General features: G+C 59.7%; 42 protein-coding genes, 1 pseudogene and 1 other annotated feature (1 of these 44 only partly in view). Of the genes and pseudogenes, 27 read left to right on the top strand and 16 right to left on the bottom strand.

The window, feature by feature from the left end:
* Nucleotides 1–80 precede the first annotated feature (80 nt).
* Nucleotides 81–1,211 (bottom strand): annotated as a pseudogene (locus tag K7H22_RS16440) (IS3 family transposase).
* Between the two features lie 333 nt (nt 1,212–1,544).
* Between K7H22_RS16440 and K7H22_RS16435 the strand changes: the two are divergent.
* From K7H22_RS16435 to K7H22_RS16405, 7 genes are all read left to right on the top strand, one after another.
* Nucleotides 1,545–2,942 carry a M20 family metallopeptidase gene (locus K7H22_RS16435; RefSeq protein WP_230801967.1) on the top strand — a complete coding sequence of 466 codons (1,398 nt, stop codon included), beginning with the start codon at nt 1,545–1,547 and terminating at the stop codon, nt 2,940–2,942.
* A gap of 24 nt (nt 2,943–2,966) precedes the next feature.
* Nucleotides 2,967–4,217 carry a DUF2254 domain-containing protein gene (locus K7H22_RS16430; protein WP_230801966.1) on the top strand — a complete coding sequence of 417 codons (1,251 nt, stop codon included), beginning with the start codon at nt 2,967–2,969 and terminating at the stop codon, nt 4,215–4,217.
* A gap of 128 nt (nt 4,218–4,345) precedes the next feature.
* Nucleotides 4,346–4,403: a sequence feature (sul1 is cis-regulatory element that is thought to sense ions involved in sulfur or methionine metabolism; They are found in Alphaproteobacteria), on the top strand.
* 72 nt (nt 4,404–4,475) lie between these two features.
* Nucleotides 4,476–5,966, top strand: a complete 1,491-nt coding sequence (locus K7H22_RS16425; RefSeq protein ID WP_230801965.1) for a SulP family inorganic anion transporter — start codon at nt 4,476–4,478, stop codon at nt 5,964–5,966.
* 13 nt (nt 5,967–5,979) lie between these two features.
* Nucleotides 5,980–6,834, top strand: a complete 855-nt coding sequence (locus tag K7H22_RS16420) for a universal stress protein (RefSeq protein WP_230801964.1) — start codon at nt 5,980–5,982, stop codon at nt 6,832–6,834.
* Between the two features lie 143 nt (nt 6,835–6,977).
* Complete coding sequence (locus K7H22_RS16415; RefSeq protein ID WP_230801963.1) at nt 6,978–8,150, top strand: YbfB/YjiJ family MFS transporter; 1,173 nt, start codon at nt 6,978–6,980, stop codon at nt 8,148–8,150.
* 85 nt (nt 8,151–8,235) lie between these two features.
* Nucleotides 8,236–8,799: a sigma-70 family RNA polymerase sigma factor gene (locus tag K7H22_RS16410; protein WP_230801962.1), complete on the top strand. Its 564-nt coding sequence runs from the start codon at nt 8,236–8,238 to the stop codon at nt 8,797–8,799.
* Complete coding sequence (locus K7H22_RS16405; protein ID WP_230801961.1) at nt 8,796–9,434, top strand: NrsF family protein; 639 nt, start codon at nt 8,796–8,798, stop codon at nt 9,432–9,434. Before K7H22_RS16410 ends, K7H22_RS16405 begins: the two co-directional genes overlap by 4 nt.
* Nucleotides 9,435–9,498: 64 nt before the next feature.
* Here the strand turns inward: K7H22_RS16405 and K7H22_RS16400 are convergent, their stop codons facing one another.
* From K7H22_RS16400 to K7H22_RS16385, 4 genes are all read right to left on the bottom strand, one after another.
* Nucleotides 9,499–12,078: an ATP-binding protein gene (locus K7H22_RS16400; protein WP_230801960.1), complete on the bottom strand. Its 2,580-nt coding sequence runs from the start codon at nt 12,076–12,078 to the stop codon at nt 9,499–9,501.
* Nucleotides 12,079–12,293: 215 nt separating this feature from the next.
* Nucleotides 12,294–14,162, bottom strand: coding sequence for a sensor histidine kinase (locus tag K7H22_RS16395; protein ID WP_230801959.1), 1,869 nt, complete (start codon nt 14,160–14,162; stop codon nt 12,294–12,296).
* Nucleotides 14,159–14,743, bottom strand: a complete 585-nt coding sequence (locus tag K7H22_RS16390) for an RNA polymerase sigma factor (protein WP_230801958.1) — start codon at nt 14,741–14,743, stop codon at nt 14,159–14,161. The genes K7H22_RS16395 and K7H22_RS16390 overlap by 4 nt, the downstream gene beginning before the upstream one ends.
* Nucleotides 14,740–14,901 (bottom strand): NepR family anti-sigma factor, encoded by a 162-nt coding sequence (locus K7H22_RS16385; RefSeq protein ID WP_330165860.1) that lies wholly within the window; start codon nt 14,899–14,901, stop codon nt 14,740–14,742. The genes K7H22_RS16390 and K7H22_RS16385 overlap by 4 nt, the downstream gene beginning before the upstream one ends.
* Before the next feature lie 102 nt (nt 14,902–15,003).
* On the opposite strand from K7H22_RS16385, the gene K7H22_RS16380 reads away from it, so the two are divergent.
* The 5 genes from K7H22_RS16380 (at nt 15,004) to K7H22_RS16360 (ending at nt 18,188) form a co-directional block, all read left to right on the top strand.
* A complete protein-coding gene (locus tag K7H22_RS16380) occupies nt 15,004–15,813 on the top strand; it encodes a response regulator (protein ID WP_230801956.1) in 810 nt (269 codons plus the stop codon).
* A gap of 204 nt (nt 15,814–16,017) precedes the next feature.
* Nucleotides 16,018–16,191: a DUF1328 domain-containing protein gene (locus tag K7H22_RS16375; RefSeq protein ID WP_230801955.1), complete on the top strand. Its 174-nt coding sequence runs from the start codon at nt 16,018–16,020 to the stop codon at nt 16,189–16,191.
* A gap of 69 nt (nt 16,192–16,260) precedes the next feature.
* Nucleotides 16,261–16,578: a DUF883 family protein gene (locus K7H22_RS16370; RefSeq protein ID WP_230801954.1), complete on the top strand. Its 318-nt coding sequence runs from the start codon at nt 16,261–16,263 to the stop codon at nt 16,576–16,578.
* Complete coding sequence (locus tag K7H22_RS16365; protein ID WP_230801953.1) at nt 16,578–16,967, top strand: hypothetical protein; 390 nt, start codon at nt 16,578–16,580, stop codon at nt 16,965–16,967. Before K7H22_RS16370 ends, K7H22_RS16365 begins: the two co-directional genes overlap by 1 nt.
* A gap of 87 nt (nt 16,968–17,054) precedes the next feature.
* Nucleotides 17,055–18,188: an AI-2E family transporter gene (locus K7H22_RS16360; RefSeq protein WP_230801952.1), complete on the top strand. Its 1,134-nt coding sequence runs from the start codon at nt 17,055–17,057 to the stop codon at nt 18,186–18,188.
* A 36-nt stretch (nt 18,189–18,224) separates the two neighbouring features.
* Here K7H22_RS16360 and K7H22_RS16355 read toward each other — a convergent pair whose 3' ends face one another.
* Nucleotides 18,225–18,698: an RrF2 family transcriptional regulator gene (locus tag K7H22_RS16355; RefSeq protein WP_230801951.1), complete on the bottom strand. Its 474-nt coding sequence runs from the start codon at nt 18,696–18,698 to the stop codon at nt 18,225–18,227.
* Nucleotides 18,699–18,894: 196 nt separating this feature from the next.
* Here K7H22_RS16355 and K7H22_RS16350 point away from each other — a divergent pair, with 196 nt between their 5' ends.
* Nucleotides 18,895–19,320: a PaaI family thioesterase gene (locus K7H22_RS16350; protein ID WP_230801950.1), complete on the top strand. Its 426-nt coding sequence runs from the start codon at nt 18,895–18,897 to the stop codon at nt 19,318–19,320.
* On the opposite strand, the gene K7H22_RS16345 is transcribed toward K7H22_RS16350, so the two are convergent.
* Genes K7H22_RS16345 through K7H22_RS16330 form a run of 4 tightly spaced genes read right to left on the bottom strand, consistent with a single transcriptional unit; the run spans nt 19,321 to nt 23,097 of the window.
* Complete coding sequence (locus tag K7H22_RS16345; RefSeq protein ID WP_230801949.1) at nt 19,321–20,097, bottom strand: heme ABC transporter ATP-binding protein; 777 nt, start codon at nt 20,095–20,097, stop codon at nt 19,321–19,323. It lies immediately after the preceding gene.
* Nucleotides 20,097–21,170 (bottom strand): FecCD family ABC transporter permease, encoded by a 1,074-nt coding sequence (locus K7H22_RS16340; protein ID WP_230801948.1) that lies wholly within the window; start codon nt 21,168–21,170, stop codon nt 20,097–20,099. The genes K7H22_RS16345 and K7H22_RS16340 overlap by 1 nt, the downstream gene beginning before the upstream one ends.
* A 2-nt stretch (nt 21,171–21,172) precedes the next feature.
* Nucleotides 21,173–22,054: a heme/hemin ABC transporter substrate-binding protein gene (locus K7H22_RS16335; protein ID WP_230801947.1), complete on the bottom strand. Its 882-nt coding sequence runs from the start codon at nt 22,052–22,054 to the stop codon at nt 21,173–21,175.
* Entirely contained in the window at nt 22,051–23,097 is a 1,047-nt protein-coding gene (locus K7H22_RS16330) for a hemin-degrading factor (RefSeq protein ID WP_230801946.1), read from the bottom strand. Before K7H22_RS16330 ends, K7H22_RS16335 begins: the two co-directional genes overlap by 4 nt.
* Nucleotides 23,098–23,321: 224 nt before the next feature.
* Here K7H22_RS16330 and K7H22_RS16325 point away from each other — a divergent pair, with 224 nt between their 5' ends.
* The 10 genes from K7H22_RS16325 to K7H22_RS16280 all read left to right on the top strand — a co-directional run bounded on the left by K7H22_RS16325 (nt 23,322) and on the right by K7H22_RS16280 (nt 35,774).
* A complete protein-coding gene (locus tag K7H22_RS16325) occupies nt 23,322–25,454 on the top strand; it encodes a TonB-dependent receptor domain-containing protein (protein WP_230801945.1) in 2,133 nt (710 codons plus the stop codon).
* Nucleotides 25,455–25,464: 10 nt separating this feature from the next.
* Complete coding sequence (locus K7H22_RS16320) at nt 25,465–25,884, top strand: hypothetical protein (protein ID WP_230801944.1); 420 nt, start codon at nt 25,465–25,467, stop codon at nt 25,882–25,884.
* Nucleotides 25,881–26,567, top strand: coding sequence for a MotA/TolQ/ExbB proton channel family protein (locus K7H22_RS16315; protein ID WP_230801943.1), 687 nt, complete (start codon nt 25,881–25,883; stop codon nt 26,565–26,567). Before K7H22_RS16320 ends, K7H22_RS16315 begins: the two co-directional genes overlap by 4 nt.
* Nucleotides 26,560–26,952, top strand: coding sequence for a biopolymer transporter ExbD (locus K7H22_RS16310; protein ID WP_230801942.1), 393 nt, complete (start codon nt 26,560–26,562; stop codon nt 26,950–26,952). Before K7H22_RS16315 ends, K7H22_RS16310 begins: the two co-directional genes overlap by 8 nt.
* Entirely contained in the window at nt 26,952–27,341 is a 390-nt protein-coding gene (locus tag K7H22_RS16305) for an ExbD/TolR family protein (RefSeq protein ID WP_230801941.1), read from the top strand. The genes K7H22_RS16310 and K7H22_RS16305 overlap by 1 nt, the downstream gene beginning before the upstream one ends.
* Nucleotides 27,338–28,243 carry an energy transducer TonB family protein gene (locus tag K7H22_RS16300; RefSeq protein WP_230801940.1) on the top strand — a complete coding sequence of 302 codons (906 nt, stop codon included), beginning with the start codon at nt 27,338–27,340 and terminating at the stop codon, nt 28,241–28,243. The genes K7H22_RS16305 and K7H22_RS16300 overlap by 4 nt, the downstream gene beginning before the upstream one ends.
* A 75-nt stretch (nt 28,244–28,318) precedes the next feature.
* Entirely contained in the window at nt 28,319–29,014 is a 696-nt protein-coding gene (locus K7H22_RS16295) for a GNAT family N-acetyltransferase (RefSeq protein ID WP_230801939.1), read from the top strand.
* A 119-nt stretch (nt 29,015–29,133) separates the two neighbouring features.
* The gene (locus tag K7H22_RS16290; protein ID WP_230801938.1) at nt 29,134–32,478 is read left to right on the top strand and encodes a DUF2126 domain-containing protein; all 3,345 of its coding nucleotides are present in this window, start codon (nt 29,134–29,136) and stop codon (nt 32,476–32,478) included.
* 32 nt (nt 32,479–32,510) lie between these two features.
* A complete protein-coding gene (locus K7H22_RS16285) occupies nt 32,511–34,871 on the top strand; it encodes a circularly permuted type 2 ATP-grasp protein (RefSeq protein ID WP_230801937.1) in 2,361 nt (786 codons plus the stop codon).
* 12 nt (nt 34,872–34,883) lie between these two features.
* Nucleotides 34,884–35,774, top strand: coding sequence for a transglutaminase family protein (locus K7H22_RS16280; protein ID WP_230801936.1), 891 nt, complete (start codon nt 34,884–34,886; stop codon nt 35,772–35,774).
* A 9-nt stretch (nt 35,775–35,783) separates the two neighbouring features.
* Here K7H22_RS16280 and K7H22_RS16275 read toward each other — a convergent pair whose 3' ends face one another.
* From K7H22_RS16275 to K7H22_RS16250, 6 genes are all read right to left on the bottom strand, one after another.
* A complete protein-coding gene (locus K7H22_RS16275; protein WP_230801935.1) occupies nt 35,784–36,449 on the bottom strand; it encodes a Crp/Fnr family transcriptional regulator in 666 nt (221 codons plus the stop codon).
* Between the two features lie 95 nt (nt 36,450–36,544).
* Complete coding sequence (locus K7H22_RS16270) at nt 36,545–37,345, bottom strand: creatininase family protein (RefSeq protein WP_230801934.1); 801 nt, start codon at nt 37,343–37,345, stop codon at nt 36,545–36,547.
* The gene (locus tag K7H22_RS16265) at nt 37,342–38,274 is read right to left on the bottom strand and encodes an isopenicillin N synthase family dioxygenase (protein ID WP_230801933.1); all 933 of its coding nucleotides are present in this window, start codon (nt 38,272–38,274) and stop codon (nt 37,342–37,344) included. The genes K7H22_RS16270 and K7H22_RS16265 overlap by 4 nt, the downstream gene beginning before the upstream one ends.
* On the bottom strand, nt 38,271–38,900 hold the full coding sequence (locus K7H22_RS16260; protein WP_230801932.1) for an NAD(P)H-dependent oxidoreductase: 630 nt from the start codon (nt 38,898–38,900) through the stop codon (nt 38,271–38,273). The genes K7H22_RS16265 and K7H22_RS16260 overlap by 4 nt, the downstream gene beginning before the upstream one ends.
* Nucleotides 38,901–39,482 carry an NAD(P)H-dependent oxidoreductase gene (locus K7H22_RS16255; protein ID WP_230801931.1) on the bottom strand — a complete coding sequence of 194 codons (582 nt, stop codon included), beginning with the start codon at nt 39,480–39,482 and terminating at the stop codon, nt 38,901–38,903.
* Nucleotides 39,479–40,885 (bottom strand): FAD-binding oxidoreductase, encoded by a 1,407-nt coding sequence (locus K7H22_RS16250; protein ID WP_230801930.1) that lies wholly within the window; start codon nt 40,883–40,885, stop codon nt 39,479–39,481. The genes K7H22_RS16255 and K7H22_RS16250 overlap by 4 nt, the downstream gene beginning before the upstream one ends.
* A 271-nt stretch (nt 40,886–41,156) precedes the next feature.
* Here K7H22_RS16250 and K7H22_RS16245 point away from each other — a divergent pair, with 271 nt between their 5' ends.
* The 4 genes in view from K7H22_RS16245 to K7H22_RS16230 are tightly spaced (at most 60 nt apart) and all read left to right on the top strand, a layout consistent with a single transcriptional unit that may run on beyond the window.
* Entirely contained in the window at nt 41,157–42,167 is a 1,011-nt protein-coding gene (locus K7H22_RS16245; protein ID WP_230801929.1) for an ABC transporter substrate-binding protein, read from the top strand.
* 60 nt (nt 42,168–42,227) lie between these two features.
* Entirely contained in the window at nt 42,228–43,016 is a 789-nt protein-coding gene (locus tag K7H22_RS16240; protein ID WP_230801928.1) for an ABC transporter ATP-binding protein, read from the top strand.
* A 2-nt stretch (nt 43,017–43,018) separates the two neighbouring features.
* Nucleotides 43,019–43,897: an ABC transporter permease gene (locus K7H22_RS16235; RefSeq protein ID WP_230801973.1), complete on the top strand. Its 879-nt coding sequence runs from the start codon at nt 43,019–43,021 to the stop codon at nt 43,895–43,897.
* Between the two features lie 12 nt (nt 43,898–43,909).
* Nucleotides 43,910–44,032 carry the 5' portion of a cytosine deaminase gene (locus K7H22_RS16230; protein WP_230801927.1) on the top strand. Its footprint extends 1,143 nt past the window's final position, so 123 of the gene's 1,266 nt are visible here — the first part of the coding sequence; its start codon is at nt 43,910–43,912; its stop codon lies off the right edge, out of view.

Genomic DNA, 44,032 nt, shown 5'->3' with positions numbered 1-44,032 from the left:
CAGAGTCTCGCTCACGCTGGATAAAAGTTGGGGGCAACGTCCTGGACCTGTCACGCTTTCGTGCCGCCCCAAGTGCTCGTTTAGGCCACTGTCCGTTCGAAGGCGACCGGGCTTTTCCAACCCAGAGCTGAGTGGCGTCGGCGCGGATTGTAGAAGCCGTTGATGTATTCAAATATCGCCATTTCAGCTTGCCTGCGCGTTTCCGATGACTGCCGCCATATCAGTTCGGCTGTGATCGTTTTGAACAAGGTCTCGACGGCGGCATCATCATAGCAATTGCCCTTCCCAGACACCGACACCTTGAACCCGTGCTGGCGCAGGATCTTCTGGTAGTCGTGCGAACAATACTGCGACCCACGATCCGTGTGATGGATGCAGTTCTTGGGCGGCTGCCGGAACGCGATGGCCATCTTCAAAGCCCTGATCGCAAGGTCGCGTTTCATCCGGTTCGAGACCGCCCAGCCAATTACAGGCCGTGAATGCACGTCCAAGATCACAGCCAAGTACAGCCACCCCTCGCGCGTCCAGATATAACTGATATCGCCTGCCCACTTTTGGTTGGGCGCATCAGCGTTAACGTCACGATCCAGCAGGTTTGGCGCGACATTGAACTTATGATTGCTGTCCGTTGTCGCCTTGTATTTGCGAGTTCTTACGACTGATATGCCGTTCTGACGCATCAGCCCTGCCTACGCGGCGGTGCCCTACATTCAGACCAATCTCCTTCAGTTCTTCGGTCATGCGTGGCCTGCCATAGCTGACCAAACTGAGACGGGATTGTTCTTTGATATGGGCCAGCGTGACCAGATCAGACCGCTGCCTGCGGCTGGCTGGACGGCTGCGATGCGCCCGCAAACCACGCGGGCTGACTGCCATAACCCGGCACATCAGATTGATGGAAAATGTTGTTCGGTGTTCTTCAATGAACTTAAACCTCACAGCTTTTGGCTCGCAAGGAACACCGTGGCCTTTTTTAACACTTCCCGCTCCTCCTTGAGAATGCGGTTCTCACGACGCAACCGGTCATTCTCTTGGGCAAGGCTCAGATCCTCTTTTGACACCACATCCGTGTCTCGATGTGCAGTGACCCATTTGTTCAGCGTCGACATGCCGACGCCCAGATCGTCAGCCACCTGTTTGCGCGTCAGTCCACTGGTCAGCGCGATACGCACCGCATCAGCGCGGAATTCGTCTGTCCGTTTCAGTCCCATAGTCAGTCTCCTTTGTTGCAGTAAATGCAATCAAAGGAGCGGCATCAAACCGCGACAGGTCCAAAACAAAGGCCGCGCCAATAAAGGCAAAGGCGGCCTAAATATTTAAAACGAAACATAAAAGTGTCTTGAAACTTCAAGTCTAGCACCGACGTCGTCGTCGGGACTGGCAAGAAGTGTAGCGCCATTTTCCCGACTTTACCGACCAGTGGGATATGGACAGTCAGTCACAGTCACATAAGGTGCCAGCTGTCCGGCGAGTTTACCGGATAGCAGAGGCCGCAAACGCTCTCATGTGATTTGCGAAAGATCGGACACCGAAGGATGACAGCCATGACTCGTGACACAGCGATAGACAGGATTTCCGGCTATTTTGATGCAGGAGACTTCCGGTCCGAGCTTTCGGATCTGGTGGCCTATCAGACAGAAAGCCAGAACCCGAACCAAGGCGTTGCCTTGATGCGCTATCTGACCGAGGCGATGGAGCCGCGTTTGACGGCATCGGGATTTGTGTCGACGATCTTTGCCAATCCCGATCCGCGCGGGGGGCCTTTGTTGATAGCCGAGCGGCATGAGGCTGATGGTCTGCCCACGATTCTGAGTTACGGACATGGCGATGTAATCCGCGCGCAGGCGGATCAATGGCGCGAGGGGTTGCATCCTTTCGAGCTGGTCGAGGAGGACGACCGCTTATATGGACGCGGCACAGCTGATAACAAATCGCAGCATTTGATCAATATTGCAGCCCTCGAGGCGGTTCTTGCGGCCCGTGGGTCGCTGGGGTTCAACTGCAGAATCGTGATCGAGATGAGCGAGGAGACCGGTTCGACCGGACTTGCAGCATTTTTCGAGGCAAATCGCGAGAAACTGGCGGCGGATGTGCTGATCGCCTCGGACGGACCGCGGTTGCAGCCGGATGTGCCTACGATGTTCATGGGGTCTCGCGGTGGCGTAACCTTCGATCTCACGGTGTCCTTGCGTGAGGGCGCGCATCATTCGGGCAATTGGGGCGGTCTTCTGGCTGATCCGGCAATGATACTCGCGCAAGCACTTGCCGTGATGACCGACAAGCGGGGCCAGATCCAGATCCCCGAATGGCGCCCTGACAGCCTGACACCTGCGGTGCGCGCGGCGCTTGACGGTTTACCGATCGACAGCGAGGACGGGCCTGCGATCAATAGCGACTGGGGCGAGGAGAGCCTGACTCCGGTCGAGCGGGCCTATGGTTGGAACAGCTTTGCCGTGCTGGCGATGACCAGCGGTGTGCCGGATGCGCCGGTCAATGCGATATCGGCCAATGCGCGCGCGACCTGCCAGTTGCGCTATGTGGTGGGCACCGATCCCGACGACATTTTGCCCGCACTGCGGCGGCATCTAGACGCGCACGGGTTCGCGCAAGTCGAGATTACCCCGCATGAGAGCGGCGTTTTCAAAGCAACGCGGCTGGATCCTGATCATCCTTGGGTAACGTTCGTCGCCGAAAGCCTGACGCGCAGCGCAGGATGCGCTCCACATGTCCTGCCCAATCTGGCGGGATCACTGCCCAATGACTGCTTTACGGATATTCTGGGTCTGCCTACGGTTTGGGTGCCGCATTCCTATCGCGGCTGTTCGCAGCATGCACCGAACGAGCATGTTCTCAAACCGCTGTGCCGCGATGCCCTGCGTCTGATGGCGGGATTGTTCTGGGATCTGGGCGAGGGTGACACGCCGCGTGGCACCCAAGGCTAGGCCGTTGATCAAGGGAATGACATTATGATCTCTCGCTATGCCTGGTATCTGCGAATTCTGTTCAGACAGGTCTGGCTGCGGGTTGCCAGCTTTGCTTTGCTTGCCTTGGTGTCGGTCTGGGTGGCGCGTATTGCATCTGCCTATCTTCCCGAGGATATGGCTTTGCGGACAGGGTCGGATGCTGTCGGGCAATTGCTGAATGTGCTGACATCCTCGATGTTGGCTGTAACGACGTTCTCCTTGTCGATCGCGGTTGCGGCTTTCGCGGCGGCCTCAAGCAACGCGACGCCGCGTGCGGCTGTCCTGCTGCAACAGGATCATACAACGCAGAACGTGCTGGCGACATTTCTGGGGGCGTTTGTCTTTGGACTGGTCGGGCTGATCACCCTGAATGCCAAACTCTACGATGAATCCAGCCGGTTCGTGATCTTTGCCGTGACCGTTGCTGTGATCGGTCTGGTTGTTCTGGCGTTGATCCGGTGGATCGACCACCTGATGACCTTTGGCCGCATCGGGAACACGCTGGACCGTGTCGAGGCGGCGACATCCGAAGCCATGAAGACGCGGTTGCGTGATCCCTATTTGGGCGGTGTCTGCTTGACCGTGATACCTGACAGTGCAACCCGCGTCATTGCAGCCCGCGCCACCGGCTATGTCCAGCATATCGACATGCAGGCGTTGCAGGACTGCGCCCAGACGATTGATGCCCCGGTCTATCTGGCCTGTCTGCCAGGCAAGTTTGTCACGGTGGGCGAACCCTTGCTGCGGACCACTGCGAGCAACATCGGCAAGGCGCATGAGGATTCGCTTTGCGCCGCTGTGACGTTGGGCAAGCGCCGGACCTTTGACGGTGATCCGCGTTTCGGGTTGATTGTGCTGGCTGAAATCGCCTCGCGTGCCTTGTCGCCTGCGGTCAACGATCCAGGGACGGCGATTGATATTCTGGGCCGTCTGGTCCGTCTTCTGGCGCTCTGGCGCGAAGACCCCGAACCTACCAGGAAGTTTTCGAAAATCCATGTGCCGCCCATCACGGCAGAAGACATGATCGAGGATGCCTTCCGCCCCATTGCGCGCGACGGAGCGGGGTTGGTCGAGGTGCAGATCAGGTTGCAAAAGGCGCTGTTGTCCATTTCACGGGTCTGCCCCGACGATCTGGCCAAGGCGGCAAAAGGCATGGCGCGTGATGCGGTGATCCGTGCAGAAGCATCGGATCTGGTGCCTGCGGATATGGCCGTGATCCGCGCCGCGGCCGCGCCTTTCCAGACTGCTCGCTGAATACCTGATCACGGAAATTACCGCCTGTAATTGGGGCACCACGGCATCAGCGACGCCATAGCCAAAGCTGACAGGGTGTTCCGGTCTTGGCAAACGGGGTCGCAGCCTGTATGCGGCACCGCAGCGAACATGGACTTGGGTGCAATTCCCGAGTGGCTCTTCCGGCCGCCTATCCGCCGGGTCAACCGAACATAACCATGCGATATGGTTGTTGATTGCACCTGACCAAACGGTGCGACGACGATGAACGGATTGTAGATGATTTCTCTTGATGCTTATAAAAACCAATGGTTCGGCAATGTCCGCGGCGATCTGATCGCAGGGCTTGTTGTCGCGCTGGCGCTGATCCCCGAGGCGATTGCCTTTTCCATCATTGCGGGGGTTGACCCCAAGATCGGCCTCTATGCCAGTTTCTCTATCGCTGTGCTGATTGCCTTTACTGGCGGACGCCCCGGCATGATCTCGGCCGCGACCGCAGCTACGGCTGTTCTGATGGTCACGCTGGTGCGGGATTACGGACTGGAATATCTGCTGGCGGCTACGGTGCTGGCCGGACTAATCCAGATCGCCGCAGGGCTTCTGAAGCTGGGTTTCGTCATGCGCTATGTGTCGAAATCAGTGATGACGGGTTTTGTGAATGCGTTAGCGATCCTGATTTTCATGGCACAACTGCCGGAGTTGGACCCGCGCAGCGTCACATGGCTGACCTATGTGCTTGTGGCGGCGGGACTGGCGATCATCTACCTGTTTCCGTTGATTACCAAGGCGATCCCTTCGCCCTTGGTGACCATCATTGTGCTGACCGCTGTTGCGCTTTTCTTCGGGTTGGATGTCCGCACGGTCGGCGACATGGGAGAGTTGCCCGACACGCTGCCGGTCTTTTTGATCCCCGATATCCCGCTGACCTTCGAGACACTGATGATCATCCTGCCCTATTCGGTGGCGGTGGCCATTGTGGGCCTGCTGGAAAGCCTGATGACGCAGAATATCGTTGATGATCTGACCGATACGAAATCCAACCGTAATCAGGAATGTATCGGTCAGGGGATCTCGAACACGGCCACAGGCTTTATCGGTGGCATGGCGGGTTGCGCCATGATCGGCCAGTCGATCATCAACGTGAAATCCGGCGGGCGTGGGCGGCTTTCATGTTTTTCGGCGGGTGTTTTTCTGCTGTTCATGGTGGTGGTGATGGGCGATCTGGTCAGCCAGATCCCAATGCCCGCATTGGTGGCCATTATGATCATGGTATCCATCGGCACCTTCTCGTGGTCGTCGGTCAAAGCGCTCAGAACGCATCCACGCTCCTCGTCCATCGTGATGATCGCGACGGTGGTGACGGTGGTTTATACCCATAACCTTGCCATCGGTGTTCTGGTCGGCGTGCTGCTGTCCGGCATCTTCTTTGCGGGCAAGATCGCGCAGCTTTTCAAGGTGACAACCGGCATCAGCCCCGATGGCAGCCACCGGACCTATGTGGTCGAAGGACAGATGTTCTATGGCTCGGTCGAGGATTTCATGAACGCTTTCGACTTCAAGGAAGCCTTGGAAAAGGTCACCATCGACGTCAGCCGCGCCCATATCTGGGATATTTCCTCGGTACAAGCGTTGGACATGGTGATCCTCAAGTTCCGCCGTGATGGCGCGGAGGTCGAGATCATCGGAATGAACGAGGCGACAGAAACCATCGTCGACAAGCTTGCTATCCACGACAAGCCGGGCGCGATGGACAAACTGATGTCGCATTGAGGGAGGGGAACAAATGTCTGACAAAATCATCGCTTTCGTCGACGGGTCCGTCTATTCGGCTTCGGTTTGTGAACATGCCGCTTGGGTCTCGGGTCGAACCGGATCGCCTGTTGAATTGATCCATGTGCTGGGCCGCCGCGAGGCTCCCGAGAAATACGACCGGTCCGGTTCTATCCAGTTGGGCGCCCGCAGCAAACTGCTGGAGGAACTGTCCGAGCTTGACGCGCAACGCTCGAAACTGATCAGCCATCGAGGCCGCGCCATTCTTGAGGATGCGCGCAAGATCGTGGACGAAGCAGGTGTATCCGAGATCACCACCCGCTTGCGTCAGGGCGATATCGTCGAGGCTGTGTCCGAGGTCGAGAAAGACGCACGTGTCATCATCGTGGGTAAGCGCGGCGAGGCGGCCGATTTCGCCAAGGGACATCTTGGATCGAATCTGGAGCGGATTGTCAGGGCTGCGACCAAGCCGGTTCTGGTGGCGTCGCGTGCCTTCAAGCCGATCACCAAACTGCTGGTCGCCTATGATGGTGGTCGCTCGGCCATGAAAGCAGTCGATCATATCGCACGCACCCCGCTGTTTCAGGGGCTGTCCGTCCATGTCGTGACGGTCGGTGCCGCGACGACAGAGGTCAAAAATGGTCTTGAGGATGCAAAAGCACTTTTGAAGGCCGCAGGGATCGAGGCCGATACATCCATCCTGCCGGGCCAGCCTGAAACTGCGCTTGGCAAACTGGTCGAGGAGGCGTCTTTCGATATGTTGGTCATGGGCGCTTACGGTCATTCCCGTATCCGCACGCTTGTGATCGGCTCCACCACGACCGAAATGGTCCGCTCCTGCAAGGTGCCTGTGGTTCTGATGCGTTAGCTCTTGCAGTAAAATGGAAAGGCAGGGCTTGAACCTGCCGGTTTTTCATTGTCTGCCTGTTGCCGACGGTTTCTTCGCTTGGGACGGGACCGAACCGATCAGGTCTTCATGCCGGAACGCGCCACAAAAGCGGACTTTAAGGAATGACAGCGGGGCCATCCCGCCCTTGGCTTGTGCTGACTGGGCTGGCCTTGGGGGTGACAGTCACCAATGGTTTTGCCCGCTTTGCCTATGGCTTGATCCTGCCCGCGATGAAATCTGAAATGGGGTGGAGCTACGCGCAAGCGGGCTGGCTCAATACTGCCAATGCCATGGGGTATATTGCAGGGGCAATTCTGACCATGTTGCTGATCCGGCACCTATCCCCCTCGCGCCTGTTCGCGATCGGTCTGGTAGCCACGGCTTTAGCTTTGTTGGCGACGGGTCTTCATGCGGCACTGTGGTGGCAGACCCTTTGGCGCATCATTGCGGGCGTGGTCGGGGCGATGTCGTTCTCGACCGCAGGCGCATTGACGGCAGGGCTGTTTCAGGGGGATCCACGCCGGAATGCGCTGGCGATTGCGATCCTGTTCGGCTCGGGCGGCGGGTTGGGGATCGTGCTCGCAGGGGCGGCATTGCCGCTGATGCTGGACGCATGGGGAAACGCCTCTTGGCCGATGGGCTGGATCGTGATCGGTGCCATCAGCCTGTCTTTCGTGCCTCTGGGCCTTTGGGCCGCATTCCAGCTGCGCGCGCCCGTCCAGTCCGATATCAGTCCGGTTCCCCTTCCGGTCCGCCGTATTCTGCCTGAACTTGCGGGCTATGCCGGCTTCGGGCTGGGATATATTGTCTATCTGACATTTCTGTCGGCATGGATGACCGAACAGGCGGCATCAGCAGGGTTTATCGCCTTTGTCTGGGTTGTTCTGGGGATCAGTATTTGCCTGTCCCCGCTGGTCTGGCGCCCGGTTCTGTCGCGCTATGCCTCGGGCGTGCCGCTGGCGCTGATCCTGACCGGCATCGCCATCGGATCGGCCTTGCCGGTGATCCTGCCAAGCGGTCCCGTCCTGCTAGTGTCTGCCGTCGTGTTCGGATTGTCCGTTTTCATGGCTCCCGGCGCTGTCACCAGCTTTACCCGTCAGAACCTGCCACCTGACAGCTGGGGCAGGGCGATCAGCCTTTTTACCGTGGTGTTTGCGGTGGCCCAGACGGCAGGCCCCTATGGCGCGGGTCTGGTCGGCGATCTGACCGGCAATATCGGCATCAGCCTTCTGGTGGCGTCCGGTTTGTTGCTACTGGGGGCTGCGATCGCCATGCTGCAACGCCCCTTACGCTGACAAAACCGAGAAGCTTGGACGCCTCACCAAGAATTCATGCGACAAGGATGCGTGATCTGTTCCAGAATACAGGCTTGAAGTCCGGATGATGGATGAAGACGTGCGCGATCTGGAAGGCGAACTGGCACCGTTGCTTTGTGCGGCCCTGAAAGGGGACCAGCGGGCCTATGCGCTGTTTCTCAAGGAAACGACCTGCATCCTGCGAAGCATGGTTGCGCTACGTATCGGCAGCCTTCCCCAAGATAGTCAGGAAGACATCCTGCAAGAGATGTTGATGGCGCTTCATGCCAAACGGAATACATGGGATATGAATACTCCCGTTCTTGCGTGGATACGGGCAATCGCGCGTTACAAACTGATAGATATCCAGCGACGACGCAGGTTGCTTGCATATGTTCCTCTGGATGCCGACCTGAAGGCCGAGCCCGGGGCTGGCGATGTGCCGGCTGTTCTTGCCGCGCGCGACAGCGAGTCCCTGTTGGCAAGGCTTGATCCGCGTTCGGCCCGTATCGTGCGGGCTGTCAGTCTGGAAGGGGATAGTATGGCCGAGGTAGGGCACCGCCTGTCCATGAGCGAGGGGGCGATCCGTGTTGCCCTGCACCGCGCGATCAAGCGCCTCGCCGCAATCGCCCGAAAGGATGATATATGAAGACCGAAGACCTGATCGCCGATCTTTCCAGGGATGCTGCGGCAACACCGTTGCGCCCCCTTCGGATCGGTGCCGCGCTGTCCGGCGTGATCATCCTCTGCGCGGCCGCGTTTCTGGCAGTCGCAGGCATTCGCGACGGGTTGGGCGCCGCTTTGTCTGATCCGGTTATTGGCAGCAAGACCTTTCTGCCCTTCGTGCTTTGCGTGGCTGCTGTCGCCTCTGCCCTGCGGTTGATGCGGCCCGAGCGTAACGGACAATTCCGTATTTTTGTGCCTGCACTGGTAGGGCTGGCGGCGGGCGTGGTTCTTGTCGCGGGCGGGTTTGTAGCCCAGCCCCGCGAGTTGTGGTTTGCCGAACTCAACCCCGTCTCGGTGACGCAATGTCTGGGTTTTATCCTGCTGATTTCTGTTCCGGCGCTGGCGCTGTCTTTCAGACTTCTGGCGCAGGGGGCCACCACTGCCCCCATGCGTTCCGGCGCGGTGCTTGGTTGTGCTGTCTCGGCAGGGGTGACTACAGGGTATTCGCTCTATTGTGTGCAGGACAATCCTGTCTTTTTTGTCATTTGGTACGGGATGGCCATTCTGATCATGACTGCAATAGGCGCGTTGGCAGGGTCACGGTTTCTGCGCTGGTGAATACCCAGCGCGGAAACCGGCAGCACCAGAAGAAATGGCAACCTTGTCAGACCCTACGCATCCCTTAGCGGGGGTCGGAAGGCGTCTGCGCCTCAAGATGTTTTTCGATCTGCGCGAGCAGAACTTGCCGCTTGAGGGGCTTTGCTATCACGTCAACAAAACCCGCGCCCAGATATTCGCTAATCTGATGCGGCATCAAATTGGCGGTAAAAGCGATTGCAGGGGGCATGCGGTAGCCGTGATCGGCCGCAGCCTCGCTCATCTGGCGCAGCGCGTCCGGGCCGTCTACAACCGGCATCGAGATATCCAACAAAAGCATGTCAAAGGTGCTTTTCATGAATGCCTCGATAGCCTGCTTGCCGTTGCGGGCCACGACAAGCTCCGCGCCTGTGTCCTCAAGCATGGCGTTCAATACGTCCAGATTGACTTCGTTGTCATCCGCCACCAGAATCTGCCGGCCTGACAGATCGATCAGGTCGCTTGGCCCAGCCTTTGCTTTTTGCACGGGTAATTGCGTGTCCGACTGCTCGGGTGCGAGGGGCAGCGGAAGCGTGATCCCGATCTTTGTGCCCTTGCCGGGTTCCGATTCCAGATCAAGTTTGCCCCCCATTTTGTCGATCAGGCGACGCACGATCGACATACCAAGTCCGGTCCCGCCAAAGCGACGAGTGACGGATCCGTCGGCTTGCGTAAACTCGTCAAATATCCGCGCCTGCTCCTGCGCGGTCATGCCGATCCCTGTGTCAGTCACTTCGATCCTAAGATCATCGCCGGGCAGGCTGCTGATCAGAACCGTGATTTTTCCCCTGTCCGTGAACTTGATCGCATTGCCCACGACGTTGTGCAGTATCTGGGTCATCCGATGCGGGTCGCCCATCCGTGGGTGGCGTGCGCGGCTATCGGTAAAGATATCCAGACGCAGTCCTTTTTCCTGAGCCTTCAACTTGTGCAGTGCCTCGATCCGCTGTGCCACGACATCCAGACGGAAAGAAACGACTTCCAGATCAAGCTTGTCGGCTTCGATCTTGGATAGGTCGAGTATGTCGTTGAGGATCGCCAAAAGCGCTTCGCCACTGTCGCGGATCACAGAAATCATCTGTTTCTGGCTGGGTGTTGTCAGCGTCGTTTCCAGCATCTCGGCCATGCCCAAAATACCGTTCATGGGCGTGCGGATTTCGTGGCTCATCGTCGCAAGAAACATGGACTTGACGCGGTTCGCCTCTTGCGCGGCGATCACGGCGGCATGGATGCTCGTGACTTCCGTGCCCGCACCGCGATAGCCCGCAAACTTGCCTTTGTTGTCAAAAATCGGCGTGCCGCTGGTCATAACCCACAAATCGCGACCGTCACTCGCGCGAAAACCGTAACTGAACTCGCTGAACGGTTCGCGTGCGTTCGTTTTTTCTGAAAGCCAGTCCCAATCTGCCTGGTTCGACATGGTGGCCCATTCAGCAGGAAACTCCGATCGTGTTTTGCCGATCAGCGAGTCCGGAGGGAACCCTGTTACGGCGCTGAATCCGGGCGAAAGATAGGTGAAACGCAAATCTGCGTCCTGCTCCCAAACCCATGAACGGCTTATCCCTGCTACTTCGGTGAAGCGGGCGTTGATCTCTTCCTGCGCGTCAAGTGACGCACGCAGTCTTGCTTCCGATTTCAATTGCTGGGCGCGGGCGCGTTCAAGTTCGGCCATCCGGTTGCTCAGTGCGGAATTCGAACCCTCAAGTTCGCCGATATGGCGTTGCCGCTCTTCGATCAGGCGACCCATCAGGAAGCTGGGCATCATCAACAAAAGCCCCGAGATCAACATGACAGCACGCAGTATCTGGGCGGTCGGGGGTGTCGTGTTCCAACCGCCAGCCGGAATCGCCGACAACTGCCAACTGCCGGAAGGCAAAAGCACGCTGAGGGTTACGGGATCTTGCGACAGGATGTCGGGATTTCCGAAAAACACATCGCGGTTGCCACTCACACCGTCACGGCCAGACAGTGCAAACTGCATTGATCCGTTCTGGTTCAGCAAACCCGCCTCTCGGTAAAGCGCCTGTTCGTCGATGACTGCCGAGACAAGGCCCCAGAATTCTATGGCTCCGTTCGGTTTTGGGACGTAAACCGGAAAACGGCCGATAAAGCCCTTTCCGCCCTGCACCAGATCGACAGGCCCCGCTAGCACAAGCGATCCGCTTGTGCGTGCGCGTTCGGCAGCTTCGCGTTGCGCCTCGTTGGTGCGATAATCCAGACCGATCGCAGCCTCATTGCCCTCGACCGGATATACCATCCTGATCACCATATCGGGCGCAGCGGCCAGATTGCGGATCGCCTTTGTCTCGCTCATCAGACCTTCGGCAATGCTTGCGAACCGGTCCTGCTGCATGTCTGGCTCTGTGATCATTGTTGCAATCAAGCCGCGGATCAGCTGGATATTTGCGTTGACCTGCCCTTCAAGCTGGGTGCGGACAATTGTCAGGTCCTGCAGCAAATCCACCCTTAACTGCTGGGTATAAAACATCTTGTTGCGATGTTCGGCCGCCAGCCAGAGCCCGGTGACGACCACGACCGACAGGATGACTGCCAGCTTGGTGGGACGCATCAAGCCGCGCCAGATATCGAGGGTTTGCTGTCGGGCAGTGCCGAGCCTTTGGATCATGTTTTTTCCCAGAGCCGCAAAGGACGCGTAAAATTCGGATCACTTACTCACACCCCCACCCTTTCACATGTTAAAAGCGAATGGCGCGAAAAGCGACAACTTACAGACAATTTATTTTGTATAACTAACAATGGCATAAGGATGCCACATCTATTGTCAAACCGATCAGGGACCGGCAACCGCCGCGCGGCCGTCAAGATGCAGGTTTTCGGTGATTAAAGGCAGTTGTCGATCAGGGAGTCGTCGGTTTCTTCCGGCGCATTGCGCGCCTCCGCCTCGGTCAATGGTGTCAGCTTGAAACCCATTGCAAGTGCAAACCTGCCGTCTTTCTCTTCACGGGATACCTGCCCGCCAATCTGCTGTGCGAAAGCGTCCAAAAGCTGGACACCAAGGCCGGTGCCGCTTTCGATCTCGGTATCATTGTCGGGGCGTGTGCCGGTGCTGTTAACCACACAGAGCAGGGCAGCGTCTTCCTCCATCCGCTTCAGACTGACCGACAGATGCGGCGGCCCGTCCCCGTCATTGCCGGCATATTTGATTGCATTTGTCAGGGCTTCCGTCAGAAACAGCGAAAGCGGAACGGCCTGATCGGGGGTCAGACGCACGGGATCGAAGTCCTGCTCGATCTCGATCGGGCGTCCGGGACCGGTCGCCATATGGGTCAGTTGTCGCAGGATATCTGAAAGCAACTCGTCCGCGCTGATATCGGTCAGGCCGCTGGTCTGGTAGAGGCCGCGGTGGATCGTGGCCAGACTCATGACGCGGTCGCGTACCCCTGTCATCAATCCCTTTGCTTCGGGACTGCGCGCTTGCCGGATTTGCATGTTGAGGATCGAGGCTATCAATTGGAGGTTGTTCTTGACGCGGTGATGGACCTCGCGCAGTAGCACCTCTTTTTGATGGACGGCATTTTCCAGCTCGGCCTCGTCATGCAGGATGGTATCGGTCATCCTGACGAATGAATCGGATAACTGGCGCAATTCGATCGGCGCGCCCGAGACGTCGATCTCGCGCACAACCCTGTCGCCACCTGCAAAGGCCCCGATAGCGCCGCGCAGCTTGTAAATGTGCCGTGTCACCATACGCCCTGCGGCAAGCCACGCCACGATAAGGCTGGCGCCCCACATCAGCGCGGGGAACAGCGCGGCAGGCACAGTATCAAGCGCCTGTATCCGGTGCCCTTCACCGGGCCATGTGCCCAAGGCATAGAGGTTTTCTTCAATCAGAGGGATCACGGAATAGACCCGTTCTATTCCAAGCTCCGACACAGCGGTAAAGGCAAGCGGACGACTTCCGACAAGGGCTTTCAATGCTCTGTGGCGCGGCAGGATACCCTGCGCGCTTTCCAGCCCCGCCGATGAGGTCAGCACTTCGCCTTTCTCGTTGAAAGTCAGGATCGCCGCACCCTGTTCTTGGGGAAGGGACAGAAGCATCCGGTCTTCTGGCAGGCCGCTGATTTCCCGCAAGGCCATATGTGGCAGAATGACCGACACGGCACCAATGATTTCGGCGGGTGCGTCATCACGCGGTTTGGCACCGGTAATAGGATGGTTGATCAGAATGGCTGATCCCGAAGCGAGAATACCGTTATTGTCCAGCATCACCTCTGGGCCATCGGATTCCATCAGATCCTGCAAAAGAATCGTGCCTGCCATATTGTCCCGCATGGTTGCGGACGCACAGATGATCTCACCACCTGACCCGACGACGGCGATCTGGGCCTGCTCTGCCAGTTGCGAAGACAGCAAGGGCAGTTCGATCCGGCAGCTATTGGCGGCATCTTCACCGCTTTGCCCGTCCTCCTGATTGTCAGCTCCCAATATGCCGGTCTCGCTTGATAGCCTGTTGGCAAGCGCGGCGGCCATGCCCTGACCGCGCTGGATCAGGCGCAACTCGGATTGCACGCTCATCAAGGTCTCGCCCATCAGCGCCGCTTCCGAGCGCGCCTTGGCTTCTTTCAGCAGGCTTACGGCCTGCAGGACCGCGATCAGGCCAACCGGCAGCAATGCCACAGACAACAGCAAGGCCAAGCGCAGACCCAACCGTTCGGGTGACCAACTCCTCCGGGAGGGATGTCGGCTCATGCGGCTTGCGTTCCCGATCGTGACATTACGGCTGCGGTCGAACCGTCAACGCCGTCCAGCATGTGCTCGCCGTCCTTCATGCCCAACAAGGCGCACAGCCGTGACCGCGCCCTGCTGGCGCGACTTTTCACTGTGCCGGGCGGCACGCCGATCATTTCGGCGGCTTCTTGCACCGAAAAGCCGGAGGCCCCGACAAGAAGAAGCACCTCGCGATGCTCGTCCGACAGTTTTGCGAAGGCTGCACGGAAATCCGTCATCGCCAGTTTGCTGTCATGTTCGGGCTTTTCATAGAGAGACGCGGCATGGATGCCTTCTGGGTCGGGCAATTCCCTTTTGCGTTTGCGCCTATGTGAATAGAACGTGTTCCGCAGGATCGTGAACAGCCATGCCCGCATGTTGGTGCCGGTCTGGAAGCTGTCGATATGCGTCCATGCCTTGACGATAGTGTCCTGCACCATGTCATCGGCAAGTGCGACATTGCCTGTCAGACTTATGGCAAAGGCACGCAGTGCAGGCAGATGATGTGTCAGCGCCTCGCGCGGATCATCAGGTGGAGGCAGGTTGTCAGGAGCGGTTGTCATTTTCCAGTCTCCTTGGCGCGCAGACGCTCAAGCAACTCTTTGAACCGGTCAGGCACATCTTCTTCCAGCGCGTCCTGATAGACCCGTTTGAGATTCTCGTCGATCTGACGCTTTAGTCCTAGGCCTTTGCGTTCCGGTCTCTGATCGTCTTGCGTCATTCCTGACCTCATGCCTGTACACCACATTTTTTGCTACGTAGACGGAACCAAACGCATGACCAGACGTTTGGTTCCCGATAAAACTTCATCGAAGGGAAAAAAATGTCATCCGGTACTCAGTCCGACCTTGCTGATCTTGTTGGCGACAGCCTGCCATATCTGCGTCGTTACGCCCGTGCTCTGACAGGCAGTCAGGATGCTGGCGATCGTTTCGCGGCCGCCACGATCGAGGCGATCCTTGCTGACCCCTCGATCATGGGCGAGATTTCCCCGCCCAAACTGGCCCTGTTTCACGCCTTCCATGTGGTCTGGTCCAGTGCCGGAGCCCCGCTTGTAGAAGCAGAGGACAATCTGACCGCCCGCGCACAGCATCACATGGCCCATTTGACTGCGAATACCCGCGAAGCGCTTTTGCTACAGTCGATCGAAAGCTTTACCACCAACGAAGTGGCGAAGATCATGCAGGTCGAACAAAATGAGGCGGCAGAACTGATCGAGATTGCGCGCAATGAAATGCAGGCGTCGATACTGGGCCGCGTCATGATCATCGAGGATGAGCCGATCATCGCCGTTGATCTGCGCGAGATCGTCGCCGATATGGGGCACACAGTCACCGGAATTGCTCGCACACGGACCGAAGCGCTTGCATTGGCAAAGAACAACCCGCCCGATCTGGTTCTGGCTGATATCCAGTTGGCCGATAAATCTTCGGGCATTGATGCGGTCCACGATATCCTCGAGGCGCTGGGCGAGCGACCAGTGATCTTTATTACTGCGTTCCCCGAACGCTTGCTGACCGGCGCAAAGCATGAACCGGCGTTTCTGATCACCAAGCCCTATGACGAGGATCAAGTGCGTTCCGCGGTGAGTCAGGCGATGTTCTTCGCCTCGACTGAAACCCTTTCAGCCTGAGACACGTATCCCCCGGCTTAAGGCCGGGGGATTCAAGGTTTGGAGGTTTCAGGCTAACATTTTGTTATAAGATCCTTTTCAGCGTATATTTCGGTCTGGTTCGAGAATTATCCGAACTAGCAGGGAACCGTTCCGTCCCAAGCGGCGTTTTTAATTGCGAAGGCACAAACGGATTGTGCATAAAAATTTGGAAAGGAGACCAACATGCTCGGATGGGCCCTGACATTTCTTGTGGTCGCATTGATCGCGGCAGTTTTCGGTTTTGGTGGCATCGCTTCTGCGTCCGCCGGGATCGCCCAGATACTCTTCTTCATTTTCATCGCGCTTTTCGTGATCGCCATGATCGCACGTGCGGTGCGTGGCCGTCCCCCGATGTAATGATCTGACCTTGAATCCCCTTTTTCCAGGCATCCGTTTCAAACGTGCCTGATATGTATGGAGGCCTGAATGGCACAAGCAGCAAACAAACCGACCACCGATGACATCAGCGAACAGCTTGCAACCCTGCGTGAGGATGTGGCTGCCCTGACAACCACCCTCAGAGATCTGACGCGCGCCGAAGCGCAAGACGCGGCGAAGGGCGCGAAGCGTATGGCTGGCAAGGCCCGCGAGGGGGTTGAGCATGAATATGAGAGGCTGCAAAAGCAAGCTGGCGATGCGGTTGATCATGCGGATGCCCTGATCCGTGAGAAACCTGCAATGGCCATGGGCATTGCAGCCGGTGTTGGCCTGCTGGTCGGCTTGATGCTGTCGCGGAGATCATAATGCAGCATGCTGCGGCACATCTCGAAGCTGCTGTTGCGGCGCGCGCCCGAGAGGGGGTGCGCCGTATAGGCTTGCTATTGGTCAGTGCGGCGTTTCTGGCAACTGCAGCAGGGTTTCTGACCGTTGCAATGTGGATCTTGCTGGAGACAACCTATTCCGCGCAAATCGCCGCCGTCATCCTTGGCGGTCTTTATCTTGGTGCGGGCGGTCTGGCCCTTTACGCAGCACTGTCCCCCAGCCGCTCTGAACGCGAGGCCCGACTGGCCAGAGCGCAGGCGCAGGCCCACGCCCATCCTGCAGGCCAAAAAGCGCCCTTTCCGCCATTGGCCGAAGCCTTCGTCTTCGGTCTGGATACGGCCCTGCGGTTGCGTCGCTCGCGTGATCGCTGACAGGCGTCCCGCGCCTGAATTGCCCCATCCCGCCCTTGAACCGGGGCGGGATTACCTGTGAAGAAATGACATCCGGAGCCTGAACTGGTGATTCCCCCCACAGCCCCTGTGCCGGCTCCTCGTCGTCTTCCCCAAGAGACGAGTTTCCCGCGTGCCGCAACGCTGTCGCTTGTGGCGATTGCCAGCCTGATGGTTCTGGCAGCACTTCAGGAACTTCGCAGTTTTGCCATCCCAACTGTTCTAGCGCTACTGGCGGCGGTCGCGCTGGAACCCGTGGCCCGACGCGCCGACAAAATCCGGATACCGCGCAGCCTGTCGGCAGCCGTGATCGTTCTGGCTGCCATCGGCGGGATCGCCGCGCTGGTCTATTATGTTTTGCCAAGTGCTGACGAATGGAACCGGCGCGCACCTGATATCCTGCGAAAGCTGGATGAGCTCTTGCGTAATCTGATCAGTGACTTGACCGACGCGATTCAGGGGCCGCAGTTTAACAGTGACGGAGAAGAGATCGACCCGATGGAGCAATTGACCGGCTCTGGTCAATCCGTGCTGGCTGGTCTGGCCGTGTCAGTCCCTGTTTTCCTGAGTGGCACGGTCTATGGGGCGGTTCTGACCTTCTTTCTTCTGCGCGAACGGGCGTTGCTGGCGCGCTGGGTGATGGCCTTGGGAACAAATCCGCGCCGTCAGCGCGCTCTCGGCCGCGCGATCCGCGATATCCAAAGCAACGTATCCTCCTATCTTTTCGCAATCCTGCTGATCAACACCGCTTTGGGACTGGTCGCTACGGCATTGTATTGGGCCTTCGGGATTCCCAATCCTTTCCTCTGGGGATTGTTGACGGGCGTTCTGAATTTCATGCCTTACATCGGCCCCGCGATCATGGCGATGATCCTGCTTGGTGTCGGCCTTGTGACCTTTCCCGAGCCGCAAAGCGCGTTTCTTCCTGTCCTATGTCTTCTGGTTCTAAATACGGTCGAGGGGCAGTTTGTGACGCCCATGCTGGTTGGCCGTCAGATGCGCCAATCCGCGCTCACGATTTTTCTGGCGATCACTTTCGGAGCATGGCTCTGGGGCGCTGCGGGTGCAATACTGGCGACACCCGTGCTTCTGGTTGCTTCGGCATTTACACGCAGGCGGCCTTTGGTGGTATCTGATGGAAGGTCCGACAGAGCCCGCATTGCCGCTTATGCGACAGCGCCCCGTGCGCAGCGCACGCGCTGATCGGGGTTTACCGACTGCTCCGGCACCCCCTTGGGATCAGGGCTTCATACTGTTCGGAAAATTGGCGAGCGCGGGATAGGAAGCTGCGCGTGGACCCATGAAGAAACGGGGCTTTACGACCAGATCAGCCAGAGTGCAGGCATCGAAGACCGACAGATAGTTTTGCGTCGCACGGATCACGATTGCAGGAAGGCGACAGCCTGCGGTCAAGCGGCAGGCATTGCCGGTCTGAAAACACTCGACCATGTCGAAATCGGGTTCCGTGGCGCGGATCACGTCACCGAGATTGATCTGCGCCGGTGGAAGGGCCAGCCGGAAACCGCCCGATCTTCCGCGTTGTCCGATCAGAAATCCGCTTTGCGTCAGGCAAAGCACAACCTTCTTGAGATGGGCGCGCGAGACACCGAATACGAGGGCGCTTTCCTCGATCGTGGTCAGGCAATTTTGGTCAAGACTGGCGGCATGTAGCAGCACGCGAAAAGAATAATCCGTAAATTTTGTTAGACGCATCGCAAACTCCGGTAGGCTGATCGTCCATCTTCCCCGGCTTGTGCGGGGCTTTGGATGATGGGGCCACCGGCCTGTGCAAATGACGTGCCAACCTGGTGCGGTGATGCGGTGGCAATCTGCGGGCTGTCAGCTTGGGGGCGGATTGACACTGAACACGAAGCGCGGATGATGCACCGCCGCAATCAGGAGAACATTCGTGACCACAGACAAAGCCCGAATCGACGCCATCGCGCAGGCTCAGCCGCCATTCGCCCAAAGCCTTGGCTTGCGCATCCTGTCGGCTGACCCCGACCACGTCGAGGCCGAGTTGCCTGTGACCGCGGCGCTGTCCAATCGTAACGGCACCCTGCATGGCGGGGCCTTCATGGCGCTGGCCGACAACCTTGGCGGCACAGCAACCTTTCTCAACCTGCGCGAGGGCGAGGGGACCAGCACCATCGAAAGCAAGACGAACTTTTTCAGGCCAGTTGCGGTTGGAGATACGGCCCGTGCTGTGACTCTGCCACTGCATAAAGGCCGCTCGACCATGGTCTGGCAAACAACGATCAGCAATGGTGAAGGCAAACTTGCGGCGATTGTGACGCAGACGCAGATGATCCTGCGGCCCCAGCCGAAAGCCTGATCAGATCGCCGTGGCCTGCGGCACCAGCCACGGCCCCTGTTCGGGCACAGCATTGACCCGCACGGGACAGCCATAGGTCTGTGCCAGATTGGTATCGGTCAGCACCTCGGCAGGACGGCCTTGCGACAGGATACTCCCGTCCAGCATCAAGGCGATCCGATCCGCGAACATCGCCGACAGGTTCAGGTCATGCATGACAGCAACCACCCCGCCGCCTGAATCGGCATAGCTGCGCGTGATCCGCATGACCGTCAACTGGTGTCCGATATCCAACGCCGCCACTGGTTCGTCCAGAAACAGCCAGCGCGGTCCGTTATCGGTCACAGGCTCCCAAACCTGCACCAGAACGCGGGCCATATGGACGCGCGCCTGTTCGCCTCCTGATAGGGTCTGGATGTCGCGCGGCCCGTATCCTGCCAGCCCGACCTCAGCCAAGGCGCGCGCTGTCAGATCTGTTGCGTGCATCTGTACGCTGGCGGTCAGGCCAAGGCGCACGACTTCGGCCACCGTAAAGGGAAAGGCCAGGTGCGTCGATTGCGCCAGAACCGCGCGGATCGCGGCCATCTTGCGGGGATGTGTGGCATTCAGCTCATGCCCGTTCAGGCTGGCTGCGCCACCATAGGGCAGATCACCGGTCAGCGCGCGCAACAGCGTGGTCTTGCCCGATCCGTTCGGCCCGACAATCGCAGTCAATGTGCCGGCATGGGCCGACATCGTGATCCCCTGCAGGATCGTCCTGCCTGAAAGACGGGCTGTCAGGTTCTGCACCGTCAGCATCACAATCCCCCCAAGCCACGGCGTTTCAGCAATATCCACAAAAAGACCGGCGCGCCCATGGTGGCGGTGACGATCCCGATCGGCAGTTCTGCGGGGCTGACGATCACGCGGGCGACCATATCGGCCCCCACAAGCAGGCTGGCCCCCAATAGTGCTGCATTCGGAAGGAGGTAGCGATGATCCGGCCCCGTGGCCAAACGCAGAAGATGCGGCACGACGATCCCGACAAAGCCGATACCACCGGCCACGGCGACGGCGGCCCCTGCGGCGGCGGCCACGCCAAGGATCGCCAGCCGTTTGACGGTTTCAACATGGATACCTAGATGTGCGGCCTGCGCCTCGCCCAGTGCCAGCGCATTCAGCCCCCGCGCCAGAAGCGGCGACAGCAGCAGGACCGGCAAGATCAGGGGCAGGCTGGCCGCCAGCTTGGACCAGCTTGCGCCGGCCAATGACCCCATGTTCCAGAAGGTCAGATCCCGCAATTGCCTGTCATCGGCCATATAGACCAGCATCCCCGTCAATGCACCGGCCAGCGCACCAAGTGCGATACCGGCCAGAAGCATGGTCGCGACCGAGGTTTGCCCGCCACGGGTGGCCACTCGGTAAAGCAGCAGGGTCGAGGCCCAGCCGCCCAGAAAGGCGGCAACCGGCACCAGATGCGCGCCGATCAGCACCGCCAGTCCGGTAGGAAGCAGCCCGGCCAGCACAATGGCCAGAACTGCGCCCAAGCCCGCACCGGCGCCAACCCCGACAATGCCCGGATCGGCCAATGGATTGCGGAACAGCCCCTGCATCAAGGCCCCCGACAAAGCGAGCGCCGCGCCGATCATCAGTCCCATGGCCAGACGCGGCAGGCGGATATCCATCAGGATCACGCGGTCCCGCACCGACAACCCTTCGCCGCTGACCAGATCGCGGGCAGCGTCGAACACGGACAGACCCGCTGCGCCGGTTCCCAAAGACAGGATCGACACAACAACCAGCAACCCCAACAGGGTCCGCGTGGTCTGTGCGGCCCCTACGCTGCGGTCGTCTTCCTGCGGCGATGTTTTGTGCCAGGGCAGCGCCACCATGCTTAGCCCCCTGTGCCGTACAGCGCCGCATGCAGTGCTGTGGCGGCGGCGGGGGTGCGGGGACCAAAGCCCAGCAATAGCACCCCGTTCATCCGCAGGACGTTTCCGTTTTGCCCCGCAGGGGTAAGGCCAAGGGCCGGATGGGCCTGAACATCCTCGGTCGAGATAGCAAGATCGCCCTCGCGGTCCATCATCAGGATCAGATCGGGGGCCGCAGCGATCACAGCCTCATCTGTCATCTGTTTATAGCCGTCGAAACCCGTGGCCGCATTCACGCCGCCTGCCAGTTCGATAATGCCTTCCGCCGAAGACCCTTCGCCCCCCGCCATGACGCGCCCGCTTTGCAGCGACAGCACGAACAGAACCCGTTGGCGATCAGTCACCGCGGTAGCGCGTGCTGTCGCCGCGGCCAGTCCTGCGGCGACGTCCTGCCGCAAGGCGGCTCCGGCATCGGGTAGACGCAGAGCCATGGCAACAGCGTCGATCTTATTCAGCACGCCTTGCGGTGTCGGATCGTCGGGCATGGTGACAAACTCCACCCCTGCGGCTTCCAGAACCGCAATGGTTTCGGCCGGTCCGGCACCGCGTTCTGACAGGATCAGTTCGGGCGCGACAGACAGCACGCCCTCGGGTGACAATGCCCGCACATAGCCGACGTCGGGCAGGTCCATGACCGAGGGTGGATAGGTCGAGGTGGAATCGCGCGCGACCAGTTGATTTTCCGCGCCAAGGGCGACGACGATCTCGGTTACCGATCCGCCCAGTGTCAGAAGGCGCACCTGATCGCCGGATTGCGCGCGCGGGGTCAGCGGCAGGGCCAGAAGCCCCACAGCTAGAAGACCGGCACCCAGCCCCAGATGCAGCGATGTCACCGTCAGTTTCATGCTGTCACCTCCTCGCGGGTGGGCAGGCTGGCGCACAGCGCCTCCCATGCGGCAGGGTTCAGATCCTTGCGATATCCGAAGACTTGCAGGATCAGCCCGCCGGATTCGTCAAACGCCTCGACGCTGATTGCAGGTCCGCGCTGCGTGGGCTTGGTCACGCACCAGACTTCGGCAATGTGATCGGCACGCAGATGCAGGTTGAAACGCGGGTCCATCACGTTGATCCACGGTCCCATTGGCACTATCTTGTCTATGGAGCCACCGTGGATCTGGATACATCCGGCATTGCCCACAAAAATCATCACGGGAATGGCTTGTTCCGCTGCTCCGCGCAACGCCAGTGTCACAGAATCTGGCGACAGGGCCCGCACATAGGGCTCCCCTGCCAGGCGGTAAGCGCCTAGCCGGTTCATATTGAGCTTGCGCACCAGTTTCAAAAACTGGTGCGTGTCGGTCATCTTGTCCCACTCGGATTGCAAAACACCTGCACGATTTGAATCGCTGCGGGCGGCCTCGGGGGTGGTCCGTGTGCCAAGCTCCAGCCTGTCGGATTGCTGCGGCAAGCGCAGCGCCTCCACCAGCCTGTCAAAGGCCGCGATATCCGAAGTTGGTTTCAGGTGCACCTTATGCACCGCATCGCCTGCAACGTCGAAAACCTGAAGGCTACGCTTCACACCATCCTCGCCCGTTTCCTGAACCGCAAAGGCATGCACCCAGTGTGAGGGGAAAATCCGCAGATCGATCTCGGCACCCAGAACCATCTGGGCATGCGGTCCGGCGTGGTAGTCCTCGTATGTGCCGATACGTTCATGCACGCAAGAATTGTTGCGCGTCAGTGCCATGACTTCGCCAAGCATCTGGATCTGCGGCATCAGCCGGTCCGGGACGGCGTCAATCGCCGTGGCCCAATGTCCGACATGAGCCGCGACCAGATCGGCCTCGGTGATACCCTGCATCTGGGCAAAGTCGCGGGCGCGGGGTTTGGGGTTCTCAGCGCGCAGGGCGCGAATCTGGTCCGGTGTGAGGGCATTGCGGTCGGCCATCATGGCGATCCTTTCAAAGTGCAAAAGGCGCGATTCTGGCGGGCCAAAGGGCGTAGCTGGAGCGCAGGCAGGACGTCAAACATATCTTCCAGATATACTTGACAGTTACAGTAAGGATACCTAGAAGCCTTTTCCTGACAGTTCAAGTCAGATAATTCTGCCGCCAGCCACAAGCTCTATCGCAGGCCAGCCTCCCCGCAGACCATAAATATCAAGGGACGCTCATGCCTGCATCATTCACACTTGCCCCCAAAGGGCACCTTCTGCTTTCCGTCACACTTGCGGTGCTGACCACGACACCCGCCCTCGCGCAGGAAGACGTGTCGGGGGGATTTACCCCGCTGGGACGTCTGATCCTCGGTGCCGGTGCCGAAAAGGTCGCGATTGACACGCCGCAAGCTGTTTCCTCGGTCGAACAAGAGGATATCGACCGCGACCAGCCAGCCAATGTGGCCGAGCTTTTCAAATCCGTGCCGGGCGTGCAGGGCGCGGGCGCATCGGCCCGTCCGGTCGGTCAGGCCTTCAACATCCGCGGGATCGGCAATAGCGAACAGACAGCATCCGAGTCGCGGATCATCGTTAATGTCGATGGTGCGCCCAAGTTTTTCGAGCAATACCGTATGGGATCTTTCTTTGGCGATCTTGAGCTTTACAAGCGCGTTGAAGTGCTACGCGGCCCAGCATCATCGACGCTTTACGGCACCGGCGCCATTGGTGGGGTGATCAACTTCACCACCAAGGATGCCAGCGATTTTCTGGAACCCGGACAGGATCGGGCGCTGCGCTTCAAGAGCGGTTATGACAGTAACGGCGATGGTCTGCGGTTGGGCGTGATCTTTGCCAGCCGCCCCTCCGAGAATTTAGAACTGCTTGGCGCGATCAACCGTTCAAAAGGCGATGACATGCAGGACGGATCAGGCGCGACACTGCCTGGAACCGCCTATGAACGCTGGTCCGGTCTGGTCAAAGGGACCTACCGTTTCGGTGACGATGCTGACCAGTCGATGACGCTGTCGCTGTCGCGCACAGATACGCAGTTGGATGAAACCGTCGTGGCCCAGACAGGAGGTGCCGCACTGGCCGGATTCGGCACAAGCGACATTCGCGCAATTGATGACACTGCGACACTTACATGGCGTCACCGTGCATCGGCTAATCCGCTGCTGGACCTGACTGTGGGTCTGTCGGTGACGGATACCAATGTCGAGAAGGACAACTTTTCGATGGCGGCCATGTGCGCTGCGGGTCAGTTGGCGGTTCTGTGTGACAGCGAGTACGGGTATCGCACTGTCAGTCTGAAGGTCGAGAACACCGCTGATCTGTCCGCAGGCGCGTGGGAGAATTACCTGACCTTCGGGGTCCAGGTGTCCGAGCAGAAGCGCAGTGCGACATCCTCGGTTGGCGCGCTGGGTTTCCATCCTGAAGGAACCGACCAGAAGCTTGGTATCTATGCACAGGGCGAACTGGTCTGGAATGACCGTCTGACGCTGATCCCCGGTGTGCGTGTTGATTTTGGCGAACTGACCCCCAGCGCCGAGGCCGAGGAAGCCGGCGGGTCCAGACAGTCCAAAACCTCGATCTCGCCCAAATTGGCGGCGATGTACAAGTTGAACGAGAGCTGGTCAGTTTTTGGCTCGATGGCGCGGACGGAACGCATGCCCACGCTGGACGAGCTTTATTCGTCCGAAGGACCCGCGCGGCGTGGCCCCGGATTGGCGGCTGTCGCACGCACACCCAGCCTGAACCTCGAACCCGAGACAGCAGACACATTCGAACTGGGCTTTGCGTTCCAGCGCATGAATGTGCTGAGCGATGGCGATGTGTTCCAGCTCAAGGCGACAGCCTTCCGCAACGACATATCCAACCTCATTGCAACGTCACCACGCCCGATCCTGCCGGACGGGAATACCACGTCGGTGCCGTATTTTGCCAATATCAACGAGGCGCGGATCTGGGGTGCAGAGCTTGAGGCAAGCTATGACGCCGACCTGTGGTTCGCACAGTTGGCCTATTCGCAGGTGCGCAGCGAGGATCGCAGCACAGGGCTGACGCTGCCTGATACGCCTGCGGAAAACGCCGTGCTGACCCTTGGTGCCAAGCTGCCCGATCAGAACCTGACTGTCGGCTGGCGCGCGTCTTTCTTTGACGACATCACAACCTCATCCGCGACAACTTCGGGCGAGGCATATAATACCCATGACATCTTTGCGACATGGACACCTGATCGCGGCGTGCTGGAAGGGCTGGAGGTTAATCTTGCAATCAACAATGTCTTTGATGGGACATATCGCAACAATCTTGCGCTAGATAAGGCTCCGGGCCGAACGATCAGCATTTCGGTCGCTAAAACCTTCTAAGGAGAATCCGATGCGCCAAACCATTCTGAGCCTTTTTGTCATCGTCGGATTTCTTCCTTCCCCCCTCGTGGCCGAGACACCGGTGCTTGGCATCGAGTTGAACGCGGTGGAGAACCGCGCGGGCGGGTGCCGGATGTCATTTGTGGCGACGAATGGTTTGGGCGCGGACCTTTCGGCGCTGGTGCTTGAGGCTGTGATCTTCAACCCCGAAGGACTGGTCGCGCGCCTTGTCTTGCTCGACTTTCAGAATCTGCCTCAAGCGCGCCCTCGCGTGCGACAGTTCGATCTGCCCGATCTGGAATGCGCCAAGGTCGGGCAGGTCCTTATCAACGAGGTTGGCGCCTGCACGGGGCAGGATTTGCCGGAACAGGCCTGCGCGAACGCACTGCAACCAAGCACACGCATTGATGCAATCAAGATACTGGGATGATCGAAATGCTGCATGATTTAGCTGTCCGTCTGAGCGCCCTTGTCGAACTGGGCGGTTGGGTCTTTGCCCTGCTTCTGGCGCTCTCTGTTGTCGCCGGAGCGGTCATTTTGTGGAAGGCCGTGCACTTGCGTTTTCTTGGGTTGTGGCGTGGTGCCAGACTTCACGCAGCCTTGGTCCCGCTGGCATCGGGACAGACTGTCGCGGCCCGCGAGGCATTGACCCGCGCGGGTGATCCGCTGGCACGTCTGGCGCTCAGGGCGATGGCAGCATCGGTTCCGACAGCCGCCCTGCGTGAGCGCCTGCACGCCGAAACCGAAGTGGAACTAGCCCGAGCCGAAAGCGGATTGCGATTTCTTGATGCCGTGGCGCAGGTCGCGCCGCTACTGGGATTGTTCGGCACAGTTTTGGGGATGATCGAGGCTTTTCAGGCCTTGCAAGGTGCGGGTGCGTCGGTCGATCCGTCTTTGCTGGCCGGTGGCATCTGGGTGGCCTTGCTGACCACAGCGGTCGGTCTGGCGATTGCCATGCCTGTATCCTTGATTCTCACGGCGTTCGAGGCGCGCATCGCCGCGCATCGGCGGCTTGCCGAAACGATGGTGGAAACGTTGTGCGGCCCTGCGCTGCCGCATCCCGAACTGCCGGACCCGCTGCACCATAGCGGATTGCGGGCAGCCCATGGCTAGCCCCACCATGTTGAAGCGTTGCCTTCCGGTGCGTCGGCGCGCCCTTTCGATGACTTCGCTGATAGACGTGATCTTTCTGCTGCTTTTGTTCTTCATGCTCTCGACGACCTTCACCCGCACTGCCGAATTGCCGCTGGTGGCCGGAGCACGCGGCGCCGGCACAGCCCAGACCGTGCCGGTGTTTCTGCGCCTTGCGCCGGAAACTCTGACAGTCAACGGTCAGTCTGCTCTACTGGATCAGGTTGCCGCACAGATTCTGGCTCTGGGTCAGGACCAGCCGCAGGTTCTGGTCAGCCTTGCCCCGCATGTCAGCGCGCAGCGTCTTGCCGACCTGCTGGTCCGGTTACGTAGCACATCGGGGATGCGTGTACAGGTGTTGGGCTGATGGCACGCAGGCTTGTCCCGTTCCGCCGCAGGGCAGATTCGACCATCACCTTGATCAATGTGGTCTTTCTGATGCTGATGTTCTTTCTGGTCGCCGGAAGCATCGCGCCGCAACCGCCTGCCGATCTGCAACTGGTGCGCCTGTCCGAGGCAGATCCGTTGATCCCGCCGGACGTGCTGGCCCTCACTGCAAAGGGTGAGGTGATCTGGCAAGGATCCCCCGCCGATCCGGCAAGCTATGTTGCGGCCTTGCCGCCCGATTCGCAGGGGGTGGCGCGGATCATGCCGGATCGTGACACCGATGCCGTCGGTCTAATTCAGCTTGCCCGCGCTTTACGTGCCGCTGGTGCCGCCGAGGTCCGGATCGTGACAGAACGGAGCAGTCAATGACAGGGATGCGAAAGATAGCTGTCGCCGCTTTGGCCCTGACAGTCTCGGGCGGGTTGCATGCAGCGGGACTTGTGCGTTTTGCACCACCTGAAGACGTGGCATTGCAAGGTGGGCAGGCACAATACACGCCGGAACTTGGCGACAGTTTCGCCGATATGGCGCAGGGGGCTGCCATGCCGGTCAGCCCGCCCACGGAATCCTTGGAACGCGCCGAGGCAGAGCCTTTAACCCCAGCGCAGGAAACGCCGCGCAGCAAGCCTGTCACACAGGCCGCCCGATTGGCGCAACTCGAAGTCAAGCCGGTGCCACAGGTCGAGGCATTGCCACCCGTGCTGGCGCCCGAGATCGCGGCGATTGCCTCTGCCGCGCCGGATCAAGCCCAGGCTTTGCCCAGGCAAGAAACCTTGACGCCGGTGCCGCGGGTAACTCAGTCACCATCGGCAAGGCGGCCTCGGGCGCGTCCTGCACCGCGTGCGGCCCACCCGGACGAGCGAGCCAAGCCCAAACCGCAAGCCCCTGCACAGGCTGCCGGAAATGCCGATCATAACGCGACCAGAGGCACCAATGCAGGACAAGAGGGGGCGAAAGCCCCTGCCGCACAAACGCAGCGTCCTACCGCGCAGGGTGACGGCGGTGCTGCCGCGAATGCCAGCTATGGCCGTGCCGTGCTGACCCAGATCAACCGCACGCGCAAAAAGCGCGCACCGTCGCCCGGGCGCACCGTAGTGGGCTTTTCAATCTCGGAAGGCGGGGGGCTTGCAGCGGTCAGGGTGATCCGAAGCTCAGGCTCGCCGGATCTGGATCAGGTCGCACTTGACCATATCCGCCGCGCCGCACCTTTCCCCAGACCGCCAGCAGGCGCGCAACGCCAGTTCTCGTTCGAGTTCGTTGGACGTAACTGAAACACCTATCTGGCTATGGTCCTGCAAAAGGGACAGGTCTAGCCTGCATCTTAAAGTACATGTGAAGGGGATTTCATGGCCGACCACGTCAATGCGTTGGGGCAGCCAGTTGGCGCACCGCTGAACATCACCCTACCAAGGCCACGCCCCCCCAGAACGCCGATGAAGGGGAAGTGGTGCGATGTTGTGCCCCTTGATCCGGAAGCGCATGCAGCGGGTCTGTTCGAAGCCTACAGCGCTGATGTCGAAGGACGCATCTGGACCTATCTGCCGCAAGGCCCCTTTGTTGATAGTGCAGCGTTTCGCGCATGGATGGACGCGACATGCCTGACCGACGATCCGCTGTTTCACACTATTGTGGTCGATGGCCGGCCTTTGGGCGTGGCCAGCCTGATGCGGATTGATCCGGCAAACGGGGTGATCGAGGTCGGGAATATCAACTATGCGCCAGCATTGTCGCGCAGCCGTGAAGCCACGGAAGCGATGTATCTGCTGATGCGCCGCGCGTTCGAAGAGTTGGGATACCGGCGCTATGAATGGAAATGCGATGCATTGAACGCGCCCTCGCGGCAAGCCGCCGCGCGGTTGGGTTTTACCTATGAGGGCACGTTCCGGCAGGCCGTTACCTATAAGGGCCGCAATCGCGATACCGCGTGGTTCTCGATCCTCGACACCGAATGGCCGCGTCTGCGTGAAGGTTTTATCACATGGCTTGATCCCGCGAACTTCGACGACACAGGGCGTCAACGCAGCCCGCTGCGGTTCGACTGATCCGACTTGCCGGATTTTCGGGCGCTGACAGGCAATTCCCTGCAACGATGCAGTTTGTGATGGTATGAAGGGGGGGGACGTGAAAAAACAGGGGGGTAGCCCTGACCGCAAAGGTGCCCATGTCCATTCTTGCCAGCATTCATCACCTGACCCATTACCAGTATGACCGACCCGTCAGTCTGGGGCCGCAGATCATCCGTCTGCGTCCCGCGCCGCATAGTCGGACGCGCGTTGTATCGCATTCTCTCAAGGTCAGTCCGGCCGATCACTTCGTGAACTATCAGCAAGACCCTTATGGCAACTGGCTGGCGCGTTTCGTGTTTCCCGAACCTGTGCGCGAATTGAAGATCGAAGTTGATCTGACCGCCGACATGACAGTCTACAACCCGTTTGATTTCTTTGTCGAGGAGACCGCCGACACATGGCCCTTCACCTACCCCGAGGATGTGGCAGAGGATCTGGTGATCTACCGCGTAACCGAACCGGCGGGGCCATTGTTGCAGTCATGGCTGGCGAAAGTGCCACGCGACCGCGTCAGGACCGTTGATTTCATCGTCGGGCTGAACGCGCAATTGGCGCAGGATATCGGCTATGTGATCCGGCTAGAGCCGGGGGTGCAGACACCTGAGCAGACGCTTTCATCCGCCAAGGGATCTTGCCGCGATACAAGCTGGCTGTTGGTGCAAGCGATGCGCCATCTGGGTTTTGCGGCGCGGTTCGTGTCGGGCTACCTGATCCAGTTGAAACCCGACCTGACTGCCGTTGACGGGCCGATCGGGGCCACGCATGACTTTACCGACCTGCACGCCTGGGCCGAGGTCTATCTGCCCGGCGCCGGCTGGATCGGGCTTGATCCGACATCAGGCCTGTTGACGGGCGAGTCGCATATTCCCTTGGCCGCGACCCCGCATTACCGTAACGCCGCGCCTATTTCGGGACTGGCAAGCGCGGCCAATGTCAGTTTCGATTTCGACATGACGGTGGCGCGCGTGGCCGAACATCCGCGCATCACCAAGCCTTTTTCGGATGAAGCTTGGGCCGAGTTGAACGCGCTTGGCGAAAAAGTTGACGCCGCGCTGAAAGAGGGCGACGTGCGCCTGACGATGGGAGGCGAACCGACATTCGTGTCGACGCTGGATTTCGAGGCCGAGGAATGGAATACTGCGGCGGTCGGCCCTACTAAACGTGTCTTTGCCGATGCGCTTATCCGTCGCTTGCGCGACCGCTTCGCGCCGGGTGGGTTCCTGCATTACGGGCAGGGCAAGTGGTATCCCGGCGAAAGCCTGCCGCGCTGGACTTTCTCGCTCTATTGGCGCAATGACGGCACCCCGATCTGGTCGGACCCGGACTTGATCGCGACCGAGAAAACTGGTGCGACCGTCACTCCGGACCATGCGGCGACGCTGCTGTCCAATATGGCCGAGGCCTTGGGTGTCCCCTCCGACAACGTGACACCTGCCTATGAAGACCCTGCCGAATGGATCATCAAGGAAGGCAATCTGCCTGAAAACGTGACGCCCGAAAACTCTCGTCTGAAAGACCCCGAGGAACGTGACCGCATCGCGCGGGTATTCTCGCGCGGGCTGACCGAGCCATCCGGTTTCGTATTGCCTGTGCAGCGTTGGCAGGCGCGCGCAACGGGGCGCGTCTGGCGGTCCGAGAAATGGACGCTCCGGCGCGGGCATCTTTTCCTTGTACCCGGAGACAGTCCTGTCGGCTATCGCCTTCCCCTGTCCGCCCTGCCGCATGTACCGGAAGCCAGCTATCCGCATGTGATCCCGTCCGATCCTTTCGAGGATCGCGGCCCGCTGCCCGCCGTCGCGCGCGACACCGCGCCGGAGGGTGTGGACAGTCTGGCACAGCATCCCGCGCAGGCGACGCGTTTTACCGCGTCCGAACCAAGCCAGACGCAGATCGAGCAAGTCATCGGCGAATTGGGTGGCGCTGTCCGCACCGCGATCTCGGTCGAGCCACGCGACGGACGGCTTTGCGTCTTCATGCCACCAGTCGAGCAGGTCGAGGACTATCTTGATCTGGTCGCTGCTGCCGAAGCCGCTGCAAAAAAGCTTGGCCTGCCTGTGCATATCGAAGGCTATGGCCCGCCAAGTGACCCGCGCCTGAATGTGATCCGCGTTGCCCCCGATCCCGGTGTGATCGAGGTGAACATCCACCCCGCCCATAGCTGGCAGGACTGCGTCGACACGACCGAGGCTGTATATGAGGAGGCGCGGCAACTGAAACTGGGCGCCGACAAGTTCATGATCGACGGGCGCCATACTGGCACGGGCGGTGGCAACCATGTGGTCGTCGGTGGATCAACCCCTGTCGACAGCCCATTTCTGCGGCGTCCCGATCTGCTGGCCAGCCTGATCCTGCACTGGCAGCGTCATCCGTCGCTGTCCTATCTGTTCTCCGGCCTCTTCATCGGCCCCACGAGTCAGGCCCCGCGTATCGACGAGGCGAGGATGGACGCGCTTTACGAGCTGGAAATCGCGTTGGCGCAAGTGCCGCGGCCCGGACAGGGCGTGCCGCCGGCCCCCTGGCTGGTGGACCGTCTGTTCCGCAACCTTCTGGTTGATGTGACAGGCAACACCCACCGCGCCGAGATCTGTATCGACAAGCTTTACTCCCCTGATGGTCCCACCGGCCGTTTGGGTCTGGTCGAGTTCCGTGGCTTCGAGATGCCCCCCAATCCGCGCATGTCACTGGCCCAGCAACTGCTGATCCGCGCCTTGATTGCGCGGATGTGGGCGAGCCCGATCAAGGGCAATTTGACCCGTTGGGGCACGACATTGTCGGACCGCTTCATGCTGCCGCATTTCGTCTGGGAGGATTTTCTGGAGGTGCTGTCCGATTTGCGCCAGCATGGCTTTGACTTGAACCCCGACTGGTTCAAGGCTCAGGCCGAGTTCCGCTTTCCTTTCTGTGGCGAATTGCAGGTCGAAGGCGTGACGCTGGAATTGCGCCAAGCGCTGGAGCCTTGGCACGTCATGGGCGAAACAGGAGCCATCGGCGGCACCGTGCGCTATACCGACAGTTCGGTCGAGCGTTTGCAGGCCAAGCTGACAACCTCGGACCCTGACCGCTATACCGTGACCTGCAACCGCCGCCGCGTGCCGTTGCAAAAGTCCGGGACCAACGGGGTTGCGGTTGCGGGTGTTCGGTTCAAGGCATGGCAGCCACCGCTGGCGCTGCATCCGAAACTGCCGGTCAATGCACCGCTGACTTTTGATATCTACGACAACTGGACAGGCCGCGCGCTGGGCGGATGCACCTATCACGTGGCGCATCCGGGCGGGCGCAATTACGATACCTTCCCCGTCAATGACAACGAGGCCGAGGCGCGGCGTCTGGCGCGGTTCGAACCTTACGGGCATACAGCAGGTTTCTACCAGCCGCAGGCCGAGACGCCCCACCCCGAGGCCCCGATGACACTTGATCTGCGTCGGGCGGCGGGTATCTGATGGGAGGGAAGGCACATCCTTCACGGCAGGATATGCGGTTGTTTGACAACTACCGCCCGCTGCAGGGTGTGCCGGATGAGCTATGCGATGCAAGCGGGCGCATGCGTCCGGGATGGGCTGGTCTGATCAACCATCTCTCGCGCCTCGGGCCTGACGAGATCACCCACGATTTTGCGCGCGGCGACCAGTATCTGACCGATGCGGGCGTGTTCTTTCGCAGTTACGGCGACACGACGCTGTCGGGGCGTGACTGGCCCTTCAGCCCTGTGCCGATCATTTTGCCGGATGGGGAATGGTCCAGTATCGCGGCAGGTCTGATCCAGCGCGCCGAACTTCTGGAACAGGTGGTGGCGGATCTTTATGGACCCAACACGCTGGTTTCGGGGGGGCATCTTCCTGCAGCACTGATCGCGCAGAACCCTGAATGGTTGCGACCGATGGTTGGGGTCAAACCGCATTCGGGGCATTTCCTGCATTTCGTGGCTTTCGAGATCGGGCGCGGTCCGGACGGGCGCTGGTGGGTTCTGTCGGACCGAACCGACGCACCTTCGGGGGCCGGCTTCGCGCTTGAGAACCGGGTCGCTGCGGCACGTGTGTTCCCCGAGCTTTTTCGCAAGACCAACGTGCACCGGCTGGCAGGTTTTTTTCGCGCCTTTCGCGAGGGGTTGGACCACCTGCGGCGTGATCCTGCGGCGCGCATTGGTATTTTGACGCCCGGACCGTTGACCGATACCTATTACGAACAGGCCTACATCGCGCGGTATCTTGGCCTGAACCTGCTGGCGGGCGAGGATATGACCGTGCAGGACGGGCGGCTGCAGATCCGCACGGTGCAGGGCCTTGTGCCTGTTGAAGTGCTCTGGCGACGGATGGATTCCGGTTGGACCGATCCGCTGGAACTGGCGTCGCAATCCCAGATCGGCACACCCGGCCTGGTGTCGGCGATCAGGCAGGGGCAAGTGACAATGGTCAATGCGCTGGGGGCAGGGGTTTTGGAGACACAGGCGCTGATGGCCTTCTTGCCCAAGATCAGCAAATTCCTGACAGGCGAGCGCTTGGCCCTGCCGAATGTCGCCACTTGGTGGTGCGGGCAGGATGCGGAACTGGCCCATGTGCGAGCCAATGCAAACCGCATGATGATCGGGCCAGCGCTGTCCAACCGCATGCCGTTCGAGACAAGCGCCGCGCATGCCGTTGCGGGACAGATGCGCGGAGCGGACGGGCAATCGCTGGACAATTGGCTGACGGCCAATGCAGCGCAACTTGTCGGGCAGGAACTGGTCACCCTGTCCACGACGCCAGTCTTTGATAATGGCGAACTGGTGCCGCGCCCTATGACGATCAGAGTCTTTCTGGCACGGACGCCTTCAGGTTGGCAGGTTATGCCAGGCGGTTTTGGTCGCATCGGTGCCGGACAGGATGCAACGGCCATTGCCATGCGAAGTGGCGGGTCGGTCGCGGATGTCTGGGTCGTCAGTGACAAGCCGGTCGATCCGGTCTCGATGCTGTCTTCATCGGATGCTCCTTTCCAGCGCGCCCAGTCCGGACCGCTTCCATCGCGGGCGGCCGACAACTTCTTCTGGCTAGGCCGCTATGTAGAAAGAAGCGAGGGTATCCTGAGACTGGTGCGCGCCTATCACAGTCGTCTGGACGAGGCGGCGACAGAACCGTTGCTGGCCCTGATCCGTGATCTTCTGGCAACGATGGGAACCGATGCGGCGCAAGCCTTGCCCAACGGCTTGCAAGCTACCCTGACCTCTGCGGTCAACAGTGCAAGCCAGATCCGCGACCGTTTTTCCGTTGATGGCTGGGCCGCGCTCAAGGATGTCGAGAAATCCATGAACCGCATCGCTCTGACGGCAAGGCCTGGCACGGATGCGGCGCTGGTGATGAGCGTCTTGCTCCGCAAGATAGCCGGCTTTTCGGGGCTGGTGCATGAGAACATGTATCGCGCGGCTGGCTGGCAGTTTCTGACCATCGGCCGCTCGCTGGAACGCGCCGCGATGATGGCAGAGTTGCTGGCGGCAGCCACAGGGTCGGACGCGCCCGAAGGTGCCTTGGATCTTGCGATCGAGATCGGCGACAGCATCATGATCCATCGCCAGCGCTATGCTGTCACAACGACCCGCAGTACTGTGGTCGACATGCTGGCGCTGGATCCGCAAAACCCCCGCTCGATCCGGTTCCACCTGATGAGCATACGCCACCGTGTGGAAGACTTGGCAATCGCGCGCCCCCATGCACAACTCAGCGATTTTGAACGTCAGGTGCTGGAACTGGATACGCGGGTTGCTGTGCATTCTGTGGAAACGCTTGACACTGGTGCACTGACTGCACTGCGCGGCGATATCCTTGCTCTGTCGACGGCCTTGCACGATGCACATCTGCATTAGTCTGGTGCGCTCATGATCTACGATGTCGCCCTCAACATCCGCTACGACTATACCGGCGCTGCCGCCGGTGGGCGTCATCTGCTGCGGATCACACCGCTGGATGTGCCGAAACGGCAGCGCCTGATTGCCGCGCTGATCGACATTCATCCGCAGCCGTCGGAAAGGCGAAACTGGATTGATTTCTTCGGCAACCCGACTGTCGAGTTTGCCTTTCGCGATGCGCATGACCATGTCGGGGTTGCCCTGAAAGCGCGGATCGAACGGCTTGAGGGCGAAACGCAGCAAGGGCTGTTCTCGAACCTTGGCGACATGAAAAGCCTGATCGAGCAGTCCCGTGATCTTGGTCCGTTTTCACCGTTGCACTTCACAGCGCCTTCCGCGCGCGTACCTGCACTTCCGGAAATCGCGGATTACGCTGCACAGGTCAGGCAGGGCCTGCCTGATCGTGTGTCATGTGAACAGGTCGTTGCCGCGATAGGCGATGCCCTGCACCGCGATATTCGCTTCGACGCCAAGGCAACGACCGTCGACACGCCTATGGCCGAGGCTTTCGAGAAGCGTCACGGCGTATGTCAGGACATGTCACATATCATGATCGCGGCCCTGCGCAGTCTTGGCATTCCTGCCGGATATGTCAGCGGATTCCTGCGGACAATCCCGCCCGCCGGAAAACCCCGGCTGGAAGGGGCGGATGCCATGCATGCGTGGATTTGTGCATGGTGTGGCCCGGACGCTGGCTGGATGGATTTCGATCCGACAAACAACTGTTTTGCAGGGCTTGACCATATCGAGGTTGCGCGAGGCCGCGATTATACCGATGTCTCGCCGGTCAAGGGTATCCTGCGCGTCGCAGGTCGCCAGACAAGCCGTCAGGCCGTTGACGTAATACCCGTGACCGGCTGAGCGGCGCGGCTATCGCCCCGCTAGTTTGCGTTCCAGCCCTTCACGATCCAGCAACCGTATCTTGCCTTTTTCGATTGTAATCAGCCCATCCTCGCGCAGGACAGCCAATGTGCGGTTGATCGACTGGCGCGAACAGCTTGCAAGTTTCGCAATATAGCCCTGGCTGTGCGGAACACGGTTGGAACGGTCGGTCAGGCGCAACAGATAGGCGCAGACACGCCGGTCCAGCGTGTAATGTTGGTCGACATGCTTGCGCAAACTATCACGCAGCATCCGTGCCCGCATGATCCGCATCACGTTCCTCTGGATCAGAGGGTGCGCCAGATGGTCGGCAAACCTGTCAAGCGGACAAAAGAGGTAGGTTACATCCCCCACGGCTGTGCACCATGCGACACATGGTTGGCGGGTCGCTGTCTCCATACAGCCAAGGGTTTCGGCCTCTCGGGCGTGGTGCAGAACGGCGACATGGCCATCCGGCGTCGTCATCGTGACCTCAACACACCCATAGGCGATCATCAGCATGCCTTCGGCGTGCTGATCCTGTTCCAAAAGCACTGTTCCGCTTGTAACGCTTCGCAGCTCACAACTGTCAAGGAAAGTGGCAATATCGGCAGATGGCAAATCCTCGAACAGGTCAGCCTTCGCAAGCTGCGGGAATTGCAGGCTTAAACGCATCGTCCACTCCTCGTGCCACAGTTTTGCCATAGTGACTGTAGTCTGAGGGGACTGCAAGAAGCTGCGCGCAACTTCCGGTGGTTATATTCTCGTATTCAGAGAAACTGCGCCGATTGTGCAACCGGAGCATAGCCTTCAAGAGACATGGTTTTCAGGTCTTGCAGTACGGCAACAAGCCCAGCCACCTGATGCCTGATTGTTGCCTCACCTTTTGCTGCAGTTGCGATTGCGGCATTGCCGACGGTTCCGGCGGGGTTGAGGTCTGATGAAATCCAGCCCAGCGACACAGGCCCGATGGGCGAGATGGGGGCCTCTTGCGCGCTGGAGCGGAAATTCTGCGCCGCAGTCATATCCACCAGTTCGGGATGTAGCGCCAGCATGATCGAGGTTTCGACGTCACCACCGTGGATGCCGAAGGCGATCTCCTCTGGCGGATACATGCCCGCAGGCTGCCCGAAAGAGCTCCACTGACTTTTGACTGCCATCATGCCGGCCCGCACGCGCAATTCGCGTGACAGGATAGACACCAGATCAAGATTGCCACCATGACTGTTGACGATAACGATCTTGCGAACGCCGGCGCGGGCCACGGAAAGGCCGATCTCGACCCACGCGGCAAGGGCTGTTTGTGCGCCAAGCGTCAGCGTGCCTGCCGCATGCAGGTGCTCGTTCGACTTGCCCACGCATTGCACGGGAAGAATGCGGATATCCAGATCATCGGGGCATTGGCGGCGCAACTCGTCCAGCATGCCGTTCGCGATCATCATATCGACACCCACCGGCAGATGCGGACCGTGCTGTTCAACCGCCGCCGTGGGAAGGATCGCGATGGTCGTCATCGGGTCGATCAGGGCAAATTCGGGGGCGCGGTATTGGGCCCAGTCCAGTCGTCTCATGCTGTTTTCTCCGGTCTGTAAGTGGCGTCCAGTCGTGACCGCAAGTAATCGGCAGCAAGGATCGGTGCATAACGTGGCGCACCTGTTCCGGGCAGGGCGGCGATCATGCTGTCGGGATTGGGATCTAGAAAGAACGCGATCGACTGCCGTGCGCGTGGTGGTGGCAGAACGCGATGCGGGGTCGATGCGTATAGGTCGTTTGTCCAGCGCATGAGGCAATCCCCGATATTGACGACCAGCGCGCCTTGCACATGTGGCAAATCAAGCCAGAGACCGTCTTTGCCGCGCACTTGCAGACCGGCTGTTCCGTCCGTGGCAAGCAAGGTCAGTGCGCCGTAATCGGTATGTGCACCAGCGCCGATACCATCGCCTGCATCTTGCGCGGCGGGATAATGCAACAGACGCAGCGTTGCCATTGGCGCATCGAAATCCAGATCGAAATATTGCGGATGCAGCCCCAGATCACGGGCGACCGCCCCCATCAGCGCGATACCCAGCCGGTGCGCGGCGTCGAAATAGGCCAGCATCGTTTCGCGGAACCCTTGCAGATCGGGCCAGAGGTTAAGCCCGCGAAACGCCTCGCCTCGCAAGAGGCGCGGATCATCGCCGTTCATCTCAAGACCGATATTGAAAGCCTCCTTGCGGTCAGGCAGCAAGGACGTCTCATCAAGCTGCTCTGACCCTTGCATCGCCCAGCCGCGGTTATGGGGATTCGTCAGGATGGACAGCGGCTTTTTGGCGGTGGCGGGCAAGGCGAAAAAAACCGCGGCGGCGGCAAAGGCCTCATCGCATAGGTTTTGCGGGATATCGTGACCGGTCAGCAGAAAAAATCCAGTATTTCGACATGATTTGCCAAGATCGGCGACAAAGCCATGCCGCGCCGCAGGATCGAGGAAGCGCCGCCAGTCAAGGATCGGGATCGTGCTCATGCCGCGGCCCCCTTGGTCTGCCGAGCCTTCGCGCCGATCAGTTTGGCCAGTGCGCGGTCAACCCGTTCCAGATGGGTTGCGCGGCTTTCTGGTGTGGAACTGTCCATCAGGTAATGCGCGGCAAAAGCGGTGCGGCATCGCCGAGCGCAAAGCAGGCGTACACCGCGCAGCAAGGTCCGCTTCCCGGGCGCACCGACCAGAAAGGTCAGCCAGCGGCTGGCGCCACATGTCGTGAAGACGCCCAACCGCGTGATATGGGTCAGGCCCGGACGGATCGTCTTGTTCGCGCCGTCCGGCATCAGAAAGGCCACATCGGGCAGCATCACACGGTCCAGCCAGCCCTTGAGGACTGCAGGCAAACCATACCACCACGTAGGGTAAATGAAGATCAATGTATCGCACCATTCAAGTGCGTGGGCATCCTGTTTCACCGGCACGCGGTTGGCGGGGCTGTCCAGATAGCCACGCCATTCCGTCCGGCTGAGCGCGCCATCGAAACCGCGGGCGTAAAGGTCCAGAACACGTAATTCTGCTCCGGCTTCGGTCAGTCTTGTGCAGACCAGATCGCAGATCGCCGCGTTGAAGCTTTCAGGATCGGGATGACAGTAGACGACCAGTGCGCGCATTCAAAAGACCTTCATTTCCTGTTCGACGCGCGCCTGAAACGCGGAAAGCTGCGTATCGGTAGCGCGGTTCATGTCATAGAGCGCCAGATAGCGCAGTTTGTCGGGCCGCGTCACATGCCAGACCGCGCGTTTGACCACATGACGCGGCGGATCGCCTGCCAGCAAAGCCCGCATCCGCGTGCCGCCATAGGTGGTTACTGCCGCAAGCTTGCGGATATGCGTCAGATTGGGGCGCACTTTGCCATCTTCCAGCCGGAACGACACTCCCGGCAGAAAGACGCGGTCAAAGAAACCCTTGAGAATCGCGGGATAGCCGAAATTCCACACCGGGAAGACCAGCACCAGTGCCTGCGCCGCGCGCAGTCGCTCCACGTAATCCGCCACGGAGGCAAGGTTCGGGCCTACCTCGTGATAGCCGCGCCGTTCTGATTCCGTCAGCACAGGGTTGAAACCTTCGGCATTCAGATCGCAATCATCTACATCCCATCCCTGTGCAGACAGCGTGTCCACCACGGTTTTGTGCAGACTGGCCGAGAAACTCTCGGCACAGGGATGCGCAAATAGCACCAGTGCGCGGCTCATTCGGCGGCCCGCATCCTTGGGTATTGATAGACGCTTTCGAATTTGAAACCGGGATCGTCCCAAGCGATCATCTTGCCGGGGTTCAAGAGTCCCTTGGGATCGGCCTCACGCTTGAAATTCAACTGGCGGTCATCGACGGTCTGCCGCCCGCCTTCCTCCAGTGTATAGCGGTGCGGGTTGAAGATCATGCAGCCAAGATCTTCATGGATTTTCACGATCTCGTTCAGCCGCTCCTCGGTTGTGAATTTCACAAGGCTCAGGCCGGCGAACATCACCTTGCCGTTCTCGCGCAGCACTTCCAGATGCTGCAGCACCTCGCCCTCCGCGCCCAACGCCTTGCGGATCGCGGCGACCTTCGCCTGATGGTCAGGATAGCCGTAGCGCACCTGCAGATAGGTGATCGACGGATCGACCTTGAGCGCACGCAGTGTCGTATGGTTCCATCCGTATTCAAAGACAGCCCCCGGACCTTTTTCCCACGTGTCATTGTCCGAGCGATAGATGATCTGCGCCCCTGTGCGACGCGCGGTGAAGGTGTTGAAACCGTCCATGCTATGCGGTGCGACCATCAGGCCGACCATATGCTGGCCTTCGCCGATATAGGGCTTCACACGCTGGAAATAGGCCTGCGGGATTGGGTTCTCGAAAACGGTTACCAGTTTGACAAGGATACCGTCCTGATTGGCGATCTCCTCGGCATAAGTGGCGGCCGTCTCGAATGTGTCGAAGGCAACGAACAGCCCTGTCCAGTCATAGGCGGGTGCCAGCGGCATCTCCAACTCGGTGATGATTCCATTGGTGCCATAGGCATGGCTGACGCGGGCCAGTTCCTCGCCGCGGAATTCCAGAATACGGGGTTCCGCTTCCATCGTAACGACGCGCAGGCGGATGATATTGCCCAGATCACGCAGACTGCCCCATGTGACCGACCCCACACCGCCCGACCCGCCAGCAACAAAGCCGCCGATGGTCGCGGTAGCCCATGTGCTTGAGAACATACGCAATTCCTGCCCCGAATGTGCCTTGGTCGCGGCATCCACATCCTTGAGCAGGCAACCCGGTTCCACGATGACGCGTCCGGGCTGCACCTCTTTGACTGCTGTCATGTTCTTCATATGCAAGATGCAGCCCCCCGCCAGCGGCATCGCCTGCCCGTAATTGCCTGTGCCCGCGCCGCGCGTTGTGACCGGCACGTCATGGGCATAGCAGGTCTTGAGGACCTCGATCACTTCGGCCTCTGTTTTTGGGGCGACCACGAAATCGCCCACCAGATGGTCCAACCGTGTTTTCAGAACCGGCGAATACCAAAAGAAATCGCGGCTTTTGGATTTCAGCGCGGCTGGGTTCTCATCAATTTCCAGATGCGCCAGCGCATCGCGCGCGGCCTGCACATTGGGTGTCATATCTCTTGCCTTTCCGACAGCGGGCAGCACGCCCTTTGTCGTGGTTCTGCCATCATGCCTGTGGGGATGGCATCTTGCGGTCGTTGGAAGCGCGCCGAATTTACGGCCGAACCTGCCAGTCCGCTTAAAATAATGGCAGTCAATGCTGCTGCTGCACAATGAATCGGCAACTGACCAGAGAGCCACCGCCAGAATTCCAGCCGCACTTTCAGGGCAAGACTGCGCGGTCCTAGACAAAGGACAGAAACCAGACCCAACAGGGAGTCGCAGTATGAAACTGACAGGAAAAACAATCGCGGGAACGCTCGCCGGTCTTGCAATGGCGGCTGTGGCTGTTCCGGCCTCGGCGCAGCAAAAGGTCACTTTTGGCACGAATTGGTTGGCACAGGCCGAGCATGGCGGCTTCTACCAGTCGGTTGCCGATGGAACCTATGCAGCCTGCGGGCTTGAGGTGGAGATCGTGCCAGGCGGCCCGCAGGTGAACAACCGTGCGCTTCTGATGGCGGACCGGATGCAGTTCCACATGGGCGGTGACATGCTGCAGGCGTTCAATGCTGTGGCCGAAAACGTGCCCGTCGTATCGGTTATGGCGACCTTCCAGAAACACCCGCAAGTCATCATCGCCCATCCTGGCGAGGCGGACACATGGGAAGAGTTGAAAGACCTGACGCTACTGATCGGCGATAATGGTTTCACCTCCTACTACCAGTGGATGATTGCAGCGCATGGCTTCACGTCAGACCAGCGCGAACCTTATACCTTTAACCCCGCACCCTTCCTTGCCGACAAGCGCAAGGGCATGCAGGGCTTCTTGTCGTCCGAACCCTATGCGATTGAAAAGGAAGCAGGCTTTACACCTAATGTTTTCCTGATCGCCGATGCGGGCTATTCGACATACGCGACGACGGTCGAAGTGATGCAGCCCTTTCTCGAGGCCAATCCGGATGCGGTGAAGTGCTTTGTCGAAGGTTCGATCCTGGGTTGGTACAACTTTCTCTATGGCGACAACGCCGGTGCGAAAGAGCTGATCCTTGCTGCCAACCCCGACATGACGATGGACAAGATCGAATTTGCAATCGGCAAAATGATCGAAATGGGCATCGTCGATTCCGGTGACTCGCTGGAAATGGGAATCGGTGTCATGACCGAGGCACAGGTGGGAGATTTCTACACAAAGATGGTGGATGCCGGTGTGATCGCGGATGGCATCGACTGGAAAGCCAGCTTTACCACCGAATTCGTGGGTAAAGGGCTGGGTCTGGACCTTCGTCCCAAGAACTGAACGCTTCAAAGGGGCTGGCCGACAGGCTGGCCCCGTGCCGTTTCACGCCAGAGGATCACCATGAGCAGACCTGAACGCCCATCCCTTGACCAGCGCCCCCCTGTGCTGGAAATGATCGACGTCGACAAAACCTTCAACGGGGATGTTGTCGCCCTCAAGGCGATGAACCTGACGGTCAATCATGGCGATTTCATCTCGCTTCTGGGGCCTTCGGGCTGTGGCAAATCTACTGCATTGCGTCTGATTGCAGGCCTTTCCCATCCCAGCCGAGGCAAGATTGCCTGGGCAGGCGGGCAGGGCGAGAACGATCTGGGAGTGGTATTTCAGGAACCGACGCTGATGCCTTGGGCGACGGTGGCACAGAATGTCTGGCTTCCCTTCCGTTTGCGCGGCCAACCTTATACTGCCGTCCGTGACGAGGTTCTCGAGGCGCTCAAGCTGGTGGGGCTTGAGAAGTTCCAGAACGCCTATCCCCGCGAATTGTCGGGCGGTATGAAAATGCGCGTGTCCATCGCGCGGGCCATGGTCACTAAACCGCGCCTGATCCTGATGGACGAGCCCTTTGCAGCGCTGGACGAAATAACCCGCTTCCGGTTGAACAATGACCTTCTCAAGCTGAAAGAGGCGATTGGCTGCACGGTGATTTTCGTGACCCATTCGGTGTTCGAATCCGTGTTTCTGTCTGATCGCATCGTTGTCATGGCCGCCCGTCCCGGTCGGGTGATCCGCGAGGTCACGGTGCCGGCCCCTTATCCGCGTGACGAAAATTTCCGCACATCCGCCGCATATGCAGCGCTGTGCCGCGAGGCATCCTCAGCGCTGCACGAAGCCATGGGAGAGCCGGTATGAGTATGACCGAGACACAGGCCGCAAAACCCGTGGTCAAGGAACGGGCCGACACCGTTGCTCTGGACGCCGAAGACCTGCGCCGCTTGCGGCTGCAACGTTTTGACAGGATCGGGCGCTGGATGCTGCCCTTGGCGGTCCTGATCCTGACAATCATCGGCTGGGACAGGCTGGTCGTGTGGAACAACATTCCCCACTACATCCTGCCCGGTCCCGGCCTTGTCTGGACAACATTGCTGCAGGATTGGGCGATGTTGCTGGACGCGCTTCTGGTGACGCTGCAGATCACCATGATGGCGCTGGCGGTTGCGGTGATCGGCGGGGTAGGGCTGGCGGTGCTGTTCACCCAGTCACGACTGGTCGAGATGTCGTTCTATCCCTATGCGGTGATCCTTCAGGTGACGCCGATCGTGGCGATCGCGCCGCTGATCTTCATCTATGTCGACAACCGTACGGCAGGCTTGCTGATGTGTGCATGGCTGGTCGCGTTCTTTCCGGTTCTGTCCAACACGACGCTGGGCCTGAATTCGGCGGATCATAACCTGCGCGATCTGTTCCGCATTTATGGCGCAACACGCTGGCAAACCCTGCGCTACCTGCGCCTGCCCTCAGCCTTGCCGTATTTTCTGGGCGGCTTGCGTATTGCCGGAGGACTGGCGCTGATCGGGGCGGTGGTGGCCGAGTATGTGGCAGGCACAGGCGGGATCGGATCGGGCCTTGCCTTCCGTATCCTCGAGGCGGGGTACCGCCTGAACATCCCGCGAATGTTCGCGGCATTGTTGCTGATTGCGGTCACAGGGGTTGTGATCTTTGCCGGTCTGTCGTTCCTGAGCCATATGCTGCTGCGCAAATGGCACGAGAGTGCAATCAAACGCGAAACCTGAACGGGGAATTTCATGGACTTCAAGACATTGCCGCAGGCCACCCGTCTGCGCCTTGAGAACCTGACCGTGCCCGCCTGCCTGATCGGACAGGTCGGTGGGTTGGTGCGCACCGGTGTGACTATCGCGGATGGCAGG

Origin of the sequence: Seohaeicola saemankumensis, from assembly GCF_021021435.1 — a bacterium.
Taxonomy (GTDB): domain Bacteria; phylum Pseudomonadota; class Alphaproteobacteria; order Rhodobacterales; family Rhodobacteraceae; genus Seohaeicola.
The sequence above is the reverse complement of the archived record's forward strand: the minus strand, read 5'-3'. Positions and strand labels throughout refer to the sequence as shown.

Bases quoted from the DNA above. Each gene is read 5' to 3' on its own strand.
- K7H22_RS16435 (WP_230801967.1), top strand. From the start codon at position 1,545: ATGACTCGTGACACAGCGATAGACAGGATTTCCGGCTATTTTGATGCA.
- K7H22_RS16430 (WP_230801966.1), top strand. From the start codon at position 2,967: ATGATCTCTCGCTATGCCTGGTATCTGCGAATTCTGTTCAGACAGGTC.
- K7H22_RS16425 (WP_230801965.1), top strand. From the start codon at position 4,476: ATGATTTCTCTTGATGCTTATAAAAACCAATGGTTCGGCAATGTCCGC.
- K7H22_RS16420 (WP_230801964.1), top strand. From the start codon at position 5,980: ATGTCTGACAAAATCATCGCTTTCGTCGACGGGTCCGTCTATTCGGCT.
- K7H22_RS16415 (WP_230801963.1), top strand. From the start codon at position 6,978: ATGACAGCGGGGCCATCCCGCCCTTGGCTTGTGCTGACTGGGCTGGCC.
- K7H22_RS16410 (WP_230801962.1), top strand. From the start codon at position 8,236: ATGATGGATGAAGACGTGCGCGATCTGGAAGGCGAACTGGCACCGTTG.
- K7H22_RS16405 (WP_230801961.1), top strand. From the start codon at position 8,796: ATGAAGACCGAAGACCTGATCGCCGATCTTTCCAGGGATGCTGCGGCA.
- K7H22_RS16400 (WP_230801960.1), bottom strand. From the start codon at position 12,078: ATGATCCAAAGGCTCGGCACTGCCCGACAGCAAACCCTCGATATCTGG.
- K7H22_RS16395 (WP_230801959.1), bottom strand. From the start codon at position 14,162: ATGAGCCGACATCCCTCCCGGAGGAGTTGGTCACCCGAACGGTTGGGT.
- K7H22_RS16390 (WP_230801958.1), bottom strand. From the start codon at position 14,743: ATGACAACCGCTCCTGACAACCTGCCTCCACCTGATGATCCGCGCGAG.
- K7H22_RS16385 (WP_330165860.1), bottom strand. From the start codon at position 14,901: ATGACGCAAGACGATCAGAGACCGGAACGCAAAGGCCTAGGACTAAAG.
- K7H22_RS16380 (WP_230801956.1), top strand. From the start codon at position 15,004: ATGTCATCCGGTACTCAGTCCGACCTTGCTGATCTTGTTGGCGACAGC.
- K7H22_RS16375 (WP_230801955.1), top strand. From the start codon at position 16,018: ATGCTCGGATGGGCCCTGACATTTCTTGTGGTCGCATTGATCGCGGCA.
- K7H22_RS16370 (WP_230801954.1), top strand. From the start codon at position 16,261: ATGGCACAAGCAGCAAACAAACCGACCACCGATGACATCAGCGAACAG.
- K7H22_RS16365 (WP_230801953.1), top strand. From the start codon at position 16,578: ATGCAGCATGCTGCGGCACATCTCGAAGCTGCTGTTGCGGCGCGCGCC.
- K7H22_RS16355 (WP_230801951.1), bottom strand. From the start codon at position 18,698: ATGCGTCTAACAAAATTTACGGATTATTCTTTTCGCGTGCTGCTACAT.
- K7H22_RS16345 (WP_230801949.1), bottom strand. From the start codon at position 20,097: ATGCTGACGGTGCAGAACCTGACAGCCCGTCTTTCAGGCAGGACGATC.
- K7H22_RS16340 (WP_230801948.1), bottom strand. From the start codon at position 21,170: ATGGTGGCGCTGCCCTGGCACAAAACATCGCCGCAGGAAGACGACCGC.
- K7H22_RS16335 (WP_230801947.1), bottom strand. From the start codon at position 22,054: ATGAAACTGACGGTGACATCGCTGCATCTGGGGCTGGGTGCCGGTCTT.
- K7H22_RS16330 (WP_230801946.1), bottom strand. From the start codon at position 23,097: ATGGCCGACCGCAATGCCCTCACACCGGACCAGATTCGCGCCCTGCGC.
- K7H22_RS16325 (WP_230801945.1), top strand. From the start codon at position 23,322: ATGCCTGCATCATTCACACTTGCCCCCAAAGGGCACCTTCTGCTTTCC.
- K7H22_RS16320 (WP_230801944.1), top strand. From the start codon at position 25,465: ATGCGCCAAACCATTCTGAGCCTTTTTGTCATCGTCGGATTTCTTCCT.
- K7H22_RS16315 (WP_230801943.1), top strand. From the start codon at position 25,881: ATGATCGAAATGCTGCATGATTTAGCTGTCCGTCTGAGCGCCCTTGTC.
- K7H22_RS16310 (WP_230801942.1), top strand. From the start codon at position 26,560: ATGGCTAGCCCCACCATGTTGAAGCGTTGCCTTCCGGTGCGTCGGCGC.
- K7H22_RS16305 (WP_230801941.1), top strand. From the start codon at position 26,952: ATGGCACGCAGGCTTGTCCCGTTCCGCCGCAGGGCAGATTCGACCATC.
- K7H22_RS16300 (WP_230801940.1), top strand. From the start codon at position 27,338: ATGACAGGGATGCGAAAGATAGCTGTCGCCGCTTTGGCCCTGACAGTC.
- K7H22_RS16295 (WP_230801939.1), top strand. From the start codon at position 28,319: ATGGCCGACCACGTCAATGCGTTGGGGCAGCCAGTTGGCGCACCGCTG.
- K7H22_RS16290 (WP_230801938.1), top strand. From the start codon at position 29,134: ATGTCCATTCTTGCCAGCATTCATCACCTGACCCATTACCAGTATGAC.
- K7H22_RS16285 (WP_230801937.1), top strand. From the start codon at position 32,511: ATGCGGTTGTTTGACAACTACCGCCCGCTGCAGGGTGTGCCGGATGAG.
- K7H22_RS16280 (WP_230801936.1), top strand. From the start codon at position 34,884: ATGATCTACGATGTCGCCCTCAACATCCGCTACGACTATACCGGCGCT.
- K7H22_RS16275 (WP_230801935.1), bottom strand. From the start codon at position 36,449: ATGCGTTTAAGCCTGCAATTCCCGCAGCTTGCGAAGGCTGACCTGTTC.
- K7H22_RS16270 (WP_230801934.1), bottom strand. From the start codon at position 37,345: ATGAGACGACTGGACTGGGCCCAATACCGCGCCCCCGAATTTGCCCTG.
- K7H22_RS16265 (WP_230801933.1), bottom strand. From the start codon at position 38,274: ATGAGCACGATCCCGATCCTTGACTGGCGGCGCTTCCTCGATCCTGCG.
- K7H22_RS16260 (WP_230801932.1), bottom strand. From the start codon at position 38,900: ATGCGCGCACTGGTCGTCTACTGTCATCCCGATCCTGAAAGCTTCAAC.
- K7H22_RS16255 (WP_230801931.1), bottom strand. From the start codon at position 39,482: ATGAGCCGCGCACTGGTGCTATTTGCGCATCCCTGTGCCGAGAGTTTC.
- K7H22_RS16250 (WP_230801930.1), bottom strand. From the start codon at position 40,885: ATGACACCCAATGTGCAGGCCGCGCGCGATGCGCTGGCGCATCTGGAA.
- K7H22_RS16245 (WP_230801929.1), top strand. From the start codon at position 41,157: ATGAAACTGACAGGAAAAACAATCGCGGGAACGCTCGCCGGTCTTGCA.
- K7H22_RS16240 (WP_230801928.1), top strand. From the start codon at position 42,228: ATGAGCAGACCTGAACGCCCATCCCTTGACCAGCGCCCCCCTGTGCTG.
- K7H22_RS16235 (WP_230801973.1), top strand. From the start codon at position 43,019: ATGACCGAGACACAGGCCGCAAAACCCGTGGTCAAGGAACGGGCCGAC.